This window comes from Mesorhizobium sp. Cs1299R1N3, from assembly GCF_037179625.1.
GTDB lineage: Bacteria > Pseudomonadota > Alphaproteobacteria > Rhizobiales > Rhizobiaceae > Mesorhizobium > Mesorhizobium salmacidum.
In genome coordinates this window covers 1-55866 of the sequence record NZ_JAPYKQ010000004.1, presented here as the reverse complement: position 1 = coordinate 55866, position 55866 = coordinate 1, and the positions used below count along the sequence as shown (strand labels likewise).

At 62.9% G+C, this 55866-nt stretch carries 58 protein-coding genes and 1 pseudogene (1 of these 59 only partly in view); 30 read left to right on the top strand and 29 right to left on the bottom strand.

What is annotated here, in order from left to right; translation table 11 throughout:
• The 5 genes in view from O7B34_RS11420 to O7B34_RS11400 are tightly spaced (at most 10 nt apart) and all read left to right on the top strand, a layout consistent with a single transcriptional unit that may run on beyond the window.
• A protein-coding gene (locus tag O7B34_RS11420) for an ABC transporter ATP-binding protein (protein WP_337146177.1) crosses the window boundary here: on the top strand, window positions 1–371 show its 3' end. 727 nt of this gene lie to the left of the window's left edge; only the last 371 of its 1098 coding nucleotides appear in the window; its start codon lies beyond the left edge, outside the window; the stop codon is at window positions 369–371.
• Between the two features lie 5 nt (window positions 372–376).
• The gene (locus O7B34_RS11415; protein WP_337146176.1) at window positions 377–1489 is read left to right on the top strand and encodes a mandelate racemase/muconate lactonizing enzyme family protein; all 1113 of its coding nucleotides are present in this window, start codon (window positions 377–379) and stop codon (window positions 1487–1489) included.
• A gap of 10 nt (window positions 1490–1499) precedes the next feature.
• Window positions 1500–1829, top strand: a complete 330-nt coding sequence (locus O7B34_RS11410) for an L-rhamnose mutarotase (protein ID WP_337146175.1) — start codon at window positions 1500–1502, stop codon at window positions 1827–1829.
• Window positions 1822–2898 carry a Gfo/Idh/MocA family protein gene (locus O7B34_RS11405; protein WP_337146174.1) on the top strand — a complete coding sequence of 359 codons (1077 nt, stop codon included), beginning with the start codon at window positions 1822–1824 and terminating at the stop codon, window positions 2896–2898. Before O7B34_RS11410 ends, O7B34_RS11405 begins: the two co-directional genes overlap by 8 nt.
• Window positions 2899–2906: 8 nt before the next feature.
• Window positions 2907–3359 carry a MaoC/PaaZ C-terminal domain-containing protein gene (locus O7B34_RS11400; RefSeq protein WP_337106686.1) on the top strand — a complete coding sequence of 151 codons (453 nt, stop codon included), beginning with the start codon at window positions 2907–2909 and terminating at the stop codon, window positions 3357–3359.
• A gap of 122 nt (window positions 3360–3481) precedes the next feature.
• Here O7B34_RS11400 and doeB read toward each other — a convergent pair whose 3' ends face one another.
• The 10 genes from doeB to ehuR all read right to left on the bottom strand — a co-directional run bounded on the left by doeB (window position 3482) and on the right by ehuR (window position 13234).
• On the bottom strand, window positions 3482–4483 hold the full coding sequence (gene doeB / locus O7B34_RS11395; RefSeq protein ID WP_337146173.1) for a N(2)-acetyl-L-2,4-diaminobutanoate deacetylase DoeB: 1002 nt from the start codon (window positions 4481–4483) through the stop codon (window positions 3482–3484).
• A gap of 5 nt (window positions 4484–4488) precedes the next feature.
• Window positions 4489–5667: an ectoine hydrolase DoeA gene (gene doeA / locus O7B34_RS11390; RefSeq protein ID WP_337146172.1), complete on the bottom strand. Its 1179-nt coding sequence runs from the start codon at window positions 5665–5667 to the stop codon at window positions 4489–4491.
• 140 nt (window positions 5668–5807) lie between these two features.
• Window positions 5808–6800 (bottom strand): ectoine utilization protein EutC, encoded by a 993-nt coding sequence (gene eutC / locus O7B34_RS11385; protein WP_337146171.1) that lies wholly within the window; start codon window positions 6798–6800, stop codon window positions 5808–5810.
• Window positions 6797–7789 (bottom strand): hydroxyectoine utilization dehydratase EutB, encoded by a 993-nt coding sequence (gene eutB / locus O7B34_RS11380; RefSeq protein WP_337146170.1) that lies wholly within the window; start codon window positions 7787–7789, stop codon window positions 6797–6799. Before eutB ends, eutC begins: the two co-directional genes overlap by 4 nt.
• A 5-nt stretch (window positions 7790–7794) precedes the next feature.
• Window positions 7795–8574 (bottom strand): ectoine utilization protein EutA, encoded by a 780-nt coding sequence (gene eutA, locus O7B34_RS11375; RefSeq protein ID WP_337146169.1) that lies wholly within the window; start codon window positions 8572–8574, stop codon window positions 7795–7797.
• A gap of 3 nt (window positions 8575–8577) precedes the next feature.
• Window positions 8578–9237: an ectoine/hydroxyectoine ABC transporter permease subunit EhuD gene (gene ehuD, locus O7B34_RS11370; protein WP_140505765.1), complete on the bottom strand. Its 660-nt coding sequence runs from the start codon at window positions 9235–9237 to the stop codon at window positions 8578–8580.
• Window positions 9238–9271: 34 nt separating this feature from the next.
• Window positions 9272–9931 carry an ectoine/hydroxyectoine ABC transporter permease subunit EhuC gene (gene ehuC, locus O7B34_RS11365; protein ID WP_337141340.1) on the bottom strand — a complete coding sequence of 220 codons (660 nt, stop codon included), beginning with the start codon at window positions 9929–9931 and terminating at the stop codon, window positions 9272–9274.
• Between the two features lie 70 nt (window positions 9932–10001).
• Window positions 10002–10844: an ectoine/hydroxyectoine ABC transporter substrate-binding protein EhuB gene (ehuB, locus tag O7B34_RS11360; protein WP_337146168.1), complete on the bottom strand. Its 843-nt coding sequence runs from the start codon at window positions 10842–10844 to the stop codon at window positions 10002–10004.
• Window positions 10845–10914: 70 nt separating this feature from the next.
• The gene (gene ehuA, locus O7B34_RS11355) at window positions 10915–11706 is read right to left on the bottom strand and encodes an ectoine/hydroxyectoine ABC transporter ATP-binding protein EhuA (RefSeq protein ID WP_027145205.1); all 792 of its coding nucleotides are present in this window, start codon (window positions 11704–11706) and stop codon (window positions 10915–10917) included.
• A 142-nt stretch (window positions 11707–11848) separates the two neighbouring features.
• Window positions 11849–13234 (bottom strand): MocR-like ectoine utilization transcription factor EhuR, encoded by a 1386-nt coding sequence (gene ehuR / locus O7B34_RS11350; protein WP_337146167.1) that lies wholly within the window; start codon window positions 13232–13234, stop codon window positions 11849–11851.
• Between the two features lie 83 nt (window positions 13235–13317).
• Here ehuR and O7B34_RS11345 point away from each other — a divergent pair, with 83 nt between their 5' ends.
• From O7B34_RS11345 to O7B34_RS11325, 5 genes are all read left to right on the top strand, one after another.
• Complete coding sequence (locus O7B34_RS11345) at window positions 13318–13803, top strand: Lrp/AsnC family transcriptional regulator (protein WP_337146166.1); 486 nt, start codon at window positions 13318–13320, stop codon at window positions 13801–13803.
• Window positions 13804–13938: 135 nt separating this feature from the next.
• Window positions 13939–15432 (top strand): NAD-dependent succinate-semialdehyde dehydrogenase, encoded by a 1494-nt coding sequence (locus O7B34_RS11340; protein ID WP_337146165.1) that lies wholly within the window; start codon window positions 13939–13941, stop codon window positions 15430–15432.
• A 36-nt stretch (window positions 15433–15468) separates the two neighbouring features.
• Entirely contained in the window at window positions 15469–16848 is a 1380-nt protein-coding gene (locus O7B34_RS11335; RefSeq protein ID WP_337146164.1) for an aspartate aminotransferase family protein, read from the top strand.
• Between the two features lie 9 nt (window positions 16849–16857).
• Window positions 16858–17961, top strand: coding sequence for an alcohol dehydrogenase family protein (locus tag O7B34_RS11330; RefSeq protein ID WP_337146163.1), 1104 nt, complete (start codon window positions 16858–16860; stop codon window positions 17959–17961).
• A gap of 149 nt (window positions 17962–18110) precedes the next feature.
• The gene (locus O7B34_RS11325; RefSeq protein ID WP_337146162.1) at window positions 18111–19640 is read left to right on the top strand and encodes an HAL/PAL/TAL family ammonia-lyase; all 1530 of its coding nucleotides are present in this window, start codon (window positions 18111–18113) and stop codon (window positions 19638–19640) included.
• Here the strand turns inward: O7B34_RS11325 and O7B34_RS11320 are convergent.
• Entirely contained in the window at window positions 19618–21060 is a 1443-nt protein-coding gene (locus tag O7B34_RS11320) for an NAD(P)-dependent oxidoreductase (RefSeq protein ID WP_442920962.1), read from the bottom strand. The two genes, O7B34_RS11325 and O7B34_RS11320, sit on opposite strands and share 23 nt — an antisense overlap.
• A 52-nt stretch (window positions 21061–21112) precedes the next feature.
• Entirely contained in the window at window positions 21113–21295 is a 183-nt protein-coding gene (locus O7B34_RS11315; protein WP_337141332.1) for a hypothetical protein, read from the bottom strand.
• Between the two features lie 83 nt (window positions 21296–21378).
• On the opposite strand from O7B34_RS11315, the gene O7B34_RS11310 reads away from it, so the two are divergent.
• From O7B34_RS11310 to O7B34_RS11300, 3 genes are all read left to right on the top strand, one after another.
• Window positions 21379–23232, top strand: a complete 1854-nt coding sequence (locus O7B34_RS11310) for an ABC transporter ATP-binding protein (protein ID WP_337146161.1) — start codon at window positions 21379–21381, stop codon at window positions 23230–23232.
• Entirely contained in the window at window positions 23232–25124 is a 1893-nt protein-coding gene (locus O7B34_RS11305; RefSeq protein WP_337141330.1) for an ABC transporter ATP-binding protein, read from the top strand. The genes O7B34_RS11310 and O7B34_RS11305 overlap by 1 nt, the downstream gene beginning before the upstream one ends.
• A 193-nt stretch (window positions 25125–25317) precedes the next feature.
• Window positions 25318–25647: a hypothetical protein gene (locus O7B34_RS11300; protein ID WP_337146160.1), complete on the top strand. Its 330-nt coding sequence runs from the start codon at window positions 25318–25320 to the stop codon at window positions 25645–25647.
• Between the two features lie 34 nt (window positions 25648–25681).
• Here O7B34_RS11300 and O7B34_RS11295 read toward each other — a convergent pair whose 3' ends face one another.
• The 7 genes from O7B34_RS11295 to O7B34_RS11265 all read right to left on the bottom strand — a co-directional run bounded on the left by O7B34_RS11295 (window position 25682) and on the right by O7B34_RS11265 (window position 32759).
• Window positions 25682–26464, bottom strand: a complete 783-nt coding sequence (locus O7B34_RS11295; protein ID WP_027145194.1) for an ABC transporter ATP-binding protein — start codon at window positions 26462–26464, stop codon at window positions 25682–25684.
• A 10-nt stretch (window positions 26465–26474) separates the two neighbouring features.
• The gene (locus tag O7B34_RS11290; protein WP_337146159.1) at window positions 26475–27338 is read right to left on the bottom strand and encodes an ABC transporter permease; all 864 of its coding nucleotides are present in this window, start codon (window positions 27336–27338) and stop codon (window positions 26475–26477) included.
• A gap of 28 nt (window positions 27339–27366) precedes the next feature.
• Complete coding sequence (locus O7B34_RS11285) at window positions 27367–28377, bottom strand: ABC transporter substrate-binding protein (RefSeq protein ID WP_337146158.1); 1011 nt, start codon at window positions 28375–28377, stop codon at window positions 27367–27369.
• 430 nt (window positions 28378–28807) lie between these two features.
• On the bottom strand, window positions 28808–29539 hold the full coding sequence (gene hutC / locus O7B34_RS11280) for a histidine utilization repressor (protein ID WP_337146157.1): 732 nt from the start codon (window positions 29537–29539) through the stop codon (window positions 28808–28810).
• Window positions 29536–30567 (bottom strand): zinc-dependent alcohol dehydrogenase, encoded by a 1032-nt coding sequence (locus O7B34_RS11275; protein ID WP_337146156.1) that lies wholly within the window; start codon window positions 30565–30567, stop codon window positions 29536–29538. The genes hutC and O7B34_RS11275 overlap by 4 nt, the downstream gene beginning before the upstream one ends.
• Before the next feature lie 15 nt (window positions 30568–30582).
• Entirely contained in the window at window positions 30583–31905 is a 1323-nt protein-coding gene (hisD, locus tag O7B34_RS11270) for a histidinol dehydrogenase (protein ID WP_337146155.1), read from the bottom strand.
• An 80-nt stretch (window positions 31906–31985) separates the two neighbouring features.
• Entirely contained in the window at window positions 31986–32759 is a 774-nt protein-coding gene (locus O7B34_RS11265; RefSeq protein ID WP_337146154.1) for an SDR family NAD(P)-dependent oxidoreductase, read from the bottom strand.
• Between the two features lie 361 nt (window positions 32760–33120).
• Here O7B34_RS11265 and O7B34_RS11260 point away from each other — a divergent pair, with 361 nt between their 5' ends.
• The gene (locus O7B34_RS11260; protein ID WP_337146153.1) at window positions 33121–34404 is read left to right on the top strand and encodes an NAD(P)/FAD-dependent oxidoreductase; all 1284 of its coding nucleotides are present in this window, start codon (window positions 33121–33123) and stop codon (window positions 34402–34404) included.
• 16 nt (window positions 34405–34420) lie between these two features.
• On the opposite strand, the gene fghA is transcribed toward O7B34_RS11260, so the two are convergent.
• Both fghA and msuE read right to left on the bottom strand, forming a co-directional pair.
• Window positions 34421–35284, bottom strand: a complete 864-nt coding sequence (gene fghA, locus O7B34_RS11255; RefSeq protein WP_337146152.1) for an S-formylglutathione hydrolase — start codon at window positions 35282–35284, stop codon at window positions 34421–34423.
• Window positions 35285–35552: 268 nt separating this feature from the next.
• Entirely contained in the window at window positions 35553–36113 is a 561-nt protein-coding gene (gene msuE, locus O7B34_RS11250) for an FMN reductase (RefSeq protein WP_337146151.1), read from the bottom strand.
• Between the two features lie 676 nt (window positions 36114–36789).
• Here msuE and O7B34_RS11245 point away from each other — a divergent pair.
• From O7B34_RS11245 to O7B34_RS11220, 6 genes are all read left to right on the top strand, one after another.
• Entirely contained in the window at window positions 36790–37761 is a 972-nt protein-coding gene (locus tag O7B34_RS11245; RefSeq protein ID WP_337146150.1) for an SDR family oxidoreductase, read from the top strand.
• Between the two features lie 10 nt (window positions 37762–37771).
• Window positions 37772–39484, top strand: coding sequence for an HAD-IIB family hydrolase (locus O7B34_RS11240; protein WP_337146149.1), 1713 nt, complete (start codon window positions 37772–37774; stop codon window positions 39482–39484).
• Between the two features lie 109 nt (window positions 39485–39593).
• Window positions 39594–39911, top strand: a complete 318-nt coding sequence (locus O7B34_RS11235; RefSeq protein ID WP_140505910.1) for a plasmid stabilization protein — start codon at window positions 39594–39596, stop codon at window positions 39909–39911.
• A 26-nt stretch (window positions 39912–39937) separates the two neighbouring features.
• Window positions 39938–40381, top strand: coding sequence for a PPC domain-containing DNA-binding protein (locus O7B34_RS11230; RefSeq protein ID WP_337146148.1), 444 nt, complete (start codon window positions 39938–39940; stop codon window positions 40379–40381).
• 48 nt (window positions 40382–40429) lie between these two features.
• On the top strand, window positions 40430–41443 hold the full coding sequence (locus O7B34_RS11225; RefSeq protein WP_442920961.1) for an ATP-dependent DNA ligase: 1014 nt from the start codon (window positions 40430–40432) through the stop codon (window positions 41441–41443).
• Between the two features lie 152 nt (window positions 41444–41595).
• A complete protein-coding gene (locus O7B34_RS11220; RefSeq protein ID WP_337146146.1) occupies window positions 41596–41889 on the top strand; it encodes a hypothetical protein in 294 nt (97 codons plus the stop codon).
• A gap of 22 nt (window positions 41890–41911) precedes the next feature.
• Here O7B34_RS11220 and O7B34_RS11215 read toward each other — a convergent pair whose 3' ends face one another.
• The 7 genes from O7B34_RS11215 to O7B34_RS11185 all read right to left on the bottom strand — a co-directional run bounded on the left by O7B34_RS11215 (window position 41912) and on the right by O7B34_RS11185 (window position 47071).
• Window positions 41912–42076: a hypothetical protein gene (locus tag O7B34_RS11215; protein ID WP_084636794.1), complete on the bottom strand. Its 165-nt coding sequence runs from the start codon at window positions 42074–42076 to the stop codon at window positions 41912–41914.
• 121 nt (window positions 42077–42197) lie between these two features.
• Window positions 42198–42395: a hypothetical protein gene (locus O7B34_RS11210; RefSeq protein WP_140505812.1), complete on the bottom strand. Its 198-nt coding sequence runs from the start codon at window positions 42393–42395 to the stop codon at window positions 42198–42200.
• Window positions 42396–42594: 199 nt separating this feature from the next.
• The gene (locus tag O7B34_RS11205; RefSeq protein ID WP_337146145.1) at window positions 42595–43134 is read right to left on the bottom strand and encodes a prepilin peptidase; all 540 of its coding nucleotides are present in this window, start codon (window positions 43132–43134) and stop codon (window positions 42595–42597) included.
• A 2-nt stretch (window positions 43135–43136) separates the two neighbouring features.
• Window positions 43137–43685, bottom strand: coding sequence for a tetratricopeptide repeat protein (locus tag O7B34_RS11200; protein WP_337146144.1), 549 nt, complete (start codon window positions 43683–43685; stop codon window positions 43137–43139).
• A 55-nt stretch (window positions 43686–43740) separates the two neighbouring features.
• The gene (locus O7B34_RS11195; protein WP_337146143.1) at window positions 43741–44691 is read right to left on the bottom strand and encodes a type II secretion system F family protein; all 951 of its coding nucleotides are present in this window, start codon (window positions 44689–44691) and stop codon (window positions 43741–43743) included.
• A 20-nt stretch (window positions 44692–44711) separates the two neighbouring features.
• Complete coding sequence (locus O7B34_RS11190; RefSeq protein ID WP_337146142.1) at window positions 44712–45683, bottom strand: type II secretion system F family protein; 972 nt, start codon at window positions 45681–45683, stop codon at window positions 44712–44714.
• Window positions 45683–47071: a CpaF family protein gene (locus O7B34_RS11185; RefSeq protein ID WP_337146141.1), complete on the bottom strand. Its 1389-nt coding sequence runs from the start codon at window positions 47069–47071 to the stop codon at window positions 45683–45685. Before O7B34_RS11185 ends, O7B34_RS11190 begins: the two co-directional genes overlap by 1 nt.
• Window positions 47072–47612: 541 nt before the next feature.
• Between O7B34_RS11185 and O7B34_RS11180 the strand changes: the two genes are divergently transcribed.
• The 10 genes from O7B34_RS11180 (at window position 47613) to O7B34_RS11135 (ending at window position 55743) form a co-directional block, all read left to right on the top strand.
• A complete protein-coding gene (locus tag O7B34_RS11180; protein WP_337146140.1) occupies window positions 47613–47831 on the top strand; it encodes a Flp family type IVb pilin in 219 nt (72 codons plus the stop codon).
• 92 nt (window positions 47832–47923) lie between these two features.
• Complete coding sequence (gene cpaB, locus O7B34_RS11175) at window positions 47924–48964, top strand: Flp pilus assembly protein CpaB (RefSeq protein ID WP_337146139.1); 1041 nt, start codon at window positions 47924–47926, stop codon at window positions 48962–48964.
• A gap of 63 nt (window positions 48965–49027) precedes the next feature.
• On the top strand, window positions 49028–50473 hold the full coding sequence (locus tag O7B34_RS11170) for a type II and III secretion system protein family protein (protein ID WP_337146138.1): 1446 nt from the start codon (window positions 49028–49030) through the stop codon (window positions 50471–50473).
• Entirely contained in the window at window positions 50460–50753 is a 294-nt protein-coding gene (locus tag O7B34_RS11165; protein WP_337146137.1) for a hypothetical protein, read from the top strand. The genes O7B34_RS11170 and O7B34_RS11165 overlap by 14 nt, the downstream gene beginning before the upstream one ends.
• Window positions 50754–50824: 71 nt before the next feature.
• Entirely contained in the window at window positions 50825–52336 is a 1512-nt protein-coding gene (locus O7B34_RS11160; RefSeq protein WP_337146136.1) for a TadE/TadG family type IV pilus assembly protein, read from the top strand.
• Between the two features lie 7 nt (window positions 52337–52343).
• Window positions 52344–52835: a TadE/TadG family type IV pilus assembly protein gene (locus O7B34_RS11155; RefSeq protein WP_337146135.1), complete on the top strand. Its 492-nt coding sequence runs from the start codon at window positions 52344–52346 to the stop codon at window positions 52833–52835.
• Entirely contained in the window at window positions 52829–53464 is a 636-nt protein-coding gene (locus tag O7B34_RS11150; RefSeq protein ID WP_337146134.1) for a TadE/TadG family type IV pilus assembly protein, read from the top strand. Before O7B34_RS11155 ends, O7B34_RS11150 begins: the two co-directional genes overlap by 7 nt.
• A complete protein-coding gene (locus tag O7B34_RS11145) occupies window positions 53461–54624 on the top strand; it encodes an AAA family ATPase (RefSeq protein ID WP_337127927.1) in 1164 nt (387 codons plus the stop codon). Before O7B34_RS11150 ends, O7B34_RS11145 begins: the two co-directional genes overlap by 4 nt.
• Window positions 54611–55183: a L,D-transpeptidase gene (locus O7B34_RS11140; protein WP_337141298.1), complete on the top strand. Its 573-nt coding sequence runs from the start codon at window positions 54611–54613 to the stop codon at window positions 55181–55183. The genes O7B34_RS11145 and O7B34_RS11140 overlap by 14 nt, the downstream gene beginning before the upstream one ends.
• Entirely contained in the window at window positions 55180–55743 is a 564-nt protein-coding gene (locus O7B34_RS11135) for a hypothetical protein (protein ID WP_337146133.1), read from the top strand. The genes O7B34_RS11140 and O7B34_RS11135 overlap by 4 nt, the downstream gene beginning before the upstream one ends.
• A gap of 6 nt (window positions 55744–55749) precedes the next feature.
• Here the strand turns inward: O7B34_RS11135 and O7B34_RS11130 are convergent.
• Window positions 55750–55866: pseudogene (locus O7B34_RS11130) on the bottom strand (IS630 family transposase); the annotation flags it as partial.

Here is a 55866-nt window from a genome sequence, read left to right as displayed (position 1 = left end):
AGGCCACGATAGACGACGGCCAGCTGGCTTTCGCCAGCGGCGCCAAGCTGCCGCTGCCCAGCCAGTTCAAGGCCAATGTCGCCAACGGCGACAAGGTCGTGTTCGGGCTGCGACCCGACGACATCTACCCGACCGGCCATGGCATCAGTTCGGGAAGTTCCGCCGACGTGCACCAGATCGAATTGCCGATCACCGTCACCGAACCGCTCGGCAACGAGACGCTGGTGTTCGTCGAGTTCAACGGCAGCGATTGGGTGTCGCGCATGCTGAACCCCCGCCCGCTGAGATCCGGAGAGCGCGTCGCCATGAGCCTCGACCTGTCGCAGGCGCATCTGTTTGCCGCCGAGACCGGAAAGACATTGCGGAGCTGACCGACATGGCAAGGATCGAGAAAATCGAACTGCGGATGGTCGACCTTGTGCCCAAGGTCAAGCGCACCGACGCCATCCAGAGCTTCGTCAGCCAGGAAACGCCTATCGTGACGATCACCGATTCCGATGGCGCGGTCGGCACCGGTTACAGCTACACGATCGGCACCGGCGGTTCGTCGGTGATGCGGCTCCTGTCCGACCACCTGGTGCCGCGCCTGATCGGCCGCGATCCTGATATGATCGAGGCGATCTGGCACGATCTCGAATTCGCTACCCACGCCACCACGATCGGTGCGATCACGGCGATCGCCATCGCGGCAATCGACATCGCACTATGGGACCTCAGGGCGAAGAAACAGAACCTGCCGTTGTGGAAGCTCGCCGGTGGCGCCAAGGACCGCTGCCCGCTCTACACGACCGAAGGCGGCTGGCTGCATATCGATACGCAGGCGCTGGTCGACGATGCGCTGGCCGCCAAGGCGAAGGGATTTCGTGGCTCGAAGGTGAAGATCGGCAGGCCGCATGGGTCTGAGGATCTCGCGCGCCTGTCGGCGGTGCGAAAGGCGGTCGGCGACGGCTACGAGATCATGACCGACGCCAATCAGGGCTTCTCGGTGGACGAGGCGATCCGGCGTGCGGCGAGGTTGCGCGAACTCGATCTCGCCTGGATCGAGGAGCCGCTGCCGGCCGACGACATCGACGGACATATCAGGTTGTCGAGCGCGACGCCGACGCCGATCGCGGTTGGCGAATCGCTCTATTCCATGCGCCATTTCCGCGAATACATGCAGAAAGGCGCCTGCTCGGTCGTGCAGGTCGATGTCGGCCGCATCGGCGGCATCACCCCCTGGCTCAAGATCGCCCATGCGGCGGAAGCCTTCGACATTCCGGTCTGCCCGCATTTCCTGATGGAATTGCATGTCAGCCTGACCTGTGCTGTTCAGAACGGCAGGTATGTCGAGTACATTCCGCAACTCGACCAGTTGACCGGCAGGCACATGCGCATCGAGGATGGGCATGCGCTGGCACCCGACGAGCCCGGTGTCGGCATCGATTGGGACTGGGACGCGGTCAAGGCCATGAGCATCGCCGAATTCACCACGGCGATCACGAAATAGGGGAACGAACATGCAGCGGATGGGAATGGTTCTGGGGCTGAAGCCGGAAAAGGTCGAGGAATATGTCCGCCTCCATGCCGCTGTCTGGCCGGATGTGCTGACCATGATCTCGGCCTGCAACATCAAGAATTATTCGATCTACCTGAAGCGACCGGAGAACCTGTTGTTTTCCTATTACGAATATCACGGCACCGACTACGCGGCCGATATGGCCAAGATGGCGGCCGACCCGAAGACGCAGGAATGGTGGTCCGTCTGCGTGCCCTGCCAAGAGCCGCTTGCAACCCGCAAGGAAGGTGAGTGGTGGGCTTCGATGGATGAAGTCTTCCACAATGACTGAGCCCGGTTTCGACCCCGCCTCGCTCATCCAGTCCTGGCCAAAACCCTCAAAACCCCGGCCGATCGTCACCTTCGGTGCCGGATCTATCGTCGGCGACGCGCATTTTCCGGCTTACCGGAAGGCGGCATTTCCGATCGCAGGCCTCTACGATCCGGACCAGGCCAAGGCGCAGGCCCTGGCCCATAGATGGAGCGTGACGGCGTTCCGCTCGGTGGAAGAGGCCGCTGAAGTGAAGGACGCGATCTTCGATCTGGCAACACCACCGGGGCGGCATGCCGAGATCCTGAAGGTCCTGCCCGACGGTGCGTTCGCGCTGATCCAGAAGCCGATGGGCAACTATCTCGGCGAGGCAACCGAAATCCTCGAGATATGTCGCGCCAAGAACCTCAAAGCGGCCGTGAATTTCCAGCTTCGCTTCGCGCCGATGATGCTGGCGCTGAAGGACGCGATCGCCAAGGGCTGGCTCGGCGAGGTCGTCGACTTCGACGCCTGGCTGGCGCTGGCGACGCCGTGGCAATTGTGGGAATTCCTGCTCAAGGCGCCGCGCGTCGAGATCGCCATGCATTCGATCCATTATCTCGACCTGATCCGGCAATTGCTCGGCGACCCCAGGGGCGTCCACGCCAAGACACTCGGCCATCCCAACCACAAGGTGGCGCAGACGCGCACCAGCGCCATTCTCGACTATGGCGACACGGTGCGTTGCGCGCTATCGATCAACCACGACCACAAGTTCGGACGCCGGCATCAGGCCTGCGAGTTCCGCATCTGCGGCACGGAAGGTGCCGCTTATCTCAAGCTCGGCCTCAACCTCGACTATCCTCGTGGCGAGCCGGACATTCTGGAGATCTATCCAAAAGGCGGGACCGATTGGATTGCCGTGCCTTTGGTCGGCGAATGGTTTCCCGACGCCTTTGTCGGGCGTATGGCCAATGTCCAGCGCTTTGCCGCAGGCGAAGACGATGAACTGATCAGCTCGGTCGAGGACGCCTGGACCACCATGGCGCTGGTGGAAGCCGCCTATAAATCGAGCGCGGCGCCGGCGACGCCGCTGGCCGAAAAGCCGTAAGGCAGGACATGGAACAGATCACCTATTTCGAAGACTACGAGATCGGCTCGACGCGGCTGACCAGCGGCCGCACGATCACCGAGACCGACTTCATCGTCCATGCCGGACACACCGGCGATTTCTTCCCGCACCACATGGACGCCGAGTTCATGAAGACGACGCCGTTCGGCCAGCGCATCGCGCATGGCACGCTGGTGTTCTCGGTCGGCATCGGGCTGACGGCGAACGTGGTCAACCCTGTCGCCTTTTCCTATGGCTATGACCGGCTGCGCTTCATCAAGCCGGTGTTCATCGGCGACACGATCCGCACGCGCACCACCATCGCGGCCAAGGAGGACGACCCCAAGCGGCCCACCTCGGGGCGGGTGATCGAGCGCTGCGAGGTGATCAACCAGCGTGGCGAGGTGGTGCTGGCGGCCGACCACATCTACATCGTCGAACGCAAGCCGGCGCAGGGCTGAAACTCCGCCCAATTCCTACGAACCGGTGGCAGGCGGTGATTCGCTCCAGACCAAGCAGCAGCGAACCGGTCCTCTGGCAGCGGCGTCCGCCCGGCATGGTCCGGGCGGGGAAATCACATCAGTCAATCGACCTTCACGGCGACCACCGCGGCGCAGTCGCCAGCCTTGACCAGGCCAGGAAAATGCCGCGCCGCCAGCATGCCCGACATTTTCGCCCGGATATCCTGCGGAGCAACGCCGGTGCGGCCGGTGGAATGGATACGCGCCAGTAACGCGCCCGCTTCGACGGGCTCGCCGAGATCGACCATGGTTTCGATCATGCCGTCGTCCTCGGCGAAGCAGAAGCAATCTCCCGAGGGCATGTCCAGCCACTGGGTTTTGCCCGTTTCGACCGCGCCGGCGACGATACCGGCATGACGCAACACGTTGAGGATGCCGCGCCGGGCGATCCGCACCGTCTCGGCTCGCGAAGTGCCGCCGCCGCCGAGCTCGGTGGTGACGAAGACCTTGCCCATTTCTTCGGCCGCCGTGTCATACATGCCGATTGCATCGATCTCGGTCATGCGCATCGAGAACGGTGCCGAGAATGCCGCCACCGCGGCAAAGGCTTTCTGCTCCAGCGCCTTGTCGGGCAAGGTATGGGCGGCGCAGAACGGCACGAAATCCAGCGTTTTGCCACCGGAATGGAAGTCGAAGACGATGTCGGCGCGGGGAAGCAGCTCGCGTTGGAAATAATCGGCGATCTTCTGCGTCACCGTGCCGTCGGGCCGGCCGGGAAAGCTGCGGTTCATGTTACCCTGGTCGATCGGCGAGGTGCGCGTGCCGGCCCTAAAGGCCGGATAGTTCATCGCCGGCACGATGATCACAGTGCCGCTGACCTGGTCGGGATCGAGCGTCCTGGCGAGTTCGTAGAGCGCCAGCGGCCCTTCATACTCGTCGCCATGATTGCCGCCGGTCAGCAGCGCCGTCGGCCCCTTGCCGTTGCGGATGACGCAGATCGGGATCATCACCGAGCCCCAGGCCGAGTCGTCGCGGCTATGGGGCAGGCGCAGGAAACCATGCTGGACGCCGCCGCGATCGAAATCGACAGTCGGCGCGATCGGCGACGGGCGAAGACTGGACATCGGGCTCAATCCGTCACCACCAGCTTGCGCGGCACATTGGCCAGGCACTCCACACCGGTTTCGGTGATCAGGATGGACTCGGTGATCTCCAGTCCCATTGTCTCCAGCCAGAGGCCGGTCATGAAATGGAAAGTCATGCCGGGCTTGAGCTCGGTGCGATCGCCGGGACGCAGGCTCATCGTGCGTTCGCCCCAGTCCGGCGGATAGGAAATACCGATCGGATAACCGGTGCGGTTGTCCTTGACGATGCCGTATTTCTTCAGGACGGCAAAGAAGGCGTTGGCGATATCCTCGCATGTGTTGCCCGGCCTGGCGGCGGCAAGACCTGCTTCCATGCCTTCCAGCGTCGCCTTCTCGGCATCGAGGAATTCCTGCGTTGGTTTGCCGAGAAAGACGGTGCGCGACAGCGGGCAATGGTACCTGTTGTAGCAGCCGGCGATCTCGAAGAACGTGCCCTCGCCCCGCTTCATCGGCTTGTCGTCCCAGGTCAGATGCGGCGCCGAGGCGTCCGCGCCCGACGGCAGCAGCGGAACGATCGCGGGATAATCGCCGCCGATGCCGTCGACGCCGCGCGTGCCGGCATCGTAGATCTCAGCGACCAGATCGCATTTGCGCATGCCGACTTCGATCTTGTCGACGATGCGCTGGTGCATCGCCTCGACGATGCGGGCGGCCTTGCGCATATAGTCGATTTCGGTCGGGCTCTTCACCGCGCGCTGCCAGTTGACCAGCGCGGTGGCGTCGACGAAACGGGCGTTGGGCAGATGCTGCTGCAAAGAGGCGAAGGCGGCGGCGGAGAACCAGTAATTGTCCATCTCGACGCCGACGGTGAGCTTGCCCCAGCCGCGATCGGTCAGCACGCTGGACAGGAAATCCATCGGATGGCGCTCGGTCGACTGCACATAATGGTCGGCGTAGCCGACGATGTTGTCATGGGCGAGATAGGCGGTACGCTTGGCGCCGTTGGCGTCCTGGCCACGGCCATACCAGACCGGCTCGCCCGACGGCGGCACGATGACCGCCTGGTGGACGTAAAACGACCAGCCATCATAGCCGGTCAGCCAGGCCATGTTGGAGGGATCGCTGACGATCAAAAGATCGACGCCCTTCGCCTCCATGGCTCTCCGCGTCTTGGCGAGGCGTTCCGCATATTCGCTTCGCGAGAATTTCAGGTTCGGCTGCATAGTGTTGGTCCTCGTTTTTTTGGGGCTGGAGCCCGTTTCAACTTCGTTGAATCCGGCTCCAGGTAATTCTTTTTGTCGGAGCATGATCTGCCGGGAAAACCGGTCGCCCCTTTTTCCGGATCATGCTCCTGCGGCCGGCATCAGCTTTCGAAGATCGTTCCGGCTTTCGCGGCCAGCGCGCGGTCGCGGGCGAGCGTGGCGATCGCCGTATCCTGCACGCCGGTGCCGGTAAGATCGGCGATGGTGATGTCGCTGGCCGAGCGCCGGCCATGCTTCGCGCCGGCGATGATCTGGCCGAGCTCGGTCACATCCGTGTCAGCGGCCATCACGCCTGCCGCGATGGCATGGTGCAATTCACCCAGCCGCCGCGTCTGCTTCGCGCTGTCGGCGACATAGAGATCAGCCATGCGCAGGATCGCCGGCGCGATCTCGTTCTTGTGCTCGGCGTCGGAGCCCATGGCGGTGATATGCTGGCCGGCCGAGACAAACCCGGCTTTGATCAGTGGTTCGGTCGACGGCGTGGTGGTGACGACGATGTCGGCGCCGGCAACAGCATTGGCCGCGTCGGGTTCGGCGCGCACGTCGATGCCGAGCCTTTCGCGCAAGGTAGCCGCGGCAGTCTCCGCCTTGGCGGCATCGCGCGCCCAGATGCGCGCCTGCGTGATCGGCCGCACCAGCATCAGCGCTTCCAACTGCAGCCCTGCCTGGACCCCGGCGCCGAAGATCGCGGCGACGGATGAGTCCGGCCGTGACAGGTGTTTGGCCGCGACTGCTCCCGCAGCCGCGGTACGGACGTCGGTGAGATAGCCGTTGTCGAGCAGCAAGGCTTCGACCAGGCCGGTTCTGGCTGACAAAAGCACCATCATGCCGTTTACGCTGGGCAGGCCGAGCTTGGGATTGTCGAAGAAGCCGGGGCTGATCTTGATGGCGAAGCCATCGATACCAGGCACATAGGCGGTCTTCACATCAACCTCGCCGCGATGCTGCGGAATATCGAGCCGCAGGATCGGCGGCATCGCCACCGGCAGCGTGGCAAGCGCGCGAAAGGCATTCTCGACGCAGGCGACGGCATCGAGATCGAGCGTCACGATTGTGCGCAGTTCAGCTTCGGTGAGGATGGTCATCCTGCTCATGCGGCGCGCTCCGAAATCGATGGTATCTCCCCACAGACGATCTTCCTGTGCAGTTCCATGTCGATGTTGCGGCCGGAAAGCAGAACCACCACTGGCCCCTCCGCCTTGACTTTGCCAGCGAGCAGCGCCGCGATGCCTACCGCACCTGCTCCTTCGACGATCTCGCGTTCCTGTTCATAGCCATGGCGAATGCCGGCGGCGATCTCGTCCTCACTGAGCAGGACGACATCATCGAGCAGGTCGCGGCACATGGCGAAGGTCAGCCGGTTGTCGAGGCCGATGCCGCCACCGAGCGAATCCGCCAGCGTCGGCAGTTCCTCGACCAGCACGGGATGGCCGGCATCGAGGCTCGCCTTCATCGCGGCGCCGCGCGCCATCGAGATGCCGATGACTTTTGTCCCGGGACGAACGCCCTTGATGGCGGCGGCGACACCGGAAGCCAACCCACCTCCGGAGAGTTGCACCAGCACCAGAGCGGCATCCGGGACCTGCTCCATCATCTCCAGCCCGAGCGTGCCTTGCCCGGCGATGATCGCGGGATGGTCGAAGGGTGGCAGCATCACCAGCCCCTCCTCCGCCACCAGGCGCTCGACCTCCTGCTGGGCATCGTCCTGGCTGTTGCCGACAATACGGATTTCCGCGCCGAGGCGGCGGATTTCGTCGAGCTTATTCTGGGGTACCAACCGCGACATGCAGATAACCGCGCGCATACGCTCGAGCTTCGCCGCATGGGCAAGCGCGCGGCCATGATTGCCGGTCGATGCCGCGACGACGCCGCGCGCCTTCTCCTCGGCATCCAGCGAAGCGACGGCGTTCGAAGCGCCGCGCAACTTGAAGCTGCCGGTGGTCTGGCGGTGCTCGAGCTTGAGATGAACCGGGACGCCCAGCCGTTCGGAGAGACTCGCCGAAAGCACGATCGAAGTGCGCTCGACCTTGCCTGCAATTCGCTCACATGCGGCGCGGATATCGCCAAGGGTTACTGTTGCCATGATCGTCAGTCGCGCGGCAGGGGCAGCGTCATCAGACGGCCGAATTCGGGATGGGCTGTCTCGTCGCTGCAAAGGCGCAGACAGTTCCAGGCGGTCGCCTGGTTGCTGGTCACCACCGGGCGGCCGATCGCCTCTTCCATGCCGGTGACCACGAGCGCGCCGCGCAGCGCCGTGCAGGACACGAACAGCGCATCGGCCTGCGGGTGCATCGCCTGGCGCGCGAGATCGACAAGCGCTGCCGGAGCAATGCGCGCCATCTCGCGGTCGTCCTCGAAGCCGAGGCAGCTAAAGCTTAGGATTTCGAAGCCACGTCCGGCGAAATAGGTCGCCATCGGCCGGGAGGTTTCCATGGTATAGGGCGTGAGGATGCTGATCCTGCGCACGCCGAACGCGTTCAGCGCGCGCACGCCGGCCATTGTTGGCGTGACGACGGGCACGCCTGGCTTGGCGGCCTGGATCGCAGCCTCGACCTCTCCATCGCCAATCACCACCGAGGCCGACGTGCAGGAATAGCAGATGGCGTCGAGCGGCTCGTCCGGCAGGATCAAGGCCGCACCCGCCGTCAACGCCGGCTGCATCTTGCGCAGATTCTCAGGCGTCGTCGGATTGGCATAGGGGATGCGCGCGACATAGACGCCGATCCGTTCGCTCGCCACCATGCGGCGAAAATCCGGCTCGGTCGTATGGTCGGTGGCCAGGATGATGAGGCCGACGCGCCGCTCCAGCGGACGCTCATCGAGCGCTGGCCGGTTGGGCACAAGCTTGATCTCGGGCAAAGGCTTCATCTTTTATCTTTCGATCTTGCCATAGCGGCGTTCCAGCCAGCGCAGCAGCACGACCGAAATCAGGCTGATGGCGAGGAAGAAGGCACCGACCAACGTGATCGGCTCGAGGTAGCGATAATAGGTGTTGGCGACGCTTTTTGCCTGGTTCATCAGTTCCAGAACGGTGATCGCCGAGAGCAGCGGCGTCTCCTTGAACATGGCGATGAAGTAGTTGGCCAATGCCGGGATCATCGGCGGAATGGCCTGCGGGATGATGATATGCGTCCAGGTCTGCCGGGCGCTGAGATTGCAGGCCTTGGCGGCTTCCCACTGACCACGCGGCACATTGTCGATGCCGGCGCGGTAGACCTCCGCCGTGTAGGTGCCGTAGTGCAGGCCGAGCCCTATGACGCCGGCGACCAGGGGCGGCAGCAGGATGCCGATGTCGGGCAGCACATAGAATATGAAATAGAGCTGCACCAGGAGCGGTGTGCCGCGGATGAATTCGGCCACCCAGCCGACGGTACGCGACACCGCCTTGTTGGGCGAGCGGCGCGCCAGCGCGATGCCCAAGCCGACAATCGCCGCCAGCACCGAGCCGAGCAGCGTCGCCAGGATGGTGATCTTCACCCCCTGGATCAGGGTCGGCAGGATCTGCCGGACAAAATCCCAATCCCAATCCATCAGCGAACCCAATTCATCAGGAATGCTCCGGCCATCAGACCCGCACCCCGTCGAGGCCGCGCGCCATGCGGCGTTCCAGCGAGCGCACACCCCACGAGATGAGCAGCGCCAGGACGAAATAGATGAGAAGAATGGTGGTGAACGGCACCATGGTGTTGCCCGTCTGGGCGCGCACCACCTGTGCCTGGAAAGTGAGGTCGGCAAGCGAGATCAGCGAGACGACCGATGTCGCCTTCAGCAGCTCGATGGCATTGTTGCCGAAGGTCGGCAGCATCACCAAAAACGCCTGCGGCAGGATGACGTGGCGCATGCCTTGCCAGCGGCCCAGATTGAGCGCGATGCAGGCCTCATGCTGTTCGCGGCCGATCGATTGCACGGCGCCGCGCACCACCTCCGCGGCATAGGCTCCGACATTCAAGCCCAGCGCCAATACGCCGGCCTGCAATGGGGTCAGCTCGAAACCCAGCAGGGGCAACACGAAATAGGCGAAGAACAGCTGCACGAAGATCGATGTGCCGCGGAAGAATTCGATATAGGCCGTCGCCAGGGCCCGCAGCGCGAAGAAGCGCGACAGGCGCCCCAAGCCGGCGAGAAAGGCCATGATCAGGGCCAGCACCGACCCCATCAGCGTCAGCTCGATGGTGACAAGCGCTCCCTGCAATATCAGGCCGAAATAGCCGGACCACTGGGTCATTGAGGTTCCAACGTTTGTAGTACTAGGGTCCTTCTTCCCGTTTACGGGGAGAAGGCAAGAAAAGCGCGCGCTACTTCGCCGAGCAGAGCTTGTCGCGCGTCGTCGACATTGCCGCCGCCGCCGAGAAGCCGTAGGGCTCGATGATCTTGGCGAACTCACCCGACTTCTTCATCTTGGCCAGTTCGACATCATAGGCATCACGCAGAGCCTCGTCGCCCTTCTTGAAGGCGGCGCCGTCGCAATAGACCGGCGCGCCCTGCACCGGAGCGATGACTTCGAGGTTCGGATCGGCGGCCTTCTTCATCAGATCATTGATCGAGAGCACAGGCAGCGAATAGGCATCGATGCGGCCGTCCTGCACCATCTTCAGGCCGCTCTGGCCGTCCGGCACGACGATGACGCGCTCGCGCGGCACGCCGGCGTTGAGCGCCAGCTTCTCCTCGGTGCCGCCGCCGGGCGCGCCGATGGTGGCGGACGTGTCCTTGGCGACATCCTCGTAGCTCTTGAAGCCTTTCGGATTTCCCTTCTTCACCAGCATCGCCTCGGCGTCGCACAGAACCGGCTCGGAATAGGCGACCGCCGCGCAGCGCTCCGGCTTCATGAACAGGCCGGCGGTGACGACGTCGAAGCGGCCGGCCTGCAGGCCGGGGATCATGGCGCCGTATTCGGAAATGGAGGCAACAATATCGCCGACGCCGAGACGCTTGAAGATTTCGCGCGCCACGTCGGGCGCGGCACCAGACACCTTGCCGTCGGCCGCGACCGCCGTATAGGGCGGCTCGTTGGCGATAGCGACGCGTGCGAACCCTTGCGCCTTGAGTTGTTCGAGCTTCTTGTCCGCGGCCGAGCCCACGCTTGATGTCGCAAGCACCGCAGTCAGTGCGAGGCCGGCGAGAATGCCAAGTTTCTTCATTGTTCCCAACTCCTTGTTCTTGTCCTGGTTTGCGTGATTTCAAGACGGCTTGGCCGCCTTTGGCATGCGGTCAGACACGGTGTCCGGCCGCGATGATCTTCTTCAGGAAGCCTTGCGTGCGTTCCTGCTTGGGATTGCGGAAAATCTCGTCTGGCTTGCCTTCCTCGACTATGCGGCCGCGATCGAAGAACAGCACCCGGTCGGCGAAGTCGTGGGCGAAACCCATCTCGTGCGTGACCAGCAGCATGGTCATGTCGGTCTCGGCGCAGAGCCGCCACAAGACGTTGAGCACTTCCTCGACCAGTTCCGGGTCGAGCGCCGACGTCACCTCGTCGAACAGCATGATCTTCGGCTGCAAAGCGAGCGCGCGGGCGATCGCCACGCGCTGCTTCTGGCCGCCGGATAATTGGGCCGGCATCGCCTTCGCCTTGTCGGCCATGCCGACCATCTCGAGCAGTTCCATCGCCCGCTTCTCGGCAGCGGCGCGCGGCGTTCCCTTGGTCAGCATCGGCGCCAGCGTCACATTGTCGATGACGCTCTTGTGCGGAAACAGGTTGAACAGCTGGAAGACCATGCCGGTCTTCTGGCGCATCCGCGCCAGGTGACGCTCGTCGGCCGGCAGCAGCTGGCCGTTGCGCTCCATATGGTAGAGCTGCTCGCCGTCTATCTGGATGTGACCGCCATCGATGCGCTCCAGCGTCATCAGGATGCGCAGGATCGTCGTCTTGCCCGAGCCGGAGGGGCCGATCAGCGCCAGCTTCTCGCGCGGCATGACCTGCATCGAGAGGCCGTCCAGGACCTTGAAGCTGCCAAAGCTCTTCGAGATGCTGTCGACCTTGATGATGGGTGCGGATGCGGACAAATGAATTCCCCGTGCTGGAGAAGGCTGGTGCCCTTAACGATGCGGAACGCGCCAAATCATGTCAATTGAGAAAATAATATCATGACAATTATTCCGATTGCGCACATTTTCCAGTCAAGCACAGCCGGCTTTTTGGGCATGCTTAGATTGCGAGCAGCAAATGCTCGGGATCGCCAAGCAAGAGCTTGGTGACAACGCCGAGACCGGCGCGCAGTTCCCCCTCGGTGGTCGAACCCAGCGAGATGCGTACCGCCGGATGCCAGGGCGCATCCGAAATGCGGAAGGAGGTGCCCGGCGCAATGGCCACACCTTGCAACCGGGCCTGGGCGACAAAGCTCTCCTCGGAGCGGTCGGCCGGCAGTTGCAGCCAGATATGCAATCCGTCGCGACGGGCACGGCAGTCGACGCCTGAGAGTACCTCGTCAGCGATATCCTGCCGGCGACGCAACGCCGCGCGCTGCCAGCGCACCAGCTCCATCGCGGTACCGTCGGTCACCCATTTGGTGGCGATCTCGGCCACCATTGGTGTCGCCATCCAGTTCGAGACAAGATGCCGGTTGGCGACGGCCGCAACGTAACGATCGGGCGCGGCGAGATAACCGATGCGCAGGCCGGGCACGGTGATCTTGGTGAAGGAGGTGACGTAGAGCGTCCGCTCCGGTGCGAAAGCGGCGACCGGCGGCGGTCGATCCTCGACCAGGGGACCCAGCACATCGTTCTCGATAATTGCGATGTCGTGCTTGCGCGCCACCACCGCGATCTGCTCGCGGCGCGCCGCATCCATGAGCGTTGCCGTGGGATTTATGACGGAAGGCTGGACGAATACGGCGCGAATGTCGGAATGCCGGCAGGCCTCGTCCAGCGCTTCCGGAATCAAGCCATTGCCGTCAATCGGCAGGCCTTCGAGATTGAAGCCGAGATAACGGGCGAGCGGCACCAGCGTGTGATGGCCGATCGCCTCGGTGGCGACGGTGGAGCCCGGCGGCGCCACGCTCATCAGCGCCACCGTCATGCCGGCGGTGGCGCCATTGGTCAGGCTGATGTTCTGCGGGGAGGCATCGAGGCCGCACAGTTTCAGCCACTCGACCGCCACGGCGCGGTGGCGCGGGAATACCATGTTTGGCCGGAACGACAGTACCGAACTCGAGGGCAGGTTTTCGGCGAGCCAGCCCAGCGCCTGCTTCATGCGCTCCAGGTGCATCGGCTCGCAGACCGGTTTCAGAATCGACAGGTCGATGACCTCGCCGAGGCGCTCGGGCAGATAAGGCGGCTCCGGTTCGCGGCGCTGCGTCTGGACGAAGCTGCCACGGCCGATCTCGCCCGAAATCAGGCCGCGTCGGATCAATTCCTCGTAGGCGCGGCTCACGGTCTGCACTGACAGCTTGAGATCGTCCGCCAGCCTGCGATGCGTCGGCAGCCGCGCACCGTTGGCAAGGCGTCCGTCATGGATGGCGCGCGCGAACTGATCGGCCAACGATTGATAGGCTGGCCGCCGGATGAGCGTAGGATCGGGTTGCCACAATGTCATGACTTATTAGAGATCGAAATCAGTGCAATTGACAATCGAAATAATGCGCCGTCATGGTACGATCGACGAAAAAGTGAGCGCTGATGACTGCTGCGAAACTCGACGCGATCGACCTTAAAATCCTCGACGCCATCCAGCGTGACGGACGTATCACCAAGCTGGCGCTGGCCGAGCAGGTCGGGCTGTCGCCAACACCGTGCTGGATGCGGCTGCGCAAGCTCGAAAAGGCCGGCATCGTTTCGGGCTACCACGCCAGGATCGCCATGCGCGTCGTGGCGCCGGTCGCCACCGTGCTGATGGAGGTGACGCTAGCCAGCCACCGCCAGGCCGATTTCGACCGCTTCGAGCGCGTCATCCGCGACATCTCCGAGATCGTCGCCTGCTGGTCGGTGGGTGGCGGCGTCGACTATGTGTTGAAGGTGATGGCACGCGACATCGACGCCTATCAGCGGCTGGTCGACGGGTTGCTCGATCGCGAGATCGGCATCGACCGCTACTTCACCTACATCGTCATCAAGACGGTGAAGGATGATGTCGCGCTGCCGATAGCGGACCTGTTGCCGGCGTAGACGTAGACCAGAGAGATCTACTGCCCTCTCGTCGCAATAGAGAGATTCTCTCTACGGCCAGGCGTCCAAACAGCCTCTCTGTCTGCCGCTGATGGATAGTCTCCCCGCATCAAACCGAACCGGGAGGCTTCGACCATGTCCGCGCATTTCGCCCGCTCGCACCGCCACGAAGCGCTAAACCGGCTCGCCGACCGCCGGCTGCTGCGCGAACTCGCTTACGTCGACGGCCATTGGACGGCGAGTGAGGCTGCGGAGAGCTTCGAGGTCACCGATCCGGCGACCGGCGCCACCGTGGCCTTCGTTGCAGCGCTCGATGCCGGGCAGACCTCAAAGGCAATCGACGCCGCCGCGCGCGCCTTTCCGGCCTGGCGGTCGCTGTTGCCGCAGGAGCGCTCGAAAGTCCTGCGCAAATGGTTCGATCTGATCATCGCGGCGAAAGACGACCTCGCCCTGCTGATGACATTGGAACAGGGCAAACCGTTGAAGGAGTCGCTCGGCGAGATCGACTACGCCGCCTCCTTCATCGAATGGTATGCCGAGGAAGCAAAACGCCTCAACGCCGAGAGTGTCACCAGCCATCTGCCGAACGCGGAGATGATGGTGCGGCGCGAACCGCTCGGCGTCGTCGGCGTGGTCACGCCGTGGAATTTTCCGTCGGCCATGCTGACGCGCAAGGCAGCTGCCGCACTCGCCGCCGGCTGCACCATCGTCGCGCACCCCTCCTCGGAGACGCCGCTTTCGGCGCTGGCGCTGGCCGAACTCGGCGAACGCGCCGGCCTGCCCGCCGGCGTCTTCAACATCGTCACCGGCAAGGCCGCGACGATCGTTGGACGCATGTGCGAAGATCCGCGCGTGCGGGCCATGAGTTTCACCGGCTCGACCGAGATCGGCCGGCTGATCGCCGCGCAAAGTGCGCCGACGATGAAGCGGCTGGTGATGGAGCTTGGCGGCCACGCGCCGCTGATCGTCTTTGCCGACGCCGATATCGACAAAGCGGTGGCCATCGCCATCGACGCCAAATTCGCCACCTCGGGCCAGGACTGCCTTGCGGCCAACCGCATCTATGTCCAGCGTCCGTTCTACGACCGCTTCTGCGTCGCTTTCGCCAAGCGCATCGAGGCGCTGCGGGCCGGCAATGGCCTGGCCGATGACATCGACATCGGGCCGCTGATGCATGAGCGCGCCGTCAAGAAGGTCGAGGAACAGGTTGCCGACGCCATGGCCCTTGGCGCGCGTTGCCTCACCGGCGGCAAGCGGCATCAGGCCGGGCCGCTGTTCTATCAGCCGACACTGCTCGCCGATGTCGCCGACGAAGCGCTGATCATGCGCGAGGAGACCTTTGGTCCGGTCGCCGCGGTGACACCATTCGACGACGAGGAAGAGGTGATCGCCCGCGCCAATGCGACCGAATATGGCCTCGTCGCCTATGTGGTGACAGACAACGGCGCCCGCCAACAGCGCATGGGCCGCGCGCTCGACTATGGCATGGTCGCCATCAACCGCGTGAAGATCACCGGCGCGCCGATCCCGTTCGGCGGCGTCAAGCAGTCCGGCATCGGCCGCGAAGGCTCGCGCCACGGGCTGGAAGCTTTCACCGACCTCAAATACCTTTGCCTGGATGTGGCGTAGGCTCGCACCCGGATCTTTTTCAAGGAGTCAAAAAAGATGCTCGATCAGTCCAACGAACTCGCCGCCTGGGATCGCGACCACTTCTTCCATCCCTCGACGCATATGGGCACCCATGCCCGGGGCGAGAGCCCGACGCGGATCATGGCCGGAGGTGAAGGCGTCACCGTCTGGGACAACAACGGCAAGAAGAGCATCGATGCCTTCGCCGGCCTCTATTGCGTCAATGTCGGCTATGGCCGCCAGAAGATCGCCGATGCCATCGCGACCCAGGCGAAGAACCTCGCCTATTACCACGCCTATGTCGGGCACGGCACCGAGGCCTCGATCACGCTGGCCAAGATGATCATCGACCGCGCGCCGAAGGGCATGTCGAGGGTCTATTTCGGCCTGTCCGGTTCGGATGCCAACGAAACCAACATCAAGCTGATCTGGTACTACAACAACGTGCTGGGCCGCCCGGAGAAGAAGAAGATCATCTCGCGCTGGCGCGGCTATCACGGCTCGGGCGTGATGACGGGCTCGCTGACCGGGCTCGACCTCTTCCACAACGCCTTCGACCTGCCGCGCGCGCCGATCCTGCACACCGAGGCGCCCTATTATTTCCGCCGCGCCGACCGCTCGATGAGCGAGGAGCAGTTCTCGCAGCATTGCGGCGACAAGCTCGAGGAGATGATCCTGGCCGAAGGTCCCGACACGGTTGCCGCCTTCATCGGCGAGCCGATCCTCGGCACCGGCGGCATCGTGCCGCCGCCCGCCGGCTACTGGGAAAAGATCCAGGCGGTGCTGAAAAAGTATGATGTGCTCCTGGTCGCCGACGAGGTGGTGACGGGTTTCGGCCGGCTGGGCACCATGTTCGGCTCCGATCACTACGGCATCAAGCCGGACCTGATCACCATCGCCAAGGGTCTGACCTCCGCCTATGCGCCGCTGTCGGGCGTCATCGTCGCCGACAAGATGTGGCAGGTGCTGGTGCAGGGCTCCGACAAGCTCGGCTCGCTCGGCCATGGCTGGACCTATTCGGCGCATCCGATCTGCGTCGCCGCCGGGGTCGCCAATCTCGAACTGATCGACGAGATGGACCTCGTGCGGAATGCCGGCGAGACCGGCGCTTATTTCCGTGCCGAACTGGCCAAGGCCGTCGGCGGTCACAAACACGTCGGCGAGGTGCGCGGCGACGGCATGCTGGCAGCGGTCGAATTCGTGAGAGATCGCGACGACCGTGTCTTCTTCGACCCTTCGCTGAAGATCGGACCGCAAATTGCCACGGCCCTTGCCGCAAGCGGCGTCATAGGCCGCGCGATGCCGCAGGGCGACATCCTCGGCTTCGCGCCGCCGCTGTGCCTGACCCGCGAGGAAGCCGACATCGTGGTGGCCAAGACCGCCGATGCCGTGAACAGCGTATTCGCCAATCTCTGAGACCGACCGATGAATGCCATGACCAAAACGCTCCCCGCCACAATGGCCGCCGTGCTGCTCACCGGGCACGGCGGACCGGAAAAGCTCGTCTACCGCACCGATGTCAAAGTGCCTGCCCCCGCTTCAGGTGAAGTGCTGATAAGGGTCAGCGCTTGCGGGATGAACAACACCGATGTCTGGGTGCGTCAGGGCGCCTATGGTACCGAGAAGGATGCGGACGCGGTCTCGACCTGGCGAAGGCAGGGCAATACGCTGACCTTCCCGCGCATCCAGGGCACCGACACGGTCGGCACCATCGTTGCCGTCGGCGAAGGCGTTTCGCCCGATCGCATCGGCGAACGGGTGATGGTCGATTTCTCCATCTACAACCGCGACGACGATTCACTCGCCGACATCGACTATATGGGCCATGGCCGCGATGGTGGTTATGCCGAATACCAAACCGTCCCGGCTGACAACGCGCATGTCGTCGACACCACCTTGAGCGACGTCGAACTCGCCACGTTCTGCTGCGCTTACCTTACTGGCGAGCAGATGCTGGAACGCGCCGCACTTAAAGCCGGAGAACGGGTGCTGGTCACCGGCGCCTCGGGCGGCGTCGGTTCCGGCATCGTGCAGCTGGCGCGGGCACGTGGCGCCATTCCCTATGCCGTCGTCGGCAAGGGCAAGGAACAGGCCGTACTCGACATCGGCGCCGAGGCGGTCATCACTCGTGGCGTCGCAGACCTGCCGCAAGCCGTGGCCGAAGCGACCAGCGGCCAGCCGATCGACGTGGTCGCCGATCTCGTCGGCGGCGCGATCTTCAACGATCTGCTGCGCATCCTGCGACCCGAGGGCCGCTACACCACCGCCGGCGCGATTGCAGGCCCGGTCGTCCAACTCGACCTCAGGACCATGTATCTCAAGCAGCTGCAGTTGCATGGTTCGAGCCAGGGCACGCGCGCCGATTTCGGCCGCATCGTTCGCTACATCGAGGAGGGCAAGGTCAGGCCGTTGGTCGGCGGCGTCTACAAGCTGTCCGATTTCCACCACGCGCAGGCCGATTTCATCGCCAAGGATTTCGTCGGCAAGCTGGTGGTGGTGCCCGACGCTGTCGCGGAGCGCCTCGCCTAGTCCCGGAACCCCGGCCTTTCGCCCGAAACTCCCTTCGCCTGCTGCTGTCATAATCGGAATGGCTTGCAGTCGTGCCAGCAAGGCGCCACAAACGGTGACGCTCGCAGCGCCACCGGCCCGGGCATCCGGTCACGGGATACAGGCGAGACATGACAGCCCGAATGATACTGCTCGACGCCAAGCCGCTCAGCGCGGTTGACGTCGCCGAGATCGCGCGGCGCAATGCGCGGCTGATGCTGGGCGAGGAGGCGATGCGGCGCATCCGGGCGAGCCGCGCGCTCATCGAGCAGCTGACGCAACTCGGCAAGCCGATGTATGGCGTCACGACCGGCCTTGGCGCCTGTGTCGACACGCCGCTCGCGCAGGCCGATCTGATCGCCTTCCAGCACAGCGTGCCGCTCAGCCACAGCATGGGTATCGGCCCGGCCCTTCCGACCGAGGCGGTGCGGGCGCTGATGGCCGCGCGCATCTCAGGCATGGCCGCGGGCGGCACCGGCACTTCCGAACGCGTGGTGATGGGCCTCGTGGCGGCGCTCAACGCCGGCGTCCATCCGGTGATCCCCACCTGGGGATCGATTGGCGCGGCGGACCTTGCCCATCTCGGCCATATGGCGCGAGCGCTGCGCGGCGACGGCGAGACGGAATACCAGGGCAAGATCATGCCGTCGGCCGAAGCACTCGCACTCGCCGGGCTCGAACCGCTCGATCTGCGCGAGAAGGACGGCCACGCCATCATCGTCGCCAACAGCCTGTCGACCGGCACGGCGTGCCTGTGTCTCGAAGACGTCGCCCATCTCATCGACTGGGCGCTGGCCGCGGTGGCGCTCAACTACGAGGCGTTCCGCTCTTCCCTGACCGCGATCGACGAAGATGCGCTCGCCGCGCGGCCCGCCTTCGGCCAGCGCGAGATTGGCGCGCGGCTGCGTGCGGAACTGGCGGGAAGCGGCCTGTGGAAGGACAAAGCGCCGCGCCGGCTCCAGGATCCGCTCAGCTATCGCTGCGTGCCGCAGGTCTGGGGCGGCCTGCTGCATGCGTTCGAACAGGCGAAGCTGGCAACGGAGATCGAACTGACCCATTCCGGCGACAACCCGGTGATCCTGCCCGAAGACGGACGCGTCGTCTCAAACGGCAATTTCGACCTCACGGCGATGACGCTGGCCTGGGAGCAGCTTGGCCAAGCGCTCGCGCATTGCGCGGTGGGCACCGCCAACCGCTGCATGAAGCTGATGTCGCCGACAATTGCGGAGCTACCGCGCTTCCTGTCGGCCAGGGGCGGCAGCCGCCAGGGCTACGCTGAACTGCAAAAGCCGCTCGCCGCGCTGGAAGCCGAGATCCGGCATCTGGCCAACCCGATGTCGCTCAGCCCGCTCGCCGTATCTGACGGCATCGAGGACCAGTCGTCGATGGCGCCACGGGTGGTGGCCAAGACCGCCGAAATTGTCGAACGCCTGCGCTACCTCGTGGCGATGGAGCTGATCTTCGCGGCGACGGGTGTGGAGTTGCGTGGCGTCGTCGACAGCATGGGCGAAGGACCGCAGCGCACCTTTGCCGCCATCCGTGCGCTCGTCAGCCCGCTCGACGACGATCGTGAGATGAGCGCCGACATGACGCGGGTCGCCCGTATGGTGGCCGGTCCCCGGGACCGAGAGCTCCGGCCTATTGCTGAAAAGGTCCCCTGAGATCGAGGTTCTCGGCCAGAAGGCAGAAGCGGTCGATCAACCGGACAAGGTCTTCGCCCTGTTCGGCGACAATCGCGCCTCGCTCGGCAGGCGGAGTATCCGAGAGAGCTTTCCACAACCGGCTTTGGCGATCACAGAGATCCGCCAACTCGCAGCATTCGCTGGCGGTCAGTTTCAAAAGGTGGTCGGAGGTCACCGGTCCGATGCCTGGAGGCGTGGTCGCTCCAACGGAAAAATAGTTTGGCGGCACGGTGCCTTTTGCGTTCGTCACTGTCTTGCGGCAGATGACATCGAAGATCTGGTCGACGGCCTGCTTGGCGCCGGCGACGCGCGAGGGATGATCCGTGTCGGCCGCCGCATGCGGCAGAAGCTCGAGCCTGGCGCCATGCCTCTCGACGAGATCGAGATAAGGCAGCATCGGGCCAGACAAGCTGCCGGTGGAGGCATCCCTGAACAGGTCGGCATCGATCGCGGCGTGGCGCACCTGCCCTGCATTCAGGGCGTCGCCCAAGGCCGCGACGTCGACGAGCTCGCCGCGATCGTAGTTGACCAGCACCGCGCCGCTTTTCATGCGAGACAAAATGTCCGCGCCGATGAGCCCGGCATTGGCATAGCGGCCGGTCCGCGCATCCTGGTTGCCCAGGCCGACATGAACGCTCAGCACATCGGCGCCTGCAGCCGCGTCGGCGAGATCCGCCGCAAAGGCAAAGCCCTCGGCTTCTATCCAGTCCCGATGCCGGGGCCGCGCGTGGATCACCACGCGCATGCCGAAGGCGCGGGCAAGCTTGGCCACCTCCCTGCCGATATTGCCATAGCCGATGATCGCGATGGTCTTGCCTTCGAGCTTTGCGGTGGGGAAATCGCGCAGCTCCCTGCCTGTGTCGAAGAAGCCCCGCGCCACCCGGTCGTGAAGCAAGTCCACCGGGAGATCCGGCAGCACTTTCAGGATCGCCTTCATCACCATCTGCGCGGTTGCGCGGCTGTTGATGCCGGGCGTGTTCATCAGGACCGCCGAACCGCCCTCGCCACTGCCGCCGCCCCACGAGCGCGAGCCCATATTGCCGGTGCCGGCGCCGATCCGCACACCGGCCAGCGGAAAGACGGTCTCTGCCGGCAGGAAGGTGGCGGCGGCGATGACGGCGTCATAGCGTCCGTCGCCGGCGGCTCCAATCAGCTCTTCGCGGGTGCTGAGATCCGGCTGGTAGAAGAAATGCACTCGGCCAGGTTCGAGAGCGGTCTTGTCGCCAAGTCCGGTCGCATGAAAGCGGCCGCCCTTGGCCTCGATATGGGCACGCACCTCCGAAGGGTCGGGTTTTCCGTCAGCATCAAAGCGCAGGCCGATCAGATCGCAGATCAGAACGGCGTAGGCGCGTTGCGGATCGATCGATTCAACGGCGTGTGTGTCTGTTGTCGCGGTCACGTCGTTCCCTCATGAAGGATGGAAGCCTACTGGAAGAGCAGGCGCTGAATAATCAGAACCTATCCGCCCGCAAAGTCGCGAGATCGATCACCGGCGGCAGACCAGCGGCGAGTTGCGACACGATCTTGCCGGTGACCGCTCCGCAGATCAGGCGCTGACGGCCATGGCCGAGATGGCACCCGGCACCGCCTTTCAGGTACAGTGCGATGCCGTCATTGACCCCTTGAACGGGCAAGCCGGACGCGCGTAAAATCGCGCTATCTGATTGAGTCTGCTACATTCGTTCGGGCTAATGTCCGGATTGGTCTGGGTATTTCCTTGCACACGGATGCAACCAGCGCGGCCAAGCGCGGCAAATCATTTGCCCATGTGGCGGAAGCCTCCTGGGGCAAGGGCCTCAGCACGTTGCTGCGCATCGTGCGCATGACGCTGCGCCATCCCTGGCAGGTTGCCATCACCCTCATCTCGACCTTTGTCGCAGCGACGCTGCAACTCTTCATTCCGCGCCTCTTGGGCCGCGCCATCGACCAGGCGCAAGGGGTGATGGCCGCGGGTGCCGGCACCGCGGCCGAGCAGGCGCTGTGGACTACCGCGCTGACGCTGCTGGTCGTCAGCATCCTGCGCGGTCTTTTCACCATGGCGCAGAACTACTATGGCGAGGCCGTCGGCCATCAGACGGGCTATGAGCTGCGGCTCGCCTTCTATGAGAAAATCCAGCGGCTGAGCTTTTCCTTCCACGACAAGGTCCATACCGGCGACCTCATCACGCTCGGGCTGCTCGATCTCGACGGCGTGCGCATGTTCTTTTCCACCGGCATCCTGCGCGTGGTGCTGCTTGGCGTGCTGATCGGGGTCGGCGCCTATTTGTTGATCAGCACCGATCTCGTGCTCGGATTATTGAGCCTCAGCTTCGTGCCATTCGTCGCCTGGCGCTCCTCGGTGACGCAGCTCCGGCTGCGCAGCACCTGGCTGACGCTGCAGGAGCGGCTGTCGGTGCTGAGCCGGGTGATGGACGAGAATCTCGGGGGCATCCGTGTCGTGCGCGCCTTCGCGGCACAGCGGCATGAGCTGGCGAAATTCGATCGCGCCAAACAGGATGCGCTGGAGCTCGCCAATGAGCGCGTCGACATCCGCGTCTCCAACACCAGCGCCATGAACTTTTCCTTCCTGGCCGCCATGGGCCTGGTACTGTGGTTCGGCGGCCAGAAGGTGATCGCGGGCCAAATCAGCGTCGGAACGCTGGCCCAGTTCCTCACCTTCATGACCATATTGCAGATGCCGGTGCGCCAGCTCGGCCTGATGGTCAACTCCTTCGCGCGCGCCTCGACCTGTGGCACGCGGCTGTTCGAACTGCTCGACACGGAGCTCGACATCAAGGATGCGCCCGGTGCCAAAGATCTCGTCATCTCCGACGGCGTGCTGCGCTTCGACAATGTCGGTTTCCGCTACGAGGGCGCCGGCGAACGTCCGACGCTTTCCGGCGTTTCCTTCGAAGCGAGGCCCGGCGAGACCGTCGGCATCGTCGGCCCGCCGGGCAGCGGCAAGTCGACCATCGCGCATCTGATCCCGCGCTTCTACGACGTGGCCTCTGGCGCGATCACCATTGACGGGCAGGACATCCGCAAAGTCACGCTGCAATCGCTGCGCAAGGCGGTCGGCGTCGTGCAGCAGGACGCGTTCCTGTTCACCACCTCGATCGAGAACAACATCGCCTATGGCAATCCCTGGGCGCGCGAGACCCGCATCGGGCAAGCCGCCGAGTATGCCCAGCTGCACAATTACATTATCGGCCTTCCGGCCGGCTACACCACGGTCGTCGGGGAACGCGGGGCGTCGCTTTCCGGCGGCCAGCGGCAGCGCCTGACCATCGCGCGCAGCCTGATGCTGCGGCCATCAGTGCTGGTCTTCGACGATTCCACCGCCGCCGTCGACGCCGGCACCGAGCAGCGGATCCGGGCGGCGATGAAGCGCTTCGCCAGGGATCGCGTGACGCTCATCATTTCGCACCGGCTGAGTTCGTTGATGCATGCCGACCAGATCCTGTTCGTCGAGGGCGGCCGGATCGTGGAACGCGGCACGCATGAGGAATTGCTGGCGCTCGGCGGACGCTACCGCGCGCTTTACGACCTGCAGCTGCGGCCGGACGAAGATCGGCTCGAGGGAGCCGCCTGATGTCGACGCAGGACGACGACGAGAAGGAAGACACAAGCCGGCGCCCGACGAAGGCGGTCGTCGGTTCGCACCGGGACGAGGAAGAGGTCTTCGGCAAGGCCTACGATCCGCGCATCGTCAGGCGCATCTGGAGCTTCGTCAGACCATATCAGGGCCGGATCTTCATCTCGGTCGCCGCGGTACTGGTGTTCACGCTGACGCAGCTGGCGATCCCGCTGGTCATCCGCTACGCCATCGATCACGGCATGGCTCCGGGCAAGCTCGACCGATCGGTGATGATCTCCGCGATTGTCGCTTTTGCCGTCATCATCCTCATCAACTACGCCGCCAGTCATATCCAGGAGAGCGTCGTCGGCAAGGTGGCCGAGAACGTGCTATCCGACCTGCGTCGTGCCATGTTCAGCCACCTGCAGCGGGTCTCTCTAGGCTTCATGGACAGGACCGAGGTCGGCCGGCTGATGTCGCGCCTGCAGGGCGACGTCAATTCGATGCAGGAATTCCTCGAGACCTCCGTGATGTCGGTGGGCGACATCGTGCTGTTGTTCGGCATCGTCACCGTCCTCCTGTGGCTCGACTTCCGGCTCGGCCTGCTGACGCTGTCGACCATGCCGATGCTGTTCATCGTGCGCCTGTTCTGGCTGCCGCGCGCTAAGGTCGCCTTCATGGCCGCCCACGAGACCAACTCCATCGCCAACGGCGCGCTTGCCGAAGGCATCCATGGCGTGCGCACCGTGCAGAGCCTGGAGCGCCAGCATGTCAATTTCGACCTCTACGACGAGAAGGTGCTGGCCAATCTCAACGCGCATCTGCGATCGGCGAGATACGCGCAGGTGATGGTGCCGATCGTCGATACGCTGACCGGCATCGCCATGGCGACCGTGATCGTCGTCGGCGGGTCGATGGTGCTGTCGCACAGTCTCGACATCGGCGTGATGGTGGCGTTCCTGTTCTACATCCAGCGCTTCTTCGACCCGATCCGCTCGCTGACCATGCAATACAGCGTCATGCAGCGCGCCATGGCTTCGGGCCAGCGTATCTCCGAAGTGCTCGACGTGCCGGTGGATGTCAGCGACAAGGAAAATGCGGTGGCACTGTCGCGCGACATGGACGGTTCGGTCGAGTTCCGGAATGTCACTTTCGGCTACCGGCCGAACCAGCCGGTGCTGAAAGACATCTCCTTTCGGGTCAATCCCGGCGAGACGGTCGCGCTTGTCGGGCCCACCGGGTCGGGCAAGTCGAGCTCGATGGCGCTTGTGCACCGCTTCTACGATGTCTGGTCGGGCGAGGTCCTGGTCGGCGGCCACGATGTGCGCGACCTGACGCAGGACTCGCTCGGCGACCAGGTGGCCATGGTGCTGCAGGAACCGTTCCTGTTCTCCGGCACGGTGCTGGAGAACATCCGCTATCACAAGACCGGTGCCAGCCGCGAAGAGGTGGTGCGCGCCGCCCAGGCCGTCGGTGCGCACGACTTCATTGAGCAATTGCCCGACGGGTACGACACCGAGCTCGAACAGCGCGGCGGCAACCTCTCGCTCGGCCAGCGCCAACTGATCAGCTTCGCGCGCGCGCTGGTGGCCGACGCCAAGATCCTCGTCCTCGATGAGGCCACGGCCAGCATCGATTCCTACACCGAGATGCTGATCCAGAAGGCACTGATCAAACTGCTGGAGGGACGCACCGGGCTGGTCATCGCGCACCGCCTGGCCACCATCCGCGGCGCCGATCGCATCATCGTGCTGCAGAATGGCGAGGTCGTCGAAAGCGGCAACCATGAGCAGCTGATGAAGAGGAAAGGCCTTTACGCCCGCCTCTACAACATGAACTACGCTTCCTTCGACGACATTTCCGAGGAAGAGATGGAAATGGACGCGGCGGCCGGCAAAGCAACGTAAGCCCGTGCTGGCGGGTTCGAACGGACGGATTGCTTCCATACCCTTTGCCGAGAAGACCTATTTGCGAGATCCCCTGATATGGCCGCTGACCTGCACGCCGTCCTCGGGACCGTGAAGGCCCGATTTCGTGAAGGAACGTGTGCAGGGAGGCGCGCGTTCTTTCCAATGTCTCGAATGAAAAGGAGACATGCTCATGGAAAAGCGAAACGTATTCCTCGGTTCCATCGTGTTGACGTTGGCCACGAGCGCCGTCCCGTTTGCCACAGTCGCCGAAGCCGCCGTCGCCAAGCACCACTATGTCCGCGTCACCACCGCCCATAATGGCCACACGCAGACCGCGAACCGCGGACACAGACCCCGTTACGTTTGGGTTGATGCCGGTTGGACCGGCGAGAATTCGACCGACAACAGCAACTGGATGGACAGCTATTACAATGGTTACGGCAGTTACCGCGGGTATGCCGGCGACTTTTGCGGCACCATCGCATGGACGCTCGGCATATGCAGTCCCCACGGCCTCTGATTCCTGACCGCCGTGGGGCCAACGAAGGTTGCATTTACGCCATTTCGGGGCGTCTTGACGCCTCGCGGATCGCCTTGTGCACGCCGCGCTGCAAATCCATGAAGGCGGGGGTCTCCATCACCTCTTCCCGGCGCGGTCGCTCGATGTCAACGTTGAAGGTCTGCATGATGCGCCCGGGGCCGATCCCCATGACGACGATGCGATCCGAGAGGTAGACGGCCTCCTCGACGTCATGCGTGACGAACAGCACTGTGAGCCGATGCTCTTCCCAGATCTGGGTCAGCAGTTCCTGCATCTGGTGCCGCGTCAGGGCATCGAGCGCGCCGAAGGGCTCGTCCATCAGCAGCATCTTCGGGCGATAGGAAAGCGCGCGCGCGATGGCGACGCGCTGCTTCATGCCGCCCGACAGTTCGGACGGGAAGCGATCGGCGCTTTGCGACAGCTTGACGAGGTCGAGATGCTCGAGCGCGATCTCGCGGCAGGCGGAGCGATCATAGCCGGCGGCCTTGAGGGCGAACTCGATATTCTGCCGCGCCGTCAGCCAGGGAAGCAGCGTGTAGGACTGGAAGACGACACCACGGTCGAGACCCGGTTGCAAGATCGGTGCGCCGTCGATGCTGAGATCGCCGGCGTCAAAATCCTGCAGTCCGGCGACGATCGACAGCAACGTGCTCTTGCCGCAGCCCGACGTGCCGACGAGGGAGACGAACTCGTTGTCGGCAAGGTCGAGATTGATGTCCCGCAGCACTTGCGTACGCCGCTCGCCGGTGCCGAAGCTCTTGTCGAGACCGGCGATGCGCAATTTGGGAACTGTCATCGGCGGTTCCTCATTGCGGGTGGCCCTCCTGCCGGAACAGCACCTTCTCCAAGGCCTTCATGACCTGGTCGGTGATGAGGCCGAGCACGCCCAGGAGCAGGATGTAGCCGATGATGGTGTTTGTCTGGAAATAGCGCTGCGACACGGTGATGCGATAGCCCAGGCCGGATGTCGCCGCGACGAGCTCGGCCAGAACCAGCCAGGTCCATGCCCAGCCGAGGCTGATGCGCAGCGTGTCCCAGATGCCCGGCAAGGCACTGGGTACGACGATGCGCGTCAGAATCTTGCGGTCCGGCAGACCGAGCGTGCGGCCAAGGCCGATGAAGTCGGTAGGAACCCGTTTCACATTGTCCATGACCATCAGCACTTGCTGGAAGAAGGTGCCGATGAAGATAATCAGGAATTTCTGGGTGTCTCCGGTACCGGCCCACAGGATGGAGAGCGGCACGAAGGCGACAACCGGCATATAGCGGATGAAATCCACCAGCGGCTCGATGGCCGCCTCCCAGGAGCGGAAACTGCCGATCAGCACGCCGATCGGTATGGACAATGCCGAGGCGAGGAGAAAGCCGATGGAAATGCGGTACATCGAGGCCCTGAGGTCCAGCCACAAGGTGCCGTCGGCCGCGAGCTTGGCGATCTGGGTGGCGACGCTGCCTGGCGACGGCAGGAAGATGGGTTTCACCCATTCCAGCCCGGTCGCCGCCCACCAGGCGAGACCAAGGCCGACAAAGACAGCCACCGCTATCGCCAGGAAACGCGACCTGGCGATGGGAACGCCGATCCCGGAGGATCGGCGACGCCTCGCCGGTTTTGCGGCGGGCGCCGGCGACGGGCGGGCCAAACCGGTTTTCGCGGGAGGCTCCCCGGACATCTGCGTTACCACCGCGATCCGGATCTCGTCATTGCGCCGCCTTGACGAAGGACGGGTCGATCATCTGCTCCGGCTTCACATCGGCCTGAAGCAGCTTGGCGTTCTTGGCCGCCGCTTCGACGTCGGCGAATGTCTTGGTGGTAAAATCGCCGGTGAGCGCCGTCTTGTTTTCGGCCAGGGAGTAGTAGCGCACGCCGTCGAAGGCTGTGTTGAGGTCCTTGACGTCGGAACCGACCGCCTTGGCGATGATGGCGCGACCGCCCGGGGTATCGGCCTTATAGTCCTTGAGTGCGGCGTCCCAGCTCTTGATCATGGCCAGCACCTGCCCGGGCCGCGACTTGATCACCTCGTCGCGCACCACCAGCACGTCGCTGATCAGGCCGGGATCCTCGCCGGCGGTGAACAGCAGCTTGACGTCCTTGTTCTGCGCCATGGCGACAGTGAGGTACGGCTCGTAGGTGACCGCGACCGGCACCTGGCCCGCGATCAAGGCACTGCCGGCGTCGGCGGCAGGCATTGGAACCGGCTGGATATCGGCTACCGACATGCCGTTCCTGGCGAGCGCGTATTTGAGCAGGATGTCGCTCGTCGTGCCTTCCTCGAAAGCGACCTGCTTGCCCTTGAGATCGGCGATGGATGCGACGTCCTTGCCGGCGACGATGGCGTCGGCCGTCATGGAGACATCGAGCAGCAGCACGATCTTCACCGGCAGGCCGGCCGCAACCATGCCCATCGCCGTGTGAGTGGCGATGTTGGCGGCGTCGAGCTGGCCGCTTGCGAGTGCGGCGTTGATATCCTTGTCTTCTGCGAAATTGACGATCTGGACGTCCGACAGGCCGTTTGTTTTGAACAGGCCCTTGGCGTCGGCGACATGCCACTGGCCATATCCAAGCCAGGGCTCGATGCCGATCTTGAACGATCCGGCCTCGGGCGTCGTGGGAATGGCCGCATCGGCCGCATGGGCCGCCGGGGCGGCGGTGAGCCCGACGGCAACGGCCATCACCAATGCGCGAAATTGTCCTGCTAGGTTGAGCGTCATCTTTTGTTCCCCTTGATGATCAGACCGCTTTTTACCCAGGCATCCGGTCTGGTGAGACTGCGGGGTTCTGCTCTTGCGGCACTGTGCCTCGGCGTCTTGCCCGCCACTTCATGGTTGAAGTGCCGACATATCTCAACGTCAGCGCCAGCGGATGTCAAGGCTGAAATACATACATGCATATACAAGTTGGTGGAGTCCAATTTTACGTTGATCCGGCGAATCTCCCGCCCGAGTACTCCCGCTTTTTCAGGATCGATCCGATCGAGAAAACCGGTCACCCGGTTGGTTCCGCCATCGGGCTTACCTGCCGACCATCCTTTGCCGTTGGAACTCGACCGTCGTGGCATGCTGCCGGTGGATTGGCGAGCAATGCTGCGATCACGACTTTTCCTGTCGCCGTGAAACCTCGGCTTGCATTGGTTCGTCGACTTCAGCTTGCCCTGGAAGGCGAGTAGCGGCTGCCGAGCGAGTAGCGGCTGCCGGCATAGGTCAGCTTGCTGATCGTGGCCACGACCGCCCCCGTCCACGTCCGGCGATGCAGGAGAAGGCAGCAACTGCCGACATCGATGCCCAGATGCTGCGCCGTCTCCTTGTCGGCCGGGATGGCGGAGATGATATGCTCGACCTCGGTCACCGGGGTCTTCTGCATGAGGTAGTCGTAGGTCGCCGTCCTGGTGAAGTCCTGCTTGTCGTAGTCGGGGATCAGGTTCGGATTGACGAAACGCTCCTCCAGTTGCACCGGCAGGTCGTTCTCGAAATTGACGACGACGGAGTGATAGACCGAGGTGCGCTTCGCAAACTCGAACGACAGCGCGAGTTCCTTCGTCGGCACGATGGTTTCGAGGACGAGAACTTCGGAGCGATGCCTGTTGCCGCGCTCGACGATCTCGGCGGCGATATTGTTGATCTCGATCAGCGTCGACTGCGGCCGGGGTGGCGCGATGAACGTTCCGACACCTTGCAGCCGGATCAGGAATCCCGCGGCGGTCAGTTCCCGCAAGGCCCGGTGAACCGTCATCCGCGACACGCCCAGCGAAACCACCAGCTCGTTCTCGGACGGCAGCTTGCGATCCTTGCCCCATTTGCCCGCTCCGATGTTGGTCAGGATGTAATCCTTCACCTTCTCGTAAAGGGGGCTCGCCGTGTCGGGCAAATCGATCATTTCAAATCCTTTCCGGCAGGTTGCCGCATACGGATGATTGTTTTCAAGCCATCGCTCTTCCCGGCCAGCAGCCGCTCATAGGCGGCTGGAATCTCGTCGAGGCCAATCTCGCGATCGACAAGGGCCAGCAGCGGTTCACTCAGTTCATCCAGCATCCGCACGGCGTCGGGCAATTCGTCGGCGAAGGCATGGCATCCAAGCAATGCGATCTCGCGCTCGACCAGAACATTGGGGTCGATGTCGAGCCGGCCATGGAAGATACCGACCATCGCCACCGCGCCGCCGGGATCAAGAACGCCTAGCAACTGGTTGAAGGCGGCGATGCTGCCCGTCGCCTCGACGGCCGCCAGCAGCGGGGCATTGGCGGTCGCGGCTGCAATGGCATCGCGGTCGAGATCGACGATCGTGGCGCCGGTCACCCGCGCCACCCGGGCGCAGCGGTCCCGGTTGCGGTCGGCGACAAGCACGGTGCCGGCAAAGGTTCGGGAGAGCAGCAGCGCGGCGAGACCACCGATCGGACCGCAACCGACGACAAGCACCGAGCCCGCCGTTCTCGGCAACCGTCGCACCGCGTGCAGCGCGACCGCGAGCGGCTCGGCCATGGCAGCGACCCGCTCGTCGAGACCGGCGTCGATGACATGCAGCAGACATGCGGGCAGCACCGCCTGTTCGGCAAAGCCGCCATCGCAGATTTCGCCGACGAAGCCCAGCGAAGTGCAGAGATGCCGCTTGCCGGCGCGGCATTGCGCGCAATCTCCGCACCAGAAGCGGGAATCCGCGACCACCCTGTCGCCGACGGCGACGGTATCGACGCCCTCGCCCAGCGCGATCACCGTGCCGGTGAGCTCATGGCCAGCTGTCGAAGGCGACCGGCTGATCCATTGGCCGGTGCGGAAATTGTGCAGGTCCGAACCGCAGATGCCCGCGGCATCGACCCTGATCTTCACCCAGCCGGCATCCGGAATGCCCGGCGCGGCGACGTCCTCGACGCGCAGATCGCCCGGTCCATAAAGTCGTGCCGCCTTCATCGCGATCGTCTCCGCTCAGCCGGCGAGATAGCGGTCGCGGATTTCCGAAACCGCGTTTTCGTGCGAGCTGAAGCCCTCGTAGCGCGCGAGCCTGCGGGCATGCAGCGCCAGTTCCGGATAGGCGGCCGAGGTGACATAGCCGACCGACGAACGCTTGACGAAATCCGTCACCGAAAGCGGCCCATAGGTCCGCGCCCAGCGGCTGGTCGGCAGCACGGCATTCGGTCCGAGGACAAAATTGGCGAGGGTGACCGGCGTGTGCGGACCCATCAGGATTTCGGCCGCTTCGGTGATGTGGCCGAGATGCGCGAACGGCTCCTTCGAGAGTATCTCGAGATGTTCGGGCGCATAGTCGTTGATGAAGCGGTAAGAGTCTTCCAACGACGCGGTCAGCACGATGCCGCCGCGCTCTCCCGTCAGCACCGCGCGCGAGAAATCCACACGCTGCTCGGTCATGCGCGACCAGTGGTCGGGAAGTGCAGCAAGTGCCGCCTCGGCAACCTTGCGGCTGTGCGTCACCAGGTAGGCCGAGGAATCCGGCCCGTGCTCGGCCTCGATCAGCAGATCGAGCGCGGCAAGGCCTCCGTCGACGCTGTCGTCGGCAAAGATCATGGCCTCCGACGGCCCGGCCGGCAGACCCGTGTTGATGATCGAGGACAGCACGCTCTTGGCGGCCACCACCCATGGGCTGCCCGGGCCGACGATCTTGAGCGCCGGCTTCACCGTCTCGGTGCCGTAGGCGACCGCGGCGACGGCTTGCGCGCCGCCGCATTTGTACACGGTCTCGACGCCGGCGAGGCGAGCGGCGACCAGCGTGGCCGCGTCCACGGAGCCATCCAAGGTTGGCGGCGTCACAATGGCGATCTGCGGCACGCCGGCAATGACAGCCGGAACCGACGTCATCATCGTCACCGACGGAAAGGCGCCCTTTCCGCGCGGCACGTAGAGCGCGACCGACGCGATCGGCGTATATCTGTCGCCGGCATAGGCGCCCGGCCGGACTTCCTTGAGCCACATGGTTTCCGGCTTCTGCTCTTCATGAAAATGCCGGATGTTTTCGATGCCGAACCCGATGCTCTCCACGACATCCTTCTCGACCTTGTCGAAGGCGGCATCAAATTCCGCTTCCGACACTTTCAGTTCGCCTTCGGCCACATTGGCCTTGTCCAAGTCCCTGGCGAAGCGGATCAGGGCGGCGTCGCCCTCGTTCCGGACCGCCTCAATAATCGGGCGGACCTTTTCGACGAAGACCGACAGATCGCTCTCGGCGCGTTTCAGCAGACCGGCCCGCCGGATGGCATCGAGGGATGACAGATCGTGGAAGCTGACGTCAGGCATGGTATTCCCTCCTGTTGGAACGCAATGTGCCGGCCGGTCACATTGCGGAAGACTCTGTTTTCGAAGCTGGGCGAGCCGCCTCAGATCGATGCCAGGAAACCGCCATCCACCGGAATGGACTGGCCGGTTATGTAGGCCGCGGCATCCGAAGCAAGGAACACGGCGATGCCGTGCAGATCGCGCAGATCGCCGAAACGATGCTGCGGAATCTTGGCGAGCATGGATTGCTGCCACGCCTCGTTGCCGTAGAACACTTCCGTCATCGCCGTCCTGAAATAGCCCGGGGCGATGGCGTTGACCCTGATGCCAAGTTCCGCCCATTCCACTGCCAGCGCCCGTGTCATGCCGAGCAGGCCCGATTTCGACGAACCATATGGCACCGCTGTTGGAATGCCGACTTCTGAAGTCAGCGAGCAGAGATTGATGATAGCGCCGGGCCGCCCGGCGTCCCGCATCTGCCGCGCCGCCGCCTGGGCGCAGAAGAACGCCCCTTTGAGGTTGGTATCGATGATCCGGTCCCAGAGGGACTCGTCGACGTCGAGCGAGGGCCGGACCTCTTCCACCCCGGCATTGTTGACGAGAATGTCGAGGCCGCCAAGCAGGCGGGCTGCCTCGACGGTGGCCGCACGGCACCGGCCGACATCGGTCACGTCAAGGGCAATGGCATGCGCGACCCCGCCGGCCGCGCGGATGGCCGCCACCGTTTCATCGAGCGAGTCCAGGTTACGCGCTGTGACCGCGAGGTCGGCGCCGGCGGCGCTCAGCGCCTCGGCGATGCTGCGGCCAATGCCGCGGCTGGCGCCGGTGACAAGCGCCTTCCTGCCCGAAAGGTCGAAAAGAGAAGCGTTGCGCATTGATCCTCCTTGGCCGCTCCGGTTGCGCGGCAGAGAGACTATCAGATCGACTTGCATATACAAGCATGTACAAACAGCCTCGAGTGAGATTGAGGGTGACGTTATCCGCCGCACGCGCGATCACAAAGTTAGCTCTTTCATACGAAATGCCACGGGCGGCGATTGTTCGAGGTTTGTCCAAGACGATAATCGGCCGGCGATGGGGGAGACCAACATGTCCAAAGCTGTGATTTCCGAAAGCCCTGCAGAATTGCCTGGCGTATCCGACAAAAAAGTCTGGGTCTGCCGTGCGTGCCGGATATCGGGCAGTTGAAAGCCGGTTGCCCGTCAAGCCCGCCGCCCTATCGTGAGAGCCCGTCATATGCTGGAAAGCAGCCCGCCCAGGAGCCTCTATCGCGAAACGGCTGGCGGCGCCGGCAAGTACCCCGCCATTGCCGGTCCGCAGCAGGCAAGGGTCGCCATCGTTGGCGGTGGCTTCACGGGCCTTTCCACCGCCTTGCATCTGGCGGAAGCCGGCGAAGACGTCTGCGTGATCGAGACCCATCAGCCTGGATGGGGAGCGTCGGGCAGAAATGGCGGCCAGGTTAATCCCGGCCTCAAATACGATCCGGACACCGTCGAGGCGATGTTCGGCCCGGAGCTTGGGCCGCGGATGATCGAGTTCTCCTACGGCGCGCCGGATTTCACCTTCGGTCTCATCAGGCGCCTGTCGATCGATTGCGAGGCCCGGCAGAACGGCACCATACGAGCGGCGATCCGGCCGAAGCCGGCAGCCTCCGTGCGGGCCACGGCAACGCAATGCGAGCGGCGGGGAATGCCGGTTGAAATGCTGGACGCAAAGGCGATGGCGGCGCGTAGCGGCACGGACAGGTATATATCCGGCATGTTCGATGCCCGCGGCGGCGACCTCCATCCCTTGAAATACGCGCTTGGCCTGGCAGCCGCCGCGCAGATGGCCGGCGCGCGGATATTCGGCGGCAGCGAGGTGCTCTCGCTGAGCAGGCAGGCCGGACGCTGGGTCCTCGAGACAGCAGGCGGTTCCGTCAGCGCCGAAAAGGTCCTGATCGCGACCAACGGCTATACCGGAAACCTGTGGCCCGGCCTGGAGCAGTCGCTCGTCCCGGTGTTCAGCGCCATCGCGGCGACCGAGCCGCTTGCGCCGGTAGCGGCGGCGGCAATTCTCCCCGAAAGGCCCGTCGTCTACGAAGCCGGCAACATCACCGTGTACTATCGTATCGACGCCCAGAACCGGCTTCTCATGGGCGGCCGGGGCCCGATGAGCCCGATCGGCGATGCTTCCGCCATCCGCTACCTCACCGACTATGCGCTGCGGCTCTGGCCGGCGCTTGCTGGAACCGGGTGGACACATGGCTGGAACGGTCGGGTCGCGATCACCAATGACCATCTCCTGCACGTTCACGAGCCGGAAGACGGGATCTTGATCTGCCTTGGCTACAATGGCCGCGGTGTTGCCATGGCCTCGGCGATGGGCGCTGCCCTGGCGCGGCGCCTGCGGGGCGACGAGACATCGCCGTTTCCCATGCCGATATCGCCGCTCAAGCCAATCCGGTTCCATAGCTTCTGGCCGCTTGGCGTCAAGGCGGCGATCCTTTCGGGCCGGGTGAAGGACCGGTTCGGGCTTTGATGAGAAGAGCCCGCCGCTATGCTCCGGCTTCAGCGCCGGACAGTCTTCGGGCGTGCCATCTCAGATGATCGTCCATGAATGTCGAGATGAAGAAATACGAGTGATCGTAGCCGTCCTGCATGCGCAGCGTCAGCGCAATGCCGGCCTTGGCGCATGCCGCTTCCAGAAGCCAGGGCCTCAGTCCATCATCGAGAAATCCGTCCAATGTCCCTTGGTCGACGAAAAGCTCCGGGAAGCGGTGGCCCTCCTCGATGAGCAAGGTGGCATCGTAGCCCCGCCATGATTTCTCGTCCGCACCAAGATATTTTTCGAAGGCCGGCTTCGACCAGCCGGCGGTGCTGGGCTGCACGATCGGCGCGAAGGCCGAGCAGCTCTTGAAGCGTTCAGGATTCTTCAGCGCGATGGTCAATGCGCCATGTCCACCCATCGAGTGGCCGAAGATCGCCTGACGCGTCATGTCGGCCGGAAACTCCCGCGCGATCAGCGCTGGCAATTCCTCGGTGACATAGGAATACATGCGATAATTACTGGCATAGGGTTCTTGCGTGGCATCGACGTAGAATCCGGCGCCGCTGCCGAACTGCCAATTGTCCTTCTCGTCGGGAATGCCGGCGCCGCGGGGGCTGGTATCGGGACAGACTACGATCAGGCCAAGCTCGGCCGCCATGCGCCTGTACTCCCCCTTGTCCATGACATTGGCGTGGGTGCAGGTGAGACCGGATAGGTACCATATGACGGGGCAAGGTCTTTCATGGGCCTGCGGCGGCACGAAAACGGCAAAGGTCATGTCGCAGGCGCAGACTTCCGAAGCGTGGGAATAGACGCCCTGGACGCCGCCATGCGACTTGGCAGCGGAGATGATTTTCATCCGATCCGACATGTGTTTCTTCTCCGCCAATGTGATTCACCGCCGCTTGTCTACGGCATCGGCCGGGACCACGGCAACCTCGACGGATGGGGCTTTGGATATCGGGCCAGGTCCGATCGGGCGTCGGCCATCGCCATCGAAATCGGCATCATCCTGGCAACGCCGCTGACGGTCAGGTGGCACAGGCAGCGTGCTGGATGTCGCCCTACCGCGCGCCAAGCGCGTTCAGGGGCCGCTTCAGCGCGCTCATGGGTCGGAGTGGGAGATATTCCGCAGCACGCTACTCGGCGGCGATCCTGGCGCGTTGCCGGCCGAAAAGCGCCAGGCCGACATCATCCACCGCGAGACCGATACGGGCCCGGATCGCTTCGGATGCCAGCACGCCGTCGACGAAATCCTTCTCCGAGGCGAAGACGGCCGTCGGCAGCGCAAAGGCCTCGAAGAAGCCGAACAGCGGCCGCAGCTGATGCTCGACGATCAGCGCATGGCGGTCGCCGCCGCCGGTCGCCGCCAGCAGCACCGGCTTGCCCCTGAGGGCCGCCGGGTCGACGAGATCGAAGAAGTGCTTGAACAGACCGGTGTAGCTGCCCTTGTAGGTGGGCGAGCCGACCACCAGGACATCGGCGGCCAGGATCCGCTCGAGAATGGCGCGAGCCTGTACATCCAGGTCGCGCGTCCCTTTGGCATTGCCAAGGCTGGGACCGAGATCAACGATATCATGGGTGCTGGCGGTAAGGCCGTATCGCCCGGCGATCTCCGTCACGATATGGTCCACGAAGCCGCGGGTCTTGGAGGGCCGCGTGAAATTGCCGGAGAAGCCGACAATGGCCGGGTTGGTCATGATGGATGCCCTGTGCTCTTTTCGAACCAGCTGGCCGGAATGTCCATAGTTTTTATAGACATTGCTGCCGAACAAAAGGAATTGACGGTCGCCCTGGGGCGAAATCGGAAAACATTTTTCTTCCGGAGCGCCATCCTTGAAAAAGGAGCATGGCTTGGCGAGCGCGCGGGCTGCAGCCGTCACACGCGAGGGCCGATGCGACCGCCGGCAAAACGGACGACCATCACCGTTTGTTCGGAACCTGATCGGCCCGCGGCTGTTTTCCGTTCAGGCAAACACGGAGGCGGCCATGGCACGCGAGAGGACCGAATACGAAACCGGCGCACGGAAATATCCGGCGAGGACCGGCTCGGATCCGAGCGATGATTTCTCACCCGATGCAGCGGGCAACAAGCCGCCGGCAGGCGGAATGGGGCTCACGCGACCAGCGGATCAGACAAAGGAAGAAACACATCAGCCTGGAGGCCAGCCTGGCAAGGCGACACCCAGCCCGGCAACCGAAAAGACATCCGGCGCGGGCCCGACGATCTCCGAACACTCGAAGGACGCGACGTCTCCAAGATCGGGCCGCCAACCCGGAGCCTATGTCAAGGACTGACGCGGAAGACAAGCTTTGGCATCGCGCAAACCTTTCGGTCCGCCGCGCGTTGAACTTTCTTCAGCCGAGGAGACAACCATGGAGACGAAATCCCAGACCGCCGGTGAAGCCGCCAAGCAACGCCATATCCAGCGCGGCATCGGTGCCAAGGACAAATCGAAGCGTGACGGCAAGGCTGAACACGCCATGCAGGCAGGCGCGCGCACCTATCCCGAGCCGCCCTTCCCCAAGCAACATCAGGCGAAACCCGGGTATGAAGCGGCGATCGAACCTGCCCCGCTCTACGATGCACCCTATTATCTCGGATCAAGGAAACTCGAGGAGAAGGTGGCTCTCATCACAGGCGGCGATTCCGGCATCGGTCGCGCCGTGGCGGTATTGTTCGCCCGCGAAGGCGCCGATATCGCGATCGTCTACCTGGTCGAGGACAGGGACGCCGAAGAGACAAAATCCGCCGTCGAAAAAGAAGGCCGACGCTGCATCCTGATAAAGGCCGACGTCAGCGAACGGCAGGATTGCCACGATGCCGTGGCGGCAGCGGTCGAAACATTCGGCCGCATCGACGTGCTGGTCAACAATGCCGCCTTCCAGATCCATTCCAGCGACTTCGGCGACCTGACCGAAGAACATTTCGACACCACGCTGAAGACCAATCTCTACGGCTACTTCCATATGGCACAGGAAGCGGTGCCGCACATGAAGCCGGGCTCGGCGATCGTCAACACCGGTTCGGTTACCGGCATAGACGGCTCCAAGCAACTGGTCGACTATTCGATGACCAAGGGCGGCATCCACGCCTTCACGCGCGCGCTTTCGGGCAACCTCATCGCCAAGGGCATCAGGGTGAACGCGGTCGCGCCTGGCCCGGTGTGGACGCCGCTCAATCCGTCCGACAAGGAAGCCGACGACGTCTCGAAATTCGGCGCGGACACGCCGATGAAACGGCCGGCACAGCCGGAGGAAGTGGCTCCGGCCTATGTGTTCCTCGCCTCCCCGCACTGCTCGAGTTACATCACCGGCGAGATCCTGCCGATCGTCGGCGGCTACTGAGGTCATCGCAATGTATTTCATTGCCTTGGCGACCGACTATGACGGCACGCTCGCACATGACGGGGCTGTCTCCAAGAAAACCCTCGCCGCACTGGAGCGGTTCAAGAAAAGTGGCCGCAAACTGCTTCTGGTCACCGGACGCGAGCTGCCCGACCTCAAGCGCGTGTTTCCCGATATCGGCATGTTCGACAAGGTCGTCGCCGAGAACGGCGCCCTGATCTACACCCCGGCGAGTGAGGAGGAGCGGGTGATCTCGCCATCGCCGGAGCCCAAATTCGTCGCCAGGCTGAAAAAACAGGGGGTAAAGCCACTTTCGGCGGGACGGTCGATCGTCGCCACCTGGGAGCCGCATCAGGCGACCGTGCTCGAGGTGATCAAGAAGATGGGGCTCGAGCTCGAAATCATCTTCAACAAGGGCGCGGTGATGATCCTGCCGAGCGGCGTCAACAAAGCCACCGGGCTGGCGGCCGCACTCGAGGACCTTCACCTGTCGCCGCACAATGTGGTGGGTATCGGCGACGCCGAGAACGATCATGCCTTCCTGCAGGCCTGCGGCTGCAGCGTTGCGGTCGACAATGCCATTCCCGCGGTCAAAGGCACCGCAAACCTGGTCACGCGCGGCGCACGCGGCAAAGGCGTCGAGGAACTGATCGCCAAGCTGATCGAACGCGACCATGGGATCGTGCCGAAACGTCATGACGGCATTGTTCTGGGATCGTCCGGTGGCGACGACATCTATCTGTCGCCGACCGAAAGCGTGCTCATCGCCGGCAGTTCGGGCATCGGCAAATCCACCCTGGCCACCGCGCTGACGGAACGCTTCGTCGAGAGCCGATTTCAGTTTTGCGTCTTCGACCCCGAGGGTGACTATGACGGCCTCGAGGGCGCCGTTCGGCTGGGGGATGGGTCGAGCGCGCCGACAAAGGCGCAGGTGCTGGATCTGATGGCCAAGGCCGACAGCAATATCGTCGTCAACGGGTTGGCGCTTCGTGTCGATGAACGGCCTGACTTCTTTGCCGACCTGCTGCCTGGCCTTGGCAGCTTCCGCCGCCGCACCGCAAGACCGCATTGGCTGGTCATCGACGAAGCGCACCATCTTCTTCCGAAGCGGCGCGACGATACGCGTTCCGTGCTCTCCCTGGAACTGCCGGGCACGATCCTGATCACCGTCCATCCCGAGGCGATTTCGACCGACGCCCTGCGCCTGGTTACGGCGGTCATCGCCCTTGGCCCCAAGGCGAAGGACGTGGTGAAGGCCTTCTGCCACGAGACGGGCATCGAGCCGCCGAAAGACATTCCCACGCCCAAGGGCGACCGGGTTCTGTTCTGGCGGCCGCAGGCGCGCAAAAAACTCACGACGGTCAAGGTCATCGAACCTCGTCAGTCTCTCAAGCGCCACAGCCGCAAATATGCCGAGGGCCAACTCGATGAGACCGGCAGCTTCTATTTCCGCGGTCCCGACGACGCGATGAACCTCAGGGCCCATAATCTGATGATCTTTGCCCAGATGGCCGAAGGCATAGACGACAAGACCTGGGAGTTCCATCTGCGCGCGGGCGACTATTCGAAATGGTTCCGCCAACAGATCAGGGACAAGGATCTCGCCCGCGAAACCACCGAGGCGGAAAAGGACAGGAAGCTTTCGGCGGAGGAGAGCCGCAAACGGGTTCTCGATGCCGTTCGGCGGCGCTACACCGCACCGGCGACGGCGCCTGAGGAATAGCAGCCCGGAGGCGGTCATGAACGATGTCGGGAACGGCCGGTTCGCCGACCGCGATTGGAACCTGGGCGCCGACTTGACGTTCAACCTCCATCGAGAAGGAGAAACGATCATGCCACGAGGCGAGAAATCCAAATACACCGACAAGCAGGAACGCAAGGCCGATCATATTGCCGAAGGCTATGAGAAGCGTGGCGTCTCCGACAAGGAAGCCGAGCGGCGCGCATGGGCGACGGTCAACAAGGACGATGGTGGCGGCAAGAAGGAAGGCGGCTCCGGGCGTGGCAAGCACACGGGTCATCCGGCCGCGCACAAGGGCGGCAAGAGCGGCGGAAAGGCGTCCGCTTCCCGATCGGCCGCGAGCCGGTCCGAATCGGCAAGGAAGGCGGCGGCGACCCGCAAGAGGAACGCCGAACACCACGCCCACTGAACGGCCTCGAAGATCGGAACACCGGCATGAAATCGCGACTCGTCAACGAGGCCAATGGCCAACGGACTTTTGTCGTGGTGCTCGACCCGGGTGAGGAAGCGTTCGCGGCACTGACCAGCTTCGCGGTCGAGCAGACGATCGGCAGCGCGTCCCTGACGGCGATCGGCGCGTTCCAACGGGCCACTGTCGGCTGGTTCGACCTGGAGGCGAAGCGCTATCGAAAAATCCCGGTCGACGAGCAATGCGAGGTCCTGAGCGCGATCGGTGATGTCGCAACGGGCGATGATGGCAAGCCAAGTCTTCATGTCCACGCGGTGCTTGGCTTGAGCGACGGCACGACCAGGGGCGGCCATCTGCTCGAAGGCACCGTTCGGCCGACATTGGAAGTCACCGTGGTGGAAGCGCCGGGTCACCTGCGCCGCCGCAAGCGTGCCGAGTTCGGTGTGGCTCTGATCGATCTCGGCGCCTGAGGTGTCTTTGCGGGCGCTTCGCCGCGGGGCGCGACGCCCCGGAGAGCGATGGTTCAGGCAATGACGGACAGATTTGCCCTACCCCTGGACACGCCGCCCATGGAGGCCAAGGCCGCCGACGCCCTGCCGGAGGGGGAAGGCCTTTGGCAATACGAGCCCAAATGGGACGGATTTCGCTGCCTCGCCTTCAAGGGCGACACGGATGTCGACTTGCGCGCCAAATCCGGCAAACCTCTTGGCCGTTACTTCCCGGAACTCGTCGCCATGCTGCAGCAGGTGGAGGCCCGTAACTTCGTTGTCGATGGCGAAATCGTCATCGAAATCGAAGGCCAGCTTTCCTTCGACGCGCTGCAGATGCGGCTTCACCCGGCCGAAAGCCGTATCCGCAAGCTGAGCGCGCAAACGCCTGCCCGGCTGATCCTGTTCGACATGCTGGCCGCGCCGGGCGGCACGATCCTGCTTGGCGAACCGTTGTCGCGGCGCCGCCGGGCGGTCGAGGGCTTCGTTCGCGATTGCGCCAAGCCCGGCTTGCGGCTCTCGCCCAGCGCGACCGATCCGGCGGCCGCTAGGCGCTGGCTGGAAGGGGCCGGCCATGGTCCCACCGACGGCGTCGTCGCCAAATTGCTGGCCGACCCCTACCGGCCGGGCGAACGCGCGATGGTCAAGGTCAAACGGTTGCGTACCGCCGACTGCGTGGTTGGCGGATTCCGCTATCTGACCGGCAGCAGCGAGGTCGGCTCGCTCCTGCTCGGCCTTTATGATGAGAGCGGCAAACTCGACCATGTCGGCTTTACCTCGACCATCGGCAGGGATGACCGGGCCCGTGTCACCCGAGAGCTGGAAAAGCTGCGTGGCGGACCCGGCTTCACCGGCAAGGCGCCGGGCGGACCGAGCCGCTGGAGCACGCAGCGCAGCGGCGAATGGGAGCCCCTGCGGCCGGAACTGGTGGTCGAGGTCCGCTTCGACCATGTCACCGGCGACAGGTTCCGGCATGGCACCAAACTCTTGCGCTGGCGCCCGGACAAGGCGCCGCGCCAGTGCACCATGCGGCAGATCGAGTGACGGAATTCGCGCCGCGGGCGCGCTCGCTGGGCGGAGGCGCCCTCCAGGTCGCCTCTTCGCGAAATGGCTGGAACAACCGTCCCGATAGCAAGTTGTGCCCAAGCTACACCGCTGGTGACCGCGCAAAGTCCCCAGGATTTCGGAGAACGACGATGGACCCCCGCAAAACAAAGCAACCCGCAGTGCAGCCCGACGACGCAGTGCAGGCCGAAGACGCGGCAGAAACCGAAGGTCCGGTGATCGAGCAGCAGGACTGGGACGCGCTCGCAGGCGCGAAAATCCTTCCCGACGACGCCGAGGTGGAAGACGAGGCCGAGGGCGACTTGCCCGAGGAAGATGACGACAATGCTTACCAGGAAAGCGACGAGGCATTGCCCGACGATGTCGAGGAGGCGGTCATTTCACGCGATCCTTCAAGGGAAGGCGGCCACGCCGACGACGAGTGACCGAACGACGTCCGCAATCGGGTCAGCCGGCCGCATGCAACGGGGGCTCTTCGTTCTCATCGGGATTGGGCAACGGCGCCTCATCGGGCAATCCGTCCGGCTCCGGTTCTCCGATCGGCTTGGGCTTCCAGTTGGGAGCGGGCATGGGCACGTCGCGGTTGGGGTCGGGTTCTCTCGGATCGGGCATCAGATCTGTCTCTCTTTCGGCGGCCTCTCTTTCGCCGGACCAGGTGGGTTGACCGCAGCGCCTATCACCACGCGGAGCCCGTCCCGAGCGCTCGGGGCGGGCTCGATGCCACAGGGGTTGGCTAGCGATTCTTGTGGCTTTGCTCGCCAGCTCTCACATGCTGTTCATGGGTCCCGCCGCGCATGTTGCCGGAGCTGTCGCCTTGCTGGCGCTGGTTGCCACCGGCCGCCTGCTGCTGACGGTTCTTGTCATCCATGTTCTTGTGGCTCTGCTGGCCTGCTTTCACATGTTGCTCATGGCTACCGCCTTTATTGGGCATTCTTCGTCTCCTTTGAGTTACCGAGGCGAACGACCGCCTCGAGGGTCAAAGAAACTAGCGGCCTGGACGTTCCGTCACATAATATTTCGTGAACCGTGGTGATTCATGAGCCAGCTCAGCCGGGATTGGGCGGCTGCGAAGAGGCGCACTTCTGACCCGCATCGGTCGCGCTGAACGGTATCTACACAGCGACGAGGCGCTAGTTGAGCTGGCCCAGGATTCCAGAGCTGTTGGCCAAGACAAAACTCCAGTAGACCTGGAGCGCTATCGTGCAGATCGCGGCCGCCGAGATCGGCACGCCGAAAGGCACCACGCCCCGCTGATCGAGATGCTGCACGTAGACGCGGAAGGCACTTTGAGGCAGCAGGAGCGGGTTCTTCACGACCAGGGCCGTGGCGAGCGCGAAAACCATCAGCAGCAGCGAAAATACCGTCAGGCCGCTACCGCCGATCAGAAGCGGCACGACCGCCAGCAGCTTGACATCGCCGGCACCGATCTTGCGCAGCAACCAGAATGGGAAGAGCGCCAGAAACAGCAACAGCCCTGCAAGCGCGCTCAAACCCATATCCCACCAGGACCCGGCCCGGAGCGACAGAAGCAGCAGCGATCCGAGCCCGAGGCAGAGCAGCAACAGCACGTCGCGGTTGGATATTTTCTGAGTGGTAAAGTCGAGCCAGCCAATCCGTGCGAGCAGGGCCGCAGCCAGTACCTTCAGCAGTATGGCTTCGATCAGCAGCACGTTCAGCGCTCGATGTTCTGCACGCTGGACGAGAGCAGCTTCAGATTGTTGGCCACGGTCGGATCGTTGGGCGCCAATTCATAGGCCTTGAGGAAATTGCTGCGCGCGTCCTGCAGCTTGCCTCGCAGCAGATAGGAATAGCCGACATTGTTGTAGTATTCGGGCGATGCCCCCATCAGCTTGAAGGCGCGGCCATAGGCGCGGTCGGCAAGGTCGAAGCGGTGGATCCGGTCGCAGGAAGCGGCCAAACCCATCCAGGCGCCGCCGTCATTGGGCGCCAGTTGCGTCGCCTTGAAGAACAAGGCGCCGGAATTGCCGTAGTTTTCGGCGCGGAACTGGTTCTTGGCCTCCGCCACGGCTTGGTCCGACGCGTAATATTCGACGTTGCTGACCGTCTTTAGCCCGTCGAACGCATCGCCGAAGGATGTCACGTCGCCTTTCGATGGCTCGTTGGTACGGACGACACCGTCGTTGGCGTCCACCGCGTTCGTCTGGCAGCCGGCCAGCGCAATCATCAACAGACTGGCTGCAGCCGCTAATGGCCTTTTCATACGATTTTCCCCGAGAGCCCCGCCGACCGACATTAGAATCAAATTATATACCAAACTAGAAGAAAATACCCCTCATGCGAATGATCACCGGCAACATAATGACCATCATCACGACAGGGAAGATGCACAACCCCAACGGGATCATCATTTTGACGGGCAGAGAGTTGGCGCGCTCCTCGGCACTCAGAATCCGTTGCCCACGCATCTCGGCGCTATAAACACGCAAGGCATCGGTGAGGCTGGTGCCGAGTTCTTCCGATTGACGGAACAGGACAGCCAGTGCCCGCGCCTCATCAAGTCCGATGCGATCCGAGAGTTCGCGTAGCGCTTCCCGCAACGGCTTGCCAGCACGCAACTGCAAATTCATGATCGACAGCTGTATTCCCAGCCATTTGTGGGTGGCGGCCATTTCATGGCTGACGCGTTCGACTGCCCCCTCCAGGCTCATGCCGGCATCGGCGCAGGTGATCATCATGTCCATGAAGTCGGGGAAGGCTCGACGATAGACCTGTTTCTTGCTGTTCTCGAAACGGTCGAGCAGAATGGAGGGAATCACCATGCAGGCGAGGCCGAACAGGGCAGAACCAGCAAGGGTGATGAAACCTGGCAGGTGCGGCGGCAGAACCCGCGACAGCAGTGCATACATCGCCAGAAAACCGACGCAGACCGCGACAAGGCGGGACAGCGTATAAATCAGCGGTGCGCTTGATTGATAAAAGCCGGCGCGAAACAGCTTCGCTTCCAAGGCGTTTGGCTCTTCCCATTCCTTCTCGATCGACTTGAAGTAGGCATCGACCGGCCGTTGCGCCGCAAGCTTGGCAAGCTGGTCTTGTCCGAGCATCGATCGGCGGTCTGTAGCTCCTTCGCCCATCAGGCTCTGCGTGACGAGCTTTCGTGTCTGCAGAGCCGGCAGAAAGACAAGCGCACCGAACAGGAAGAAGGACACCGCCGCCACAAAGACGGCAATAGACACCAAGAAGCCCAGGTCCTGAATGTTCGAAAACAATTTTGTTCGTCGCTCCCCAGTCAAAAATCGAAAGTAACCATCCGGTACATGATGAAGTCGCCAAGCAGCGCCCACAAACCAAAAAGCAGAAATGTCGGGAAGATGAGCGGGTTGCCCCAGACGGCGCCGTAATAGGCTGGGGAAAGGATTTGAAGTGTGAAGAACATCACAATAGGAAACAAGGAGATGATCCACGCGGAGACGCGACCTTCGGCCGAAAGCGCCCTGATTTTCATGCGTAACTTCTGCCGTTCACGCAGAACCGAGGAAAGATTGGCCAGAATTTCGGTCAAATTGCCGCCCGTCTTGGCCTGAATCGACAGCGATACCGATAGCAGCTGAAGGCCCTCGAAGCCGACACGCTGCGAAAGCTTTCGCACGGCCTGCTCGATGCTGAGGCCAAAGGTGATCTCGTCGGAGACGATGCCGAACTCGGTGCCGAGCGGATCGGGCATCTCGCGCCCCACAAGGCCGATCGCGACCGAAGCCGGGTGTCCGGCGCGCAGCGAGCGAACAATCATGTCCAGCGCATCCGGCAGCTGTTTGGCGAACTTCCGGATTCGTTTGTTGCGGGCACGCCGGAGGACGAGAAGCGGCAGGACAAGCCCTACGACTAGAAAGACAATGAGCGATGCCAAAGCGGAAAAATTGAAGAGTACCAGCAGCAACGCCATCGCCAGCCCTGCAAGCAGAAATGTTGCGGCGAAGGTCAACGGATTTCCGGTAATTCCGGACTGGGTATAGAGCCTGTTCAACCAGACCATACCGAAAAGAAAATCGCCCGAGTCCGTAAGCCCGCGCTCTCGCAGCAACCCCTGTAACGTTTGTTCGGCCGGGACGTCGCCAGCGAGCCGCTTCAATCGGCGATTAACTGCTAGAGACCGGGAGCGGCGGCCGGCAAATGAAAGATACAGGGCTTCGCCGGCGAGAATGACCGAAGCTGCCGCAAGTGCGTATATGAAATAAAGCAGTTCCTGGCCGGTAAGCATCATCAGAGGGCGACCTGCGGGTTGAAGGCGTCCTTGGCGAAATGGTGCCCCAGGGTTGCGGCCTCCGGAGCGAACCGCGGACGGACGCCGGTTGCGCGAAAGTCTCCGATGACCTTGCCCTCGGCTGTGACCTCACGGCGGACGAAATGATAGATTTCCTGAAGCTGGACGACATTGCCCTCCATGCCAGTCAGCTCCGATATGGAGGTGACACGCCGGCCGCCGTCCGAAAGACGCTGTGTTTGGACGATGATGTCAATGGCGGAGGCAATCTGCGCCCGGATCGAGTCGTGCGTCATCGGCATGCCGGCCATGCCGACCATCTGTTCCAGCCGCGAGATCGCGTCGCGCGGGGTGTTGGCGTGGATGGTGGTCATCGACCCCTCATGGCCGGTGTTCATGGCCTGCAGCATGTCGAAGGCTTCCTCGCCGCGCACCTCGCCGACGATGATGCGGTCCGGCCGCATGCGCAGCGCGTTCTTCAGCAATTCGCGCTGACGAACCTCGCCCCTTCCCTCGACATTGGGCGGGCGCGTCTCCAGCCGCCCGACATGCGGCTGCTGCAATTGCAGCTCGGCCGCATCTTCGATGGTGATCAGCCGCTCCTTCGAGGGGATGTAGCTTGACAGCGCGTTGAGCAAGGTCGTTTTGCCGCTACCGGTGCCGCCCGAAACCAGAATCGATTTGCGCGCCTGAACTGCGATCCGTAGCATATCGATCATCGGCGGGCGGATCGAATTGAATGCCATCAAACGCTCAAGCGAATAGGGGTTCTTGGAGAATTTGCGGATCGACACCAGCGGACCATCGACCGAGATCGGTCGCACCGCGATGTTGACGCGTGAGCCGTCATCCAGGCGGGCATCGACCATCGGCGAGGATTCATCGACCCGACGCCCGATATTCGAGACTATCTTGTTGATTACGCGCAGCAGATGCGCCTCGTCACGAAACCGGATTGCTGTTTCTTCAACGATGCCATGCCGCTCGATGAAAACCCGCTTGTGGGTGTTGATCATGATGTCCGTGATCGAATCATCCTTGAGCAGCGGTTCGATCGGCCCCAGTCCGAGCATCTCGTCAGCCGTGTCGCTGGTCAATTGATCGAGTTCGCGGGCGTTCAACGGCACATTTCGACCCCGCACAAATTCGCGCACGATCGGGCGGATCTCGTTCAGGATCTCATCCTTCGATGCATTTTCCAGAGCGGTCAGATTGAACCGATCGATAAGATGGCGATGAAGCTCAACCTTGAGTGTCAGAAAATCGTTGCCATGCGATTCGATTTCGGTGACCGGAGAAAGGGCGGGAGCGAGAGGCAGAACTGTCAGCGTCTCCGCGCTTGTCATGGCCGGCTGTGCGCCTTGCCCCTTGATGAACCGCCCCAGCATAATCGCCTATGCTCCCCTAGCCCTGCATTAGCGGAAACTAAACGTTAACCAATCAGGGCACAAGCGCCGTGGTGTCTCGCGCCTGGTCAATACTTTCAACATAGTTAAGAGGCGCACCCAAAAAAACATCGTTTTTATTTCTGATTCCTACGTTGCCAAACATGAGTGTCGAAATACACTTTGGAGGCGTCTGTGGCCCCTTGCGTGGCTGCGACATCGGCCACCCCATATTTGGCTATAACCCCTTAGATATAAAGGGATATGCCATATGGCTAAAGTAGGTGTCACTTCATTAGTGGGTGGTCATAATTGTGAACGAATGGTTAAGGACGCTTGAAAAATTAGGCGAATCAAGCTCTTGCTGAAAATCAAAGGCGCGCTCAACTCGAAAGTTCATGTATTGGAAAGTTAAGGAACCGTTAATCCCGTTTGACTCTGCAATTTCTCGGGACCTAGGATCGAGATGACGGGGGATGCTTGGGTATGGAGTTCATCCTTGGCTCTGTCTCGTCGGGTTCAAACCTCCAAGGGAGAAATTGACATGAACAAGCTCATGACGATGACCCGGCAGTTCCGCGACGATGAAAACGGCGCTGCCATGGTCGAATATTCCATCCTTATCGGCATTATCGCGGTCGCCGCGATCATGACGGTCATCGCCATCGGTGGATGGGTGAACGCCAGATTCACTGGCCTCTGCGCTGCTATGGAGGCCAGTTCTGTCGGCGGCTGCAATGCCACGAGCGGCGTCGGCAGCTGATCGCCTGACTACACTCAGGCCCGGATCTTTCGAGCCGGGCCTGAATCCGATCGCAGCGGGCGAATCCCGCATTGGGGCTTGGGGCTTGGGGCATGCGCGCCAATACGCTTATCATGATCGTTCTCGCCGGCGTGTTCGGCGTTCTGGCGGTTGTTCTGGTCAATATCTGGCTGGCCGGCCAGCGTAGCGCCATGGCGCAAACGGGCCTCGTTCAAGGCAGCACAGTCGTCGTAGCGGCAATGCCGCTGAAGTTCGGCGACGCGCTCACCGCAGATAAATTGCGCGAAGTGGCCTGGCCGGCGGGCGCGGTTCCAACGGGCGCCTTCAAAACAACGAAGGAAGCTCTGGCAGGCGAGGGCACGAGGCAGGCTCTTCAAACCATTAGTGCCAACGAACCTGTCCTCGCCAGCAAGATCACCGGACCTGGTCAGCGCGCCACGCTTTCGGCGGTGCTCGGCGAAGGAATGAAGGCTGTTTCCATCAGGGTCAACGACGTGCTGGGCGTCGCGGGATTCGTCTTCCCCGGCGACCGGGTCGATGTGTTGCTGACGCGCTCGGTGCGTACCGACGATGGCGCGGACAAGAGTTTTGTCGACGTGCTGCTACAGGGCATGAAGGTGCTCGCCGTCGACCAGGTTGCCGACGAGAGCAAGGACAGCCCAACCGTGGTGAAGTCGGTGACGCTCGAGGCCAGCACCAAGGATGCGCAGAAGCTGACACTGGCGGCAGGTGCCGGGCAATTGTCGCTGGCGCTTCGCCAGGCCGCCGCTAGCAAGGGCGAAATCACCGAACGGGTAACACTTTCCGATCTGACCGGCGAAACGCCGGCCGATGTCGCCGCCAGGCAGGCCGAACTCGACAAGAAGGCAGCGGCGGAAGCCTTGGCGGCAGCTGAGCGCAAGCGGGCCGACGACAAGCTGGCCGGGTTGGCCCAGGCCGTGGAGCGGGTGGGAAGCCGGCTTGACGAAATGGGCAAGGTCAAACCCGCTCCGGCCGTGACATCTGCGCCTGAAGTGCGCGAGGTCGTCAAGGAAGTGGTCAAATATGTGCAGCCGGAACCGCCGAAGAACGTAACCGTGGGCGTATTTCGCGGAGTGAAGCTCGAGACATATGACGTACCGCGACAACCATGATAATAGTGCGGCATAATACCGCGCGACACGGTGGCTGTCTCAAGCAGCATTTAGGAGACGGGGATGCAGGGGTTTTGGTTGAGGTTAGCGGCGGCCGCGTTGTCCTGTCTGGGGGCGTTGTTGCTGACGAGCCTTGCGGCCGATGCAGCCGATCGCTTCATCGACGTATCGAACCCTAGCGTCCATCGAATTTTCCTGCCGATGTCGCAATCGGTGACGCTCCAGGTGAATGCCAATCTCGGCGATATCGTAGTCGGGGACGAGAAGATCGCCGATGCGCAGCCAATGACCGACCGCACGCTCTACGTCATCGGCAAGGGCGCCGGCACCACTACGGTCAACCTATTCTCACCCGAGAAGCGATCACTCGGCGTCATCCAGATCGAGGTCGGCGTCGACGTCAGCGACATGGCGGCGGCAATCCGCCAGGTTTCGCCAAGATCGCGCATCGAAGTTGGCTCGGTCAATGGCAGGGTCAGGCTCGGCGGCCATGTCAAGGACGGCGCCACGCTGGCGGCCATCATGGAAGTGGCCCAGCAATATGGGCCCGACGCCATCATCAATTCCGTCATCGTCGACGATAGCCAGCAGGTCAATCTCGAAGTGCGCGTGCTGGAAGCCAAGCGCAACGCCGGCCGCGACCTCGGCGTCTCGATCGCCAGCACCAATGGCAGTGGCACCACCCGCACCGGAACCGGCATTGCAGCCGTCGACAAAGAGGGCGAGGTGCTGGGAGCGGCCGGCGTGCTCAGCGGCCTACTCTCCAATTCCACTCCGTTCGGTGCGCTGCTCACGCGCGTTATCGACAGCAACATCAAGGTCGACTTGTACATCGAAGCACTCGAAGCCAAGGGCGCGGTGCGCATGCTTGCGAACCCCAACCTCACCACGCTTTCCGGTGAACAGGCCAGCTTCAACGCCGGCGGTGAAGTGCCTATTCGCACTCTCGACAAGGATGGCGAAATAAGCATCGTGTACAAGCAATTCGGCGTCAATCTGCTGTTCACGCCAGTCGTACTCGACGACGGGAAGATCCACATGAACCTGGCGCCGGAGGTCAGCGATCTGACCGGCTTCACCAGCGCCGGCGACCCGATCTTCACCAACCGCAAACTGTCGACCGTGGTCGAATTGCGCGACGGCCAGAGCTTCGCGGTCGGCGGGCTGCTGTCGAGCAAGACCACCAAGCTGCAGAACCAGGTGCCCTGGCTCGGCCAGGTCCCGGTCATCGGCACGCTGTTCCGCAATTCGAGCAACCAGAAGGAAGAGACCGAACTGGTCGTCATCGTCACGCCGCATATCGTGCGGCCGGTGAAGCCCGGCGAGCAGCTGGCGACACCGTTCGACAAGACACGGCCGGCGAACGATCCAGAATTCTTCGTGCTCGGCCAGCTCGAAGTGAACAAGGATATGATCCGCAAATACGAACATGGCGAAGGCGTCACCGGCCCCTATGGCCACATGCTCGACTTCAAATCGAAGGACAAGATGATCTATGTCAAGAAATAGCGCCTTGATCGTCCTTGTCTGCGCCGGGTCGCTGTCGGGCTGCGCCGCGGACTATCTGAACCACTACGACACGGTGACGCTGGCCGCCGGCGATACGCAGAAATACAATTCGCTGCTGCAGACGGTCGACCCGCTCAACCCGGCCTCCAGGAATACACACATCGAAAGCGACGGCACGCGCGCCGCTCTTGTTGCGCACAACTACAAATTTCCGCCGCCCCCGCCACCGCCACCGGCGATCACGGTCAATGTCGGCGGGTCGGGCGTGACGACACCGTGAACTGAAACGGAAGGATGCGGAGGCGCCGGGCATGTGAGGGGCCCTTGCGCAAGAGAGCAGAGAGTAAGGTCATGTTGGGGACCATTCGTGCCTTCTGGAACGATCAACGCGGCGTAGCGATGATCCTCGTGGCTATTATGCTGCCGGTGCTTATCGGCTTCGCCTTGCTGGCCATCGATATGAGTCGGGCTAACGGACTGCATAACGATCTGCAGAAAGGGGTCGATGCGCTAGCGCTCGCGACCGCTGCGGAACTGGATGGCAGAGCGGATTCAATCGACCGAGCCAACCGGGCCGCGACGACGCTTCTGACCAATACCACCAAATTTTCTACATCCAATGGTGACCACACTCTCGCCTTGGCTGATGTGACCGTTAAATATTTGACTGGGATACCTGCCGACGACAGCATCAGGTTAAATGCCGCCGGCGTCGACACTGATGGCCATGACTGGTCAAGCACCGATCCCAAAGCCGTGACATTCTCCCTAGTGACAGTAAACCCGTCCGGTGACGCGGATGGTGCCGGTGCTTTCGCGACAATTTTTCCGGCAAGCTTTATCGGCGGAAACAACACCTTCGATATTCGGCCACAGGCTGTGGCCGGATTTGTCCAGTCGATCTGCGAAACGGTGCCAATCTTCATGTGCAATCCGTTCGAGACGAACGACCCGCTGACCAGCAAGACCATCCAGCAGGCTTTTGCCGCCGGGCTCACCTATAGCCGCGAATATCGTATCCTCAAGGTTGACTCGAACCCTGGCCCAGGCAATTTCGGACTGATCGACAACAATCTCGCGTCGCTGCGGGATGCGCTCGCTGTCGGAACCGCCGGCACCTGCTATCAACGCGATAAGCTCACCACTAAGACCGGCGTCACCTTGGGCCAGGTCAACGCTGGTCTCAATGTACGCTTCGACATCTACAGCACTTCGCTGAAGAGCCATGACACCGATTGGCAATATCGACCGGCGAGCAATGTGCGCAAGGGCGTGGATAAGACGGCAAACTGCAACAAATATGCGCCCAACACCGACGGAACAGCAATGGCGCTGCCGCCGGGCAACAGCTTCGATTCCGCCACGGGGATGACGAATTCGACCTGGGATCGCAGCAATTACTGGCTGGTCAACCATGGTGCCGCATACCCCTCCGTCCCGAGCACCACCAACCCGACCGGCGCCGCTGTGCCGGCTTCGAGATATGACGTCTATAAGTACGAGATAGCGAAAGGACTCGTCGGGGACAAATCCAAGGCGCCTACAAAGGAAACCGGCGTTCCGGCCTGTTTCAAAGGCGGGGCGCCGACTTCGGATCCCGATCGCCGTCTGCTCAACATGGCGATCGTCGACTGCATTGCCAACCAGGCAAAGATCAATGGCCATGTCCAGCTCAAGCCTGATGGCTATGCCAGTGTCTTTATAAATAGCCCGATCCAGAAGCAAGATAACAGCAAGGACGATGAGGACACCACGGCGGGCGAGAAGCCTATCAGCCTTGAGATCGTCGACGTCGATGGAGGGTTTGCGAACAACACCCTTCTAGACAAAGCATTCCGCAACGAAGCCCAACTGTATCGGTAAAATCGACATGACCAGGTTCGGCAAAATCATTGAGCGGTTCCAAGGCGACGAAAATGGCGCCGCTTTGGTGGAAGCCGCGATCACCATACCACTCGTGCTGCTGTTATCGGCTGGTGTGTTTGAGTTCTCCAACATCCTGAACACGCGCCTGCTTCTCGAAGCCGGCGTTGAGGATGCGGCTCGCTACATGGCACGATGCAGCAGCGATTGGGAGACCTGCAAGGGGCGTGCCCAGAACCTTGCTGCCAAGGGGGCGGTCTCCAACGGCAGCGCCAGGGTGACCGGATGGCTGCCAGCGACAGTTTTGATCACCCCGATACCCACGGCCGCGGTCGATGTTGCGACGGGCACCCAATTATATCTCAGTAGCACAGCCAATGTTAACGTCGTGGACGTCAGTACCTCCTATTCTTATCCGGACGTCGGCTTCTGGTCGTATCTCGGCTTTGGTGCTCTCACGCTGAGCGTGTCCCATCAGGAACGAGTCCTTGGATGGTGACGGAGCGCATCAAGTTTTGGGCCAACCAGTCCGGAACGGCAATGGTCGAAATGGCCATAGTGATGCCGCTACTGTTGACGCTTCTGCTTGGCTTCGTCGATTTCGGCTACGCCTTTTACCAATGGAATGCAGGGAACAAAGCGGTGCAAGCCGGCGCAAGGCTGGCGCAGATTTCTACACCTGTCGCCAGCGGGCTTCTGGCCGAGACGATAACGCAGAGCGATGTAACCAAAGTCGGCACTGCTGTGGCTGCAAACACTTACAACTATATCTGCACTGCCAATACCGCGGGAAGCGTCACTTGCACTTGTGGCACGGGCGCTACGTGTCAGAACCTCAATGTAAGCCAAGCCGCTTTTGATTTCATTTTTAGTGGCAACAGCAGCCGGGCCGGAATGCAGACATTCCTGCCGATGCTGGCGAAATCCGAGGTGCGGATACAATACCAGGCATCCGGTCTCGGCTATTGGACGCGTCCCAGCGGGCCGGTGCCGACCATCACCGTCAGCATCACCAACCATCCCTTCCAGTTCTTCTTTCTGGGCGGACTGCTCGGGTTCGGAAACATCACCATGCCCTCCATGCTGAGCACGGTCACGGGCGAAGACATGAAGAGCACCTGGCCATGAACGCCATCAACACCAAGGTTCTGCCTACCAAGCGAAAGCAGGTCGCGCTGTTTTCCTCCGATCCGAATTTCAAGCGCGATGTGGCGACGCGGCTCGATGCGCTGGCGATCTATGATGTGCGGGTTGCCGAGACGGGTGATTTTCTCAAGGGGCCGCCGGCCGACACGCGCCCGGGCATCGTCATCCTCGATCTCGGCAATGGCGAATTGCTTGGCAATCCAGGGATCGTGGAGGCGCGCGCGCTGTGGGCGACCGTGCCGCTGATCGCGGTTTCCGACGAGCTGACCTCGGAGCAGACGCGCGTCTTGGTGCGCATGAATGCCTCGGACTGGCTGCACAAGCCGCTCGACGGCAAGGAACTGCTCAACGCCGTCACCTTCCACGACAGCGGCAACCAGGGCGCCAAGAGCCGCATCATCACCTTCATCAGCGCCAGCGGCGGTGCCGGCGCCACGACGCTGGCGCTATCGGCGGCCGAATTCCTGGCCTCGAAATCGACCGAGCGCGCGGCCTCGACCTGCCTGGTCGACCTCGACTTCCAGAGCGCCAATTGCGGCGCCTATCTCAACCTGTTCAACCAGTTCGACCTTGCCGGCATCATCGGCCAGCCGGAACGGCTCGATGTCGAACTGATGGATGTCATCAAGCTGTCGCGGCCGTCCGGCCTGACGCTCTATGCCTTCGAGCGGCCGCAACTGCCGTTCGAGCCGCATGGCGCCGATTTCGTGTTCCGGCTGCTCGACCTTGTCGCCTACCGTTTCGACGACATCGTCATCGACCTGCCGAACATCGAAACGCCCTGGCACAATTCCGTGCTGTCGACGAGCGACGAGATCTTCATCGTCTTCGAACTCAATGTCGCCTCGCTGCGGCAAGGCAAACGGCTCTACAAGAAGATCCGTGAGCTGCGCGGCAATGCCGTCTCAATCACGCTGGTGGCCAACAAGCACAAGCGCAAATGGTTCGGCAACCACTTCTCGCGCAGCGAGCTGGAGAAGATCTTCAAGGCGCCGAACATCAAGTCGGTCGGCCTCGACAACGCCTTGCTGGCCGACGCCCTGAACCGCGCGATGCTGCCGTCCGAAGTGGATGGGCGGGCGCGCTTCAACAAGGATCTGAAGAAGATGTTCCGCGAGCGGCTCGACGATGCGGCCCGCTAGCGGCCAACGTTTTCGACTGACGGCGGCCTGCCTCCTCGGCCTGGCGCTGGCGCCTGCGGCCGGACAGAGCGCGTGGGCGGACAGCCGCCCGCCCTTGCCGGCCATGGGTCCCAGCCTGCGCAAGACAGTGGCGTTTTCCACCGCCGAGAAGATTGGAACCATAATCATCCGCAAGCAGGAAAAAGCGCTCTATCTGGTGACCGGCAAGGGCGAGGCTCTGCGCTACCGGATCAGTGTTGGACGCGATGGTTTCGGCTGGACGGGTACGGTCCAGGTGGGGGCGAAGACGGAGTGGCCGGCGTGGCGCCCACCCCGGGAAATGCGCGCCCGCCGGCCGGAATTGCCTGACATGGTCCCCTCGGGGCCCTACAACCCGCTCGGCGCACGGGCGCTCTATCTGCTTCGGGACGGTCGCGACACGCTCTATCGCATCCATGGCACCAACGATCCTTCGGGCGTGGGTTTCGACGGCACGTCGGGTTGTTTTCGCCTGACCAATACCGATGTCATCGATCTTTTCAGGCGCGTGCCTGTCGGCACCAAGGTGGTGGTCCAATGACGACGATCAGCGATCCCGACGACCTGGTGGCGGCGGTCGAACCGCCATTGCTCGACAAGGAGAAAAGCCGGTTCAGATTGGCCGTTGCCGTTTGTGTCGGCCTGGCGCTGTTTGCCCTTCTGAATGCCACCGCGGCCGTCTATCTCTACCGTGGCATCAACGACCTGCGCGCGATCGAGGCGCGGCTGGAAGACCTCGGCCAGTTCGAGCAGCGGATGAGCGCGCGGCTGGACACCGTCAACAACGGATTCCAAAGCCGGTTCGAGGCGCTGGACGACCGGCTGCGGGCGAGCTTCGGCGAGGTCAACGCCACCATCGCCCGGCAAGCGCCGGACATGTCGGGAAATCACGGTGGCCACATGCCGCGCGTCGTGGAACTCCCCTCACCCGCCGAAGATACGGCGGCGGTTGCCAGCGCCGCCGACGACCAGCCTGCTGTCGAGGATATGCCGCGCGTGACGCGAAGGAGGTCGGCTCCGGCAGTGCCTCCCGCGCCAAGCTCCAACTACCAGCGGAGCGTATCCCCGGAAGGCAAGGTCACCTATCACAAGATAAACTAGAGCCTTTCACGTTTTGACGGAAGCGTATCCTGCGTTTTCGAAGTAGTTCTTACATTCGGCTGCCTCGATGGTTTCGACGAGATGTCCGATGTGGCGCCACGTGTCCTCGACGGTGCGTTTCTG

Bases quoted from the DNA above. Each gene is read 5' to 3' on its own strand.
- O7B34_RS11300 (WP_337146160.1), top strand. From the start codon at position 25,318: ATGGAAAAGCGAAACGTATTCCTCGGTTCCATCGTGTTGACGTTGGCC.
- O7B34_RS11330 (WP_337146163.1), top strand. From the start codon at position 16,858: ATGAATGCCATGACCAAAACGCTCCCCGCCACAATGGCCGCCGTGCTG.
- O7B34_RS11145 (WP_337127927.1), top strand. From the start codon at position 53,461: ATGAACGCCATCAACACCAAGGTTCTGCCTACCAAGCGAAAGCAGGTC.
- O7B34_RS11160 (WP_337146136.1), top strand. From the start codon at position 50,825: ATGTTGGGGACCATTCGTGCCTTCTGGAACGATCAACGCGGCGTAGCG.
- cpaB (WP_337146139.1), top strand. From the start codon at position 47,924: ATGCGCGCCAATACGCTTATCATGATCGTTCTCGCCGGCGTGTTCGGC.
- O7B34_RS11150 (WP_337146134.1), top strand. From the start codon at position 52,829: ATGGTGACGGAGCGCATCAAGTTTTGGGCCAACCAGTCCGGAACGGCA.
- O7B34_RS11305 (WP_337141330.1), top strand. From the start codon at position 23,232: ATGTCGACGCAGGACGACGACGAGAAGGAAGACACAAGCCGGCGCCCG.
- O7B34_RS11170 (WP_337146138.1), top strand. From the start codon at position 49,028: ATGCAGGGGTTTTGGTTGAGGTTAGCGGCGGCCGCGTTGTCCTGTCTG.
- ehuD (WP_140505765.1), bottom strand. From the start codon at position 9,237: ATGGATTGGGATTGGGATTTTGTCCGGCAGATCCTGCCGACCCTGATC.
- eutC (WP_337146171.1), bottom strand. From the start codon at position 6,800: ATGAGCAGGATGACCATCCTCACCGAAGCTGAACTGCGCACAATCGTG.
- O7B34_RS11200 (WP_337146144.1), bottom strand. From the start codon at position 43,685: ATGAAAAGGCCATTAGCGGCTGCAGCCAGTCTGTTGATGATTGCGCTG.
- O7B34_RS11190 (WP_337146142.1), bottom strand. From the start codon at position 45,683: ATGATGCTTACCGGCCAGGAACTGCTTTATTTCATATACGCACTTGCG.
- O7B34_RS11340 (WP_337146165.1), top strand. From the start codon at position 13,939: ATGTCCGCGCATTTCGCCCGCTCGCACCGCCACGAAGCGCTAAACCGG.
- O7B34_RS11215 (WP_084636794.1), bottom strand. From the start codon at position 42,076: ATGCCCGATCCGAGAGAACCCGACCCCAACCGCGACGTGCCCATGCCC.
- O7B34_RS11230 (WP_337146148.1), top strand. From the start codon at position 39,938: ATGAAATCGCGACTCGTCAACGAGGCCAATGGCCAACGGACTTTTGTC.
- ehuC (WP_337141340.1), bottom strand. From the start codon at position 9,931: ATGACCCAGTGGTCCGGCTATTTCGGCCTGATATTGCAGGGAGCGCTT.
- O7B34_RS11155 (WP_337146135.1), top strand. From the start codon at position 52,344: ATGACCAGGTTCGGCAAAATCATTGAGCGGTTCCAAGGCGACGAAAAT.
- O7B34_RS11295 (WP_027145194.1), bottom strand. From the start codon at position 26,464: ATGACAGTTCCCAAATTGCGCATCGCCGGTCTCGACAAGAGCTTCGGC.
- O7B34_RS11240 (WP_337146149.1), top strand. From the start codon at position 37,772: ATGTATTTCATTGCCTTGGCGACCGACTATGACGGCACGCTCGCACAT.
- O7B34_RS11235 (WP_140505910.1), top strand. From the start codon at position 39,594: ATGCCACGAGGCGAGAAATCCAAATACACCGACAAGCAGGAACGCAAG.
- O7B34_RS11325 (WP_337146162.1), top strand. From the start codon at position 18,111: ATGACAGCCCGAATGATACTGCTCGACGCCAAGCCGCTCAGCGCGGTT.
- O7B34_RS11400 (WP_337106686.1), top strand. From the start codon at position 2,907: ATGGAACAGATCACCTATTTCGAAGACTACGAGATCGGCTCGACGCGG.
- hutC (WP_337146157.1), bottom strand. From the start codon at position 29,539: ATGATCGATTTGCCCGACACGGCGAGCCCCCTTTACGAGAAGGTGAAG.
- O7B34_RS11410 (WP_337146175.1), top strand. From the start codon at position 1,500: ATGCAGCGGATGGGAATGGTTCTGGGGCTGAAGCCGGAAAAGGTCGAG.
- fghA (WP_337146152.1), bottom strand. From the start codon at position 35,284: ATGTCGGATCGGATGAAAATCATCTCCGCTGCCAAGTCGCATGGCGGC.
- O7B34_RS11185 (WP_337146141.1), bottom strand. From the start codon at position 47,071: ATGCTGGGGCGGTTCATCAAGGGGCAAGGCGCACAGCCGGCCATGACA.
- O7B34_RS11335 (WP_337146164.1), top strand. From the start codon at position 15,469: ATGCTCGATCAGTCCAACGAACTCGCCGCCTGGGATCGCGACCACTTC.
- O7B34_RS11265 (WP_337146154.1), bottom strand. From the start codon at position 32,759: ATGCGCAACGCTTCTCTTTTCGACCTTTCGGGCAGGAAGGCGCTTGTC.
- O7B34_RS11245 (WP_337146150.1), top strand. From the start codon at position 36,790: ATGGAGACGAAATCCCAGACCGCCGGTGAAGCCGCCAAGCAACGCCAT.
- O7B34_RS11165 (WP_337146137.1), top strand. From the start codon at position 50,460: ATGTCAAGAAATAGCGCCTTGATCGTCCTTGTCTGCGCCGGGTCGCTG.
- eutA (WP_337146169.1), bottom strand. From the start codon at position 8,574: ATGAAGCCTTTGCCCGAGATCAAGCTTGTGCCCAACCGGCCAGCGCTC.
- O7B34_RS11135 (WP_337146133.1), top strand. From the start codon at position 55,180: ATGACGACGATCAGCGATCCCGACGACCTGGTGGCGGCGGTCGAACCG.
- O7B34_RS11260 (WP_337146153.1), top strand. From the start codon at position 33,121: ATGCTGGAAAGCAGCCCGCCCAGGAGCCTCTATCGCGAAACGGCTGGC.
- O7B34_RS11225 (WP_442920961.1), top strand. From the start codon at position 40,430: ATGGTTCAGGCAATGACGGACAGATTTGCCCTACCCCTGGACACGCCG.
- O7B34_RS11275 (WP_337146156.1), bottom strand. From the start codon at position 30,567: ATGAAGGCGGCACGACTTTATGGACCGGGCGATCTGCGCGTCGAGGAC.
- O7B34_RS11285 (WP_337146158.1), bottom strand. From the start codon at position 28,377: ATGACGCTCAACCTAGCAGGACAATTTCGCGCATTGGTGATGGCCGTT.
- eutB (WP_337146170.1), bottom strand. From the start codon at position 7,789: ATGGCAACAGTAACCCTTGGCGATATCCGCGCCGCATGTGAGCGAATT.
- doeA (WP_337146172.1), bottom strand. From the start codon at position 5,667: ATGCAGCCGAACCTGAAATTCTCGCGAAGCGAATATGCGGAACGCCTC.
- O7B34_RS11345 (WP_337146166.1), top strand. From the start codon at position 13,318: ATGACTGCTGCGAAACTCGACGCGATCGACCTTAAAATCCTCGACGCC.
- ehuB (WP_337146168.1), bottom strand. From the start codon at position 10,844: ATGAAGAAACTTGGCATTCTCGCCGGCCTCGCACTGACTGCGGTGCTT.
- O7B34_RS11220 (WP_337146146.1), top strand. From the start codon at position 41,596: ATGGACCCCCGCAAAACAAAGCAACCCGCAGTGCAGCCCGACGACGCA.
- ehuR (WP_337146167.1), bottom strand. From the start codon at position 13,234: ATGACATTGTGGCAACCCGATCCTACGCTCATCCGGCGGCCAGCCTAT.
- O7B34_RS11180 (WP_337146140.1), top strand. From the start codon at position 47,613: ATGAACAAGCTCATGACGATGACCCGGCAGTTCCGCGACGATGAAAAC.
- O7B34_RS11140 (WP_337141298.1), top strand. From the start codon at position 54,611: ATGCGGCCCGCTAGCGGCCAACGTTTTCGACTGACGGCGGCCTGCCTC.
- doeB (WP_337146173.1), bottom strand. From the start codon at position 4,483: ATGTCCAGTCTTCGCCCGTCGCCGATCGCGCCGACTGTCGATTTCGAT.
- O7B34_RS11290 (WP_337146159.1), bottom strand. From the start codon at position 27,338: ATGTCCGGGGAGCCTCCCGCGAAAACCGGTTTGGCCCGCCCGTCGCCG.
- O7B34_RS11210 (WP_140505812.1), bottom strand. From the start codon at position 42,395: ATGCCCAATAAAGGCGGTAGCCATGAGCAACATGTGAAAGCAGGCCAG.
- O7B34_RS11405 (WP_337146174.1), top strand. From the start codon at position 1,822: ATGACTGAGCCCGGTTTCGACCCCGCCTCGCTCATCCAGTCCTGGCCA.
- msuE (WP_337146151.1), bottom strand. From the start codon at position 36,113: ATGACCAACCCGGCCATTGTCGGCTTCTCCGGCAATTTCACGCGGCCC.
- O7B34_RS11415 (WP_337146176.1), top strand. From the start codon at position 377: ATGGCAAGGATCGAGAAAATCGAACTGCGGATGGTCGACCTTGTGCCC.
- hisD (WP_337146155.1), bottom strand. From the start codon at position 31,905: ATGCCTGACGTCAGCTTCCACGATCTGTCATCCCTCGATGCCATCCGG.